Source organism: Cutibacterium nasicola, assembly GCF_052654715.2.
Genome location: NZ_CP199745.2, coordinates 1,496,712 through 1,553,413 on the forward strand (window position 1 = coordinate 1,496,712; position 56,702 = coordinate 1,553,413).

Genomic DNA, 56,702 nt, shown 5'->3' on the forward strand with positions numbered 1-56,702 from the left:
AGCCGTCAAGCTCACCAGGCTCGATTGCCCCGGAACCACCGCGACGACGATGGGGTGTCCTTCGAACTCGACCATTCGGGCTGGGTGCGGCTGGGGCACTGCGCCATCCTTCGCCGCCATGTGTCCGCTCATAACCATCCCTCGCGCCGGGAGCCACGCGTCTGCACGGGATTCATCACCATCTCGCTCATTCATCGGCGCGAGGGCAAACTCCTACCCCCGCATTACGGGGTAGGAACCATCAGCCGGTTCGGCAGTTCGGCATTGGCCAGGCGGGATCCATCGCCATCACGGACTTTACCAGGCTCCTACCCCGTCGGCTCCTTTCGCGGCGCGGGCCTTCATCCCGTAGGGAAAAGGGGGACGTCCCCCGCTCCAGAAGGAGAGAGGGACGTCGCAACAGTCGAGGTTCAACCGCGATCAGTCGTCCTCCTTGATGCGAAGGATGCGCAGATCGTTGGTCTTGCCCGGGATGTCCATCGGGGATCCGGACAGCACGACAACACGGTCGCCGACCGGCACGAATCCCTTGTCGCGCAGGTAGGCGTTGACCCAGCGGTACAGGTCCTCAGCGGTCTTGAACACCGGGGTGGCGACGGCGTGGGCACCCCACACCCAGGCGAGATCCTTGGTGGTGGTCTTATCAGGGGTGAAGACGATGAGCGGGGTGCTCGGACGCAAACGCGCGATACGGCGAGCGGTGTCACCGGACTTGGTGAAGGCCACGATGAACTTGGCCTCGGCACGCTCGGCAATCTCGGCAGCAGCCTTCGACATGATACCGCCGGTGGTGCGCGGATCCCAGTCGATCTTGGCGATCTTGTCCAGACCGTGAGCCTCGGTTGACTCCACGATCTTGGCCATGGTGCGGACGGTCTCGCCCGGGAAGTCGCCAACGCTGGTCTCGGCGGAGGTCATGACGCCATCGGCACCGTCCAGAATGGCGTTGGCCACATCGGCGGCCTCGGCGCGGGTCGGACGGGGAGCGTGGATCATCGACTCGAGCATCTGGGTGGCCACGATGACGGGCTTGGCCTGGAGACGAGCCTTCTCGATGATCTGCTTCTGGATCAGCGGAACCTCCTCGAGCGGGCACTCGACGGCCATGTCGCCACGGGCAACCATGACGGCATCGAAGGCGTCGATGATAGCGTCGAGGTTCTCGATGGCCTGCGGCTTCTCCAGCTTGGCGATGACCGGGACGGTGCGTCCCTCCTCGTCCATGATCTCGTGGACGCGGTCAATGTCAGAGCCGTGACGCACGAAGGACAGGGCAACCAGATCGATACCGGCCTTGAGAGCCCAGCGCAGGTTCTCCTCATCCTTCTCGGTCAGGGCCGGGATGGAGACGGCAACCCCGGGAAGGTTGATGCCCTTGTGGTCACCGACCGGGCCGGCGACCGTACAATGGCAGTTGACGTCGTTGCCGCTGACCGAGTCAACCTGCAGGACGGTCTTGCCGTCGTCAATGAGGATGACGTCGCCAGGCCTGCAGTCCTCAGGCAGCCCCTTGAAGGTGGTGGAGACGCGCTCCTGGTTGCCCAGGATGTCGTCGGTGGTGATGGTGAACTTGTCACCAATCTCGAGGTCGATCTTGCCGTTCGACTCTCCCTCGGCCTTCTCGAACAGGCCGGTACGGATCTTCGGACCCTGCAGGTCGGCCAAAGCCGCCACGTTGAGCCCGAGCTCCTCCGACACCGAGCGAACCAGGTCAAGACGCTCCTGGTGCTCGGAGTAGTCGCCATGACTCATGTTGAGGCGGGCGATGTTCATGCCAGCCTGCATGAGCTCCTTCATGGCGTCATGGCTGGACACAGCGGGTCCAAGGGTGTTCACAATCTTAGCTCTACGCACGCCCCCACGATACCGCCCAACATCACGGGAACCCGACTCAAAGAGCCACTCACCGCCGGATGTACACCAGACGTTCATCAATAATGCACGGATGACCACAGCCGACTGAGCGACTGCTCAGGCGTGCCTCACCACATCCAGTGCATGTTGCAGATCCTCGGACGGCTCTGAGTGGAACGTCACCCACTCACCACGTCCCGGATGGGTGAAGGACAGCTCCGCGGCATGCAACCACTGCCGTTCCAGTCCCAGTTCCGTGGCCAGCACCGGATCACACCCATAGAGCGGATCTCCACAGCAGGGATGGTTGACGGCTGCCATGTGCACCCGGATCTGGTGGGTCCGACCGGTCTCGAGGTGCACCTTGAGCAGGGTCGCGTGATGGAACGCCTCAATCGTCTCGTAGTGGGTGACGGAGTGACGCCCCCCGTCAACGATTGCCATCTTCCAGTCATGACGGCGATCACGACCGATGGGGGCATCGATCGTGCCCGTGAACGGATCGGGATGTCCCTGAACAAGGGCGAGATACACCTTGTCGACAGTTCGGTCCCGAAAGGCCTGCTTCAACACGGTGTAGGCGTGCTCACTCTTGGCGACCACCATGAGGCCGGAAGTTCCGACGTCAAGGCGCTGCACGATGCCCCGGCGCTCCGGCGCCCCACTCGTGGAGATCGCAAACCCGGCAGCCGCCAGATGCTCGACAACGCTGGGACCGTCCCAGCCCAGAGACGGGTGAGCAGCCACGCCAGCCGGCTTGTCGACGACGACGACGTCAGAATCGTCATGAACGATTCTCATCCCCTCGACGATCTGAGGGGTGATCGACGGGGTGGCGACGGGATCGCAGAGATCAATGTCGAGCATCTGCCCCGTGGCGACGCGAACAGATGCCCGGGGCACCTTCTGCCCATTGAGGAGGACCAACCCTTCCTTGATGAGATCGGCAATCCGGGATCGCGACACCCCGCTCATTCGAGCGGCAGCAACGTCAACCCTCTCTCCGTCAAGACCATCAGGTACCAGCAGGACGCTCACATCTCCTCCTTCTCGTCGCGCTCCCCCTCCCATTGTCATCCGTCGCATGGCCTTCACCGTCATGGTGGCCAAGGATCGACACCAGCACGACGAGGATCGCCGTACAGGTGATGAAGATGTCGGCAACGTTGAAGACCGCGAAGTGCGGCAGGCTGATGAAGTCGACGACATGACCACGCAGCGGCCCGGGCGCCCGGAAGAAGCGATCAGTGAGGTTGCCGCAGATACCGGCAACGAGCATCCCACAGGCGATGAGGGACCAACGATGACGAGCCTTCGGCACTCCCCACGCGCACACGACGATGAGCATCACGACGGCGAAGAGACTGATGAGGACGGTCGCCGTCGATCCCATGGAAAAGGCAGCACCCGGGTTGCGCAGCAACCGTAGGGTGAATAAACCGCCAACCCAACTCGGTGGATCGTAGGGATCGAGATGAGCGACGGCCTCCGCCTTAGTCCATTGGTCAAGGCCGTAACCGGCCATCGCGATGATGACCATCACGAGACGCCAACGCCTGAGCTGGGCTCCTGTCAACGCGGTCGGATCAGTGGGAGAACTCACCGGCGCTCTTCGCGCTGCTTGCACTTGACGCACATGGTGGCTCGCGGAAAGGCCTGCAGACGGGCCTTCCCAATGGCCTTGCCACAGGACTCGCAGGTACCCCAGGTGCCCTCGTCGAGCAGCTGGAGAGCAAGCTTCGACTGGTCGTAGACGGCACGGGCATTGCGGGTGACGGAGATCTCCTGGTCACGCTCGAACTGGGAGGAACCGACGTCGATGGTGTCCATGCCCGCACCGTCGTTGCCCTGCTTCATGAGATCAGCAAGGTTATTCTCAGCTTCGGCGAGGACGGTACCCATCCTGTTGACATCCGACTCCAGGGCATCGATGATCTCGCGAACCTCATCAACCGTCCATGGCTCATCGCCGTCGCGCACCGGCAGTGAGGCGGCGATGGCCTCGACATCATGATCTGACATGGAACTCTCCATCGTCATGCGGGGATCGTCCCCGGCTTGGTGGTGTGTGCCGCTCATGTCATCACCTCCGTGGGGTTTGCATGAACTGGGGGCAGACATTACACCCATGCCACTCACCCGTCATCCTGGTCACCCGCTCCGAGATTGACCATCAGATGAACGACACCGTGCCCCGGTCATGTGACCGGAGCACGGTGTCCTGGAGAGTGCGTGTCGCGTCAGTTCTGCTGCTGACCGCGACCAATGAGAGCGTCGAGACGCGGGGTGGAGGAGTCACCCGGAGCGACGCGGTTCTCCGACTTGAGCAGCTCAGGCAGCTCGGCAGGCTCGAAGACACCCTTCTCGAGGTTGTCAGCCTGAGCACGCAGATGGGAAGTGAGAGCATCGCGGTAGCGAGCCTCGAAGGAGCGCAAGTGATCGATATTGCCGACCAAGGTGTCACGCTCGGCCTCGAGTTCGCGGAAGAGCTCGGTACGGCGAGTCTGGGCGTCGGAATTGACCTTGTCAGCGTTGCTCTTGGCGTCCGAAGTCACCTTCTCGGCATTGACGCGGGCGCTGGACTCGATACGCTCGGCACGGGTCTGGGCATCGACGGTGAGCTCGTGAGCCTTGGTCTCGGCAGCCTGGACCTTGCGACCGGCCTCCTCCTCGGCCTCACGGACGACGCGCTCGGCATCGGCGAGGGCCAGCTCGACCATACGGACGACGGCCGGGGAAGCCTCGGCGCTGGTGGTCACGACGAGCTTCTGGACGCCGTCGCCCCCGGTGGTCGTCGGCTGCTGTTCGGCGACAGAGGAGGTACGGCTGCGGGCGGCGAGGGCCTGAGCGTCACGCAGCTGGGCGCCGAGACGCTCGTTCTCGCTGCGCAGGTGTGCAACCTCAGCCGGGTCAATGTCCTGGCTCGGACGCTGGGCAGCCCGGCGCAGCTCCTCGACCTCGGACTGCAGGGAAGCCTTCTCCTGCTCGAGCTGGTGAGCGCGCTTCTCGGCCTCTTGCTGGGCGGCCTTGGCGCGATCAACCTCGCCGGAGTCGACCGGACGGTCATTCTGCTGAGAGCGCAGCTCCTCAATCTGAGCGCGGAGGCGCTCGTTCTCGTTGACGAGCTCCTGGTCGGCCTTCTGCTCACCCTGATCACCAGACTTGAGGGCCTCGACCTGGGCCTTGAGACGCTCGTTCTCGTCGGTGAGGGTCATGAACGCCGCTTCTACCTTGTCGACGAAATCATCGACCTCAATGGCGCGGTAGCCCTCGCCGTTGCGTTTGACCATCGGGAAACGAACCATGCGCACCTCTTCGAGGGTCAGCGTCATTGTGCACTCCAAGATGTCGGGGACAGTCAGGACCCGTGCGGCGGACCATGTGGTCCGAGGTGGACACGAGATGCCGACAAGGTTACTCCACCGCAGCGCTCGCGTCACTCGGGAGGCTCAACCTCACCTTTGGGGTACGGCCAGTACCCCATCACCAGAAGACGGCAATGACCAACCTCTGGAGGATGGCCAGCAGGACGAAAACGATGATGAACCCGACCGAGAGTCCGACATTGCCGAACCTCACCGGCGGCACGAGCCGATCGAAGAACTTGATCGGCGGATCCGTGATCGTGTAAACGATCTCAAAGACCACGGCCAATGCGCCGTGCGGCTCAAAATCGCGCACCAACAGCGGCACCCAAGACATGAGCATCCGTACGATGAGCAGCACCGTGTAGATCTGGATGAACCACGTGAGGACAGTCCCGACCAGGATCATGGATGGCTCCGTCAGGACTGGTTGAAGAACCCGCCGCTGGCGATGCGGGCCTTGTCCTCCGGGGTGACATTGACATTGCGCGGGCACAGCAGGAAGACCTTGCTCGTCACCCGCTCGATGGTTCCGCGCAGACCGAAGATGAGACCGGCGGCGAAATCAACCAGACGCTTGGCATCAGCGTCGTCCATCTCGGTGAGGTTCATGATGACGGGAATGCCGTCACGGAACTGCTCGCCAATCGTGCGAGCCTCGTTGTAATTGCGCGGATGGACGGTCAGGATACGGTTGATGTCGGCGATGCTGGGCTCGTTGAGCTCCGAGCGGCGACGTTGCTGGACCGCCTTATGCTCCCTGCCGTGCTGCTCGGTGGAGTCATGATGATGCAACTGGGTCACCTCCGAAGATGGCTCGTACCCGTCGTCGGAGTAGACCTCCGTGGTGAGCTCCTCGTCCGGAAGATCCTCCTCGTCGTAGCGGCGATCGTCAACGATGCCGACGTACGAGGCGATCTTCCTGCCGATTCCTGCCATCTGGAGCTCCTTCTCGTGGGTGCGTCCCCGGGAACGGGGGTATCACCATTCAAGCCTGCCACGGATACTGCCACGGTTTGATGAGACACGCGAACGCTGACACATCATGAACCGGCGAGATCCGTCCTCACCGAGGGTTGGGAGTCCTCCACACCAGGCCGGCAAGACGGCCCGCACCATGATCCCTCCGGTGGGAAAACAAATCCTGTCCCTCAAAGGTACAAGGGTCAAGCCCCACTGCTGCCACCCCCAGAGACTCCAGCTGAGCCAGGGCGCCAGCACCCAGATCAAGGGCAGGAGTCCCTTGACGAGTCATGGCCCGGGTTGCCGGGTGCTCTGCCCACACCTGCTCCGCCATGTCAGCAGGAACCTCATAGCAATTACCGCAAATATGAGGCCCCACCCATGCCAGCAAGTCAGTGGCTCCCATGTCTTGCATGGCATCGACGGTGGCAGGCAGGACCCCCGCCAGGAACCCCACCCGACCGGCGTGGGCAACCCCGATGACGCCAGCTTTCGGATCGGCCAGCACGACGGGCATGCAATCGGCAACCCGAATGGCCAGGGCGACCTCCGACAGGCCGGTGACCATGGCATCAGCAATGGGAAGTTTCTGCTGGCCTGTCACACGATCTCCGAGGTAACGTCGCGGAGTCCACCCCTCGACGTCGTCGGCCCCGACTCGCCACACGCCCTTGCCGTGCACCTGATGACAGACCATCACCGGCCCGAGGCCGAGGCGGGCACGCAGCGCCTCCACGTGCTCGAGAACAGCGGGATCCTCGTCAGTACGTCCGAGATTGAACCCGTCGAAACCATGACCACCCAGGCCCCGGCCCGCAGGATCCACCCGATCTGTGAAGGCAACCCCAACGCCATTGTTGGCGCCGGGGTCGATGACGCATCTGAGCACGTCACTTCAGGAAGTCGGGGATGTCCAGATCATCCTCGGGCTCATCACCCTGCGAACGCTCGTCGTGCTGCTGCACCGGCTGGTTCAACTGCTCCGGCTGGGAAGGACGATCATCGAACGGGTTGCCCTGGGTCTGCGGACGAATCGGGGTCGGCTGCTGGTCGCCACTACCCTGACGGTTCGCGCTGGAAGCAGATCCGGACGGGGCTGCCCCGGTACCGAACACGCCTGCCGAGGAACGATTGCTCATTGCCGGACGAGAGGCAGGACGCTGGCTGATGCCAGGCTGCTTGCTGCCGGTGAGCTGACCATTCTCGAACCCGGCCGCGATGACCGTGACGCGGACCTCATCGCCGAGGGCATCGTCAATGATGGTGCCGAAGATGATGTTGGCCTCGTCGTGGGCGGCAGCCTCGATGAGGTTGGCCGCGCTGGCGACCTCGAACAGACCGAGATCGGAGCCACCGGCGATCGACAGCAGCACGCCGCGAGCACCGTCGATGGACACCTCGAGCAGCGGGGACGAGATGGCCATCTCGGCGGCGGCACGGGCGCGATCCTCACCAGAGGCCCGACCGATGCCCATGAGGGCCGATCCGGCGTTCGACATGACCGACTTGACGTCGGCGAAGTCCAGGTTGATCTGGCCCGGCGTGGTGATGAGGTCAGTGATGCCGGAAACACCTTGCATCAGCACCTGGTCGGCCTGTTTGAAGGCGTCCAGGATGGCAATCTGCTGGTCCGTCATGTCCAACAACTTGTCGTTGGGGATGACGATGAGGGTGTCGACCTCGTCACGCAGATTGTCGATACCGGACTCGGCCTGGGACGAACGGCGGTGACCCTCGAAGGAGAACGGACGGGTCACGACACCAATCGTCAGGGCCCCGAGGGAACGGGCAATCTTGGCGACGACGGGGGCAGCACCTGTGCCAGTCCCACCGCCCTCACCAGCGGTGACGAAGACCATGTCGGCGCCCTTGAGGGACTCCTCGATCTCGTCAGCGTGATCCTCGGCAGCCTGACGTCCCTTGTCAGGGTCCGCACCTGCACCCAGTCCTCGGGTGAGGTCCCTGCCGATGTCGAGCTTGACGTCGGCATCGCTCGTGAGGAGGGCCTGGGCATCAGTGTTGACGGCGAGGAACTCAACTCCCTTGAGTCCCGCCTCGATCATGCGGTTGACGGCGTTGCAACCGCCACCGCCTACCCCCACGACCTTGATCACGGCGAGGTAGTTCTGGGATGGAATAGCCACTGGAGTTCTGCCTCACTCTTGTCTGACGGACCGGTCTAGGGGCAAGAGTATGAGCACGTCAGAAGGGTGTCCAACGCTGTGCACCACCTGGACCTCGACCCTCAACCCCGGCTTGAGACTGCTCAACGAGAAGTCGGGTGTTCCGGGGAGGAGACGTCGAAACGGGTTGCCTTGACGTCAAGCATCGCAGCGGTGACCTTGCCCTTGAGCTCGGACTGATCCGCCGATCCCCACACCACCGTCCGCTTGCCGGACAGTACCACGACGATGGCGTCACGGGATTTGGCCTCGACGTGATCGACTTGCCGTCTCAGCTCAGCGGGGAAGGAATCAGCCACGATTGCGACATCACGCAGCAGAGCACGATTGCCCGACGACGTGGTGGCCCACACCACCTTCGGGATGGGTTTGGCGGCCCGATTGAAGACCGCCCCGGTGGGATCGATCCACAGGTAACCCCCATGAGTCTTGACCTGATACGACACCGTCAGCTCGGTGACGTCAATGACGACGGTGTGAGGCCACTTCCGGTGCACCTCAGCCTGTTGGACGATGCCCATCGCGCTGACGCGGGCAGCGACCTCGTCAGTGTTGACCCGCGCCAAGGGCCGGCCTTTCTGCACCTTGGCAGCCTGCTCGACCTGGGAGACCGTCACCAGATGCGTTCCGTGCACCTCGACGGTGTCGGCGCTGAACACGGAAGAACTGCGCACGACCCAGACGGCCACGAGGACAAGGACCATCGCCGCAGCGACAATCCCTGCGATGATCCGATTGCGACGTCGTCGGCGTCGGCGACGCAACCCGATGGCGACGTTGATGTCGGAAACCGGCATCAGGACTTGTCCTTCAACAATCCGACCAGGACCGGACCCACCAGGGTGACGTCACCGGCCCCTAAGGTGATGACGAGATCGCCGGGGCGCACCTCCTCGGCGAGAGCCTCCGGAAGGTCCTGCTTGTCAGGGACATAGCGGGAATCACCACCGGCCGCGATGACCGCGTCATGCACCATCTCTCCCGTGACCCCGCGAATCGGATCCTCCCGGGCCGGGTAGACGTCGGAGACGATGACCCGGTCGGCCAGGGTGAGGGCCCGGCCGAATTCCTCCGCGAAGTCCCTGGTACGGGAGAACAGATGGGGCTGGAAACAGGCGATGACCCTCCCCTGTCCAGTCACTGCGCGGCGCGCAGCACCGAGAGTTGCCCGCAGCTCTGTCGGGTGGTGGGCATAATCGTCGAAGACAGCCACCCCACCGACGCGCCCAACCAGCTGGAACCGGCGCAAGGTTCCGGTGAAGGCCCCAATTCCCGCCAAGAGCTCGTCATGACCAATCCCCAGCAGCGAGCCGACACAGTAGGCAGCAGCGGCGTTGGACACGTTGTAGCGGCCGGGAACCTGAAGCTCAAGGTGTCCCCGGGTGGACCCGTGGACGAGAGTGGCCGAGGCCGTCGTACCTTCCAGGTCGAGGTCGACGAGCCGCACCTCTGCCTGCTCCGACTCACCACAGGTGACGACCTTGACCGTTCCGGTGCTCTCCAGTCGAGCCGCCAGCTCGGCCGCACCTGGATCATCGACATTGGTGACGACGTAGCGCACCTCGGGCCGGGTTGCCATCGAGACGAAGCCATCGAAGTAGGCCTGCGGGGTGCCCCAATTGTCGAGGTGATCGGCTTCCACATTGGTGACGACGACGATCTGGCTGGGATACTGCAGGAAGGAGCCGTCGGACTCGTCAGCCTCGACGACGAAGGCCTCTCCTCCACCGAGGTAAGCCGACTTTCCGGTGGATGCCAGCGGCGAACCGATGACGTAGGACGGATCAGCTCCCGCATGATCGAGCATGGTGGCGACCATTCCGGTGGTCGTCGTCTTGCCATGGGTACCGGCAATTGAGACACCCTCACGACCCAACATGAGGGCGGCCAGAGCCGCTGAGCGGTGCCAGACACGCAGACCGAGACGGTTGGCCTCCACCAACTCCGGATTGTCACGACGGATCGCCGATGAGACCACGACCGTGCGAGCCCCGGCCACATGGGCAGGGTCGTGGCCCACCCAGGTCTGGATCCCAGAAGCTGCCAGATAACGCAGATTGGCAGAATCGACCTGGTCGGACCCGCGAACATCCACTCCCATGTCGTGATAGATCCGTGCCACCCCGCTCATCCCGGCCCCGCCGATGGCGATGAAGTGAACCGGCCCAATAGTGCTGGGGTCGAGCAGCTCGACAGGTTCACGCAATGACATGAGAGTTCTCCTCAGCTGGTCGTCGGGTCGATCACTTCGAGTCGGCGGCCGAGACAACTCGGAGCGCCATCTCCTCAGCGGCGTGGGCGGGCATGAGCCCCCGTCCGGCAGCTGACATTCTGGCCAGGGTGTCGGCGTCATGGATGCGCGCGGTCTCGGAGAGGAGCCGCCGGGTGTCCAGGTCCGCATTCGCGACGACGACGCCAGCCCCGGCGTCAACGGTTGGGGTGGCATTGCGTGCCTGCTCACCATTGCCGTGAGGCAACGGGACGTAGATCGTCGGCAGGCCGACGACCGCAGTCTCCACCACCGTTCCGGCACCGGAACGAGCCACCATCAGGTCGGTAGCCGCGTACGCAGTGGCCATGTCGTCAACGTATCCGACCGGTAGCCAGGCAGCTCCGGTCGTCTCATTGACGACCTTGATGTTGTCCTTGATGTTCTTAGGGCCCAGGACGTGGAGGATCTGCACGCCGTCGGCGAGGAGGGTGTCACGTGCGGCGATGACGGCATCATTGATGGCGACGGCGCCCTGAGATCCTCCGGAGACGAGCAGGGTGGGACGATCGGCGTCCAGCCCAAGGTCGGCGCGAGCGCGGGCACGACACCTAGCTCGATCCGCGTCGCTGGCGTCTGCCAGGTCAGTGATCTGCGTGCGCAATGGCATCCCGACGAAGGTGGCTCTCGGCAGCGGGGTGTCCGGGAACGCCGTACCAACGAAAACCGCAAACCGGGCGGCGATCTTATTGGCCAGTCCAGGAACAGCGTTCTGCTCGTGGATGACGACGGGGATCCTGGCTTTCCTGGCAGCCAGGTACGCAGGCAACGAGACGTAACCGCCGAAACCGACGACCACGTCAGCCTGTCGCTGCGTGAGTACCGCGCCGGCCTTGCGTACCGCTCCGGCCAAGCGACCGGGAACCTTGAACAGATCAACGTTCACAGTGCGCGGTAGTGGCACCGGAGGAATCATGTCGAGCTCAAGACCGGCCTCAGGCATGACTCGTCCCTCAAGACCTTTCGGCGTCCCGATACAGGACACCGTGACGCCACGCTCCTGCAGGGCCTTCGCGGTGGCAATGAGCGGGGACGTGTGGCCCGCCGTTCCTCCGCCGGCCAGAACAACGTTCACCATGGGTACTCCTCGTGGGAATGGGATGTGGCGTCACGATCAGCCACGATTACCTCCGTCGACGACACTCGTCACACGGGCGGGCTCGGTGCGCCGAGAAGCCTCAGCACTACGCCGAGCATCTGGCTCGGTACGCGCACACGACAACATGATGCCGACCGCCAGCAACACTGACACCAGGGCCGATCCACCGATGGAGATGAAGGGAAGCGGCACGCCGACGACCGGCAACAGATTCAGCGAGACAGCCATGTTGATGATCGCCTGGGCCGCGATCCACGCAGTAGCCGTCGATGCGGCTGAACGACGGAAGAGAGAGTCCTGACGCATCGCCGTCCTCACTCCTGCCCACACGAGCAGGGTGAACAGCAGGATCACGCCGAGAGTGCCGAGCAGACCCATCTCCTCACCGAGGACAGCGAAGACGAAGTCGTTCTGCGCACCGTCGTAGAGCCCTCCCCACTTCTGGCGGGAAGCGCCGATGCCCACCCCCCACCAGCCGCCGGTCGCCAAGGCGTAGATCGCCGAGAGGGGCTGTTGGGAGGTCGTCGCGCCATTGTCAGGATGCACGAAGGACAACACACGCTCAGCCCGGTAGGGAGTGATCACGATGAGCATCAGGACTGCCAGCAGACCCAGACCGATGAGAGCGCCCAAGTAGCGATTCGGCACACCGAAGTTCCACATCTGCGCCAACATGATTAGTCCGATGATCATCGCCGTGCCAAGGTCTCCCTGAGCGACAACCAGTAACCCGATGACCCCGTACAGCGCAAGAAAAATCCCCACGCCCTTGGGCGTCGCCATCTCGTCACGACGCGACGACATGTAGCTGGCCCCGATGAGGACCAGCGCGAACTTTGCGAACTCCGAAGGCTGCAGGCTGACCGGGCCAAGAGCCAGCCACGACTGGTTTCCCTTCCCCGCGTCCGATCCCAAGGAGGTCAGCACCAATACCAGCATCAGGCAGACGACGGCGTAGGTCAGCCCACCGAGTTGGCGTAAGTGCGCTTCCGACAGCCGAGACACCGCTGCTGCGGCAATCGCTCCGACAACGAGGAAGAGGATTTGTCGTACGGCGAAGTGGTACGGTCCATGTCCGAGCGACTGGGAATACACCGAGGACGAGGACAGCCCCATCAACGCGCCGATCCCGCACAGCAGCACGGCGGTGGCGAGGATGACGTAGTAGTTCAGAAAGGGTTGAGCCAGCAAGCTACCTGAGGATCCGTCACCGCTGTCGAGTCGCAGGAAGTGCGTCAGCCAGCTGGCGGGGGTCCGGCGTCGGGCTCGACTCATCTGCCGAGGAGTCCGGGTCTCGACCGACTTCTCAGCCATCGGCACCCGGCCTGTCAATCTGTCGTGCCGCGCTGGCGAAGTCGTCACCGCGGGCAGCATACCCGGGCCAAATGTCGAGGCTCGCGCATCCCGGAGCCATCAAAACGGTGTCCCCAGGACTGGCCATCGTGGCGGCCTCGCGGACCGCCTTGGCCATGCACTCGCGCGACATGTCGTCGATGACGACGACGGGAACCTGCGGGGCGTGCTCGGCCAAAGACGTGGCAACGACGTCACGGTCGGTTCCCAGCACGATGGCTCCACGCAGCTTCTCCGCGTGGGTGGTGACCAGGTCGTCGAAGTTCGTGCCCTTGGCCTGGCCTCCGGCAATCCACACGATGTGGTCAAAGGCGCGCATCGACGAGTTCGCGGCGTGAGGGTTGGTGGCCTTGGAGTCGTCGACCCAGGTGATGCCACCAGCGTCATGAACGGTCTCGATGCGATGACCACCCAGGTGGAGATCCCGCAAACCCTGCCCGACGGCGCGAGCAGGGACCCCGAAGGAGCGCGTCAGGGCAGCTGCCGCCAGGGCGTTCTCAACATTGTGCGGGGCGAAGGGATGGACGTCCTCGAGTCGGGCCAGTTCCATGGCGGAGGTCGCCCGCTGCTCGACGAAGGCACGATCGACGATGAGGCCATCGACAATGCCGATCATGGAAGGTCCAGGGGTGCCGGTGGTGAAGCCGATGGCGCGAGCCCCCTCCACGACATCAGCTTCCTCGACCATGTGCTCGGTCGCAGGGTCGGCAACGTTGAAGACGCAGGAGTTCGTCACCTGGTGATATATGCGAGCCTTGTCTGCGGCATAGGAGGCAAAGGGATCGTCCTCGTGGGCATACCACTCCAAATGATCCTGCTGCAGGTTGAGGACGGCAGCCGAGTGCAGGGACAGGGAATTCGACCAGTGCAGCTGGAAGCTTGAGAGCTCGACGGCAAAGACGTCATAGTCGATCTCGTCGGCCATCGCCTCCAGGATGGGGCGACCGATGTTGCCGACGGCGCAGGCTCGCAACCCTGCCGCGTTGAGAATCGACTCAGTCATCTGGGTGGTCGTCGTCTTGCCATTGGTGCCAGTGATGGCAAGCCACGGGACGACACGGTCCGGATGCATGAGACGCCAGGCCAGCTCTGGTTCTCCCCAGACCGGGATCCCCCGGGCCAGAGCACTGGCCACCAAGGGCTGCGTGGGACGCCACCCTGGGGACACGATGACGAGGTCAGTGCCGTCAGGAAGCTCAGCCGCCGTCCCAGGCCCCAGCCGCACCTCGGCGCCGAGCACCTCGAGCAGCCCGCCCTTGTCGCGATGACCCTCGTCGTCGGAGTCATCGAGGACGAGCACCTTGGCATCGAGCTCGAGCAGGGCGTCAGCAGCGGCGTAACCAGAGGTACCCAGACCTGCGACGGCGACGTGTACTCCCGACCAGTCGAACAACCGGTCGGCCGCGCTCAGATCAACCTTTCCGGAGAACGTCACTGCCCTGCCACCCATTCTGCGTAGAAGACTCCCAGACCAGCCGACACGGCCAGGCCGCAAATGATCCAGAACCTGATGACCACGGTCACCTCGGCCCACCCTTTCAACTCGAAGTGGTGATGCAACGGGGCCATCTTGAAAACTCGTTTTCCACCGGTGAGCTTGAACACGCTCACCTGCAGCATCACCGACACCGTCTCGATGACGAACAGTGCGCCGATGACGACCAGCAACAATTCGGTACGGCTGACGACGGCCATACCGGCGACAGCGCCACCGAGAGCCAAGGAGCCAGTGTCGCCGAGGAAGATCTTGGCCGGCTTCGCATTCCACCACAGGAAGCCGAAGCAGGCTCCTGCGATGGCGATGGCAACCACGGCGATGTCGTGCGGATCACGAACTGCATAGCAATGGTTGCCGGCGGTGGTCGGACGCGAACACCACTGATTGAACTGCCAGATGCTCAGCAGGATGTAGGCGCCGAAGACCATGGCGGAAGCGCCCGTCGCCAACCCGTCCAGACCATCGGTGAGGTTCACTGCATTGGAACTACCTGCAATAAGCAGGATGACCCAGATGATGCCCAACCAGATCGGCAGATGAAGCCAGGAGATGTCGCGCAGGAATGAGATCGCCGGGGATCCCGGGGTGACTCCGTGGGAATCCGGGAAGTACATCACTCCAATGGCGAAGGTGATGGCGACGAACGCCTGGCCACACAGCTTCCCCCTGGGTTTGAGGCCCAATGAACGCTGTTTGGAGATCTTCGTCCAGTCGTCGAGGAATCCGATGAAACCCAAACCGGCGAAGAGCCAGAGGACCAGTACGGCCGAGAGGGTCGGGGCGGTCCAGGTCACCAGATGAGCGACGATGTAGGCCAACAGGACCGACGCGATAATGACGGCACCGCCCATGGTCGGGGTGCCCTTCTTCGTCTTGTGGGTGGTCGGGCCGTCGTCACGAATGAACTGGCCGTATCCTCTCGCGGCAAGCCAGTGAATGAACCACCGCGTACCAACAAGGGTGCCGATCATCGACACTGCGCCGGCGAGCAGGATGTTCTTCACGCCTGAGCCTCCCTCTCCTCGAACACGGCGCGCCCCACCCGTTCCAGGGCCAGACCCCGGGATGCTTTGAGGACAACGACATCGTGCGAGGTCCAACTTAGCGACCCAGCAGCCTCTTCCACCGTGGTGACGATCACATGTGCGCCTTCGGCACGCGCACCGGCGGCAATGTTCTCGGCCTCGTCACCGACCGCTATGACGACGTCAAACCCGGCCTGAGCAGCCTGCCGGCCCGATTCGGCATTGAGTTCCGGGGAATCCTTTCCGAGTTCGAGCATGTCGCCGAGCACAGCAATTCCACGAGTGTGGGGATCTGTGGCCCGTCGAGTCGCGAGGACGTGTCCCATGGCTTTCAAGGAGGCAGCCATCGAGTCAGGGTTGGCGTTGTAACAATCCTCGACCAGCACCAGACCATCGGCTCGCTGCCGCAACTGCATCCTCATGGCAGACCGCGGCACAGCCTTGCTCAAGGCCTCGCCAATACGACCAACAGTGTTCTCGTCGATAGCGCCGTTGAGCTCCAGGGCTGCCAACGCGGCGGCCGTGGCGGCAACAGCGTTGGCAATCTGATGGGCTCCCATCATCGTCAGCCGGACCGGGCTGGTCCAGGTCGACTCTCCTCTGCGAACCCCCAGGGTGAAGGAGTGGCGATCCAGATCGTCAGAAGTGATCGACTCCGCCCAGACCTCGATCTCGGCGTCCGGGCGACGGTGATCGGCGTCAGGGCTGAACCATGCGACATGGCCACTGGTCCGCGGGGCCATCCCCGTCACCAGGTCATCGGCGGCATTGAGGACGGCCCAACCGTCAGGGCTGAGGGCCTCGACAATTTCACCCTTGGCCTGAGCGATGACCTCACGGGACCCGAACTCACCCAGATGGGCGGTGCCAATGTTGAGGACCATGGCGACGTCAGGGATGACGATGGAGGTCAGCCACGAAATGTGTCCCAGCCCGCGGGCTCCCATCTCGGAGACGAGGAATGCGGTCGTCTCGTCGACGCGGCATGCCGTCAGGGGCACACCGATCTCATTGTTGAACGACCCCACCGGAGCCACCGTTGGGCCAAAGGCCTCGAGAATCTGGGCCAGCATGTCCTTGGTGCTCGTCTTTCCGCTGGATCCCGTGAGAGCAATTGTCCGCAGACCACGGCGTCGCTCGGCGTCCACGACACGCCGGGCCAACCGAGACAGTCCGGCCTGACCGTCGTCAACGATGAGGTGGGGCAACTGGGCGTCGGTGGTGCGTGTACCCAGGACGGCTGCCGCGCCAGCTTCCCGAGCAGCGTTAGTGAAGTCGTGTCCGTCCACCCGAGCACCGGGTAGCGCGATGAAGAGGGCACCCGGAGTCACCTTGCGGGTGTCGATGACGACGTCGGGGCCCACCTGTGCAGAGCCATCAACCGGTTCGGCCCCAACCCAGTGGGAAAGGGTGACAATGTCGATAGCTCTCATCGTGTCTGGTCCTCCTCGGCCTGCCGAGCCATGGTCTGCCATTCAGCTCGGATGACCTCACGATCGTCGAATGGCAGCACCTCGCTGCCAACATGTTGTCCGGTCTCATGCCCCTTGCCGAGCACGCAAATGACGTCTCCGACCTCAGCCATTCTCAAGGCCTCGTTGATCGCCTCACGACGGCATCCGCCATCAACGACGATGACGCCGTCCTTGGCTGCCTCGTGGGCCCCCTCCAGTACCGCTGCACGGATCACTGCCGGATCCTCAGTACGTGGGTTGTCGTCGGTGATGATGACCACGTCAGCCCTCTCAGCCGCAACCTCACCCATGGGGCCACGCTTGGCGACATCACGGTCTCCCCCAGCGCCCAGGACAGCAATGAGACGCCCACCGTCGACCGAGGACCGTGCCGCGTCGAGGGCGGAAGCAATCGCCTGCGGAGTGTGCGCGAAATCGACCAGGACGGTCGCTGAGTCAGGACCGAGGTCGACGCGCTCCATCCGACCCGGCACCTGAGCAGATGACAATCCCTGCACAACCTCGTCGAAGGGCAGCCCTGCGGATTCCAGCATCGCCAGAGCCATCGCTGCGTTGCGGACGTTGAACTCACCGGGCAGGGACAACTCGAAGGTGCGCTTCTCCGACGGTGTCGTGACCTCGAGGACGGCTCCGTGGGGTCCGGGATGCCACGACGTCACCTGGTAGTCGGAGGGTTCGTGGATTGAGGTCGTCACGACCTTGACGCCACTGGCCTGCATCCTCTCGACGAGTTGCCGTCCACGCGGGTCGTCTACGTTGATGACACCGAGCCGGGCCAGATCCGGGGTGAACAGACGAGCCTTGGCCTCGAAGTACTCGTCGAGGGTCTCGTGGAAGTCAAGATGATCACGGCCGAGGTTGGTGAACGCGGCGACATCGAAACGGGTGCCGTCGACCCGCTGCAAGGCAAGAGCATGGGAGGAAACCTCCATGACGACATCAGTCGCTCCCCTCTCAGCCATCGCGCCGAAAAGGCCCTGAAGATCCGGAGCTTCCGGGGTCGTCACGGTGGTACGGGCGCTCGGCAACTCGGCACCGTCGAGTCGGAATCCGATCGTCCCGATCGTCCCGACGTGGCGTCCAGCAGCTCGCAGACCTGCCTCCACCAGGAAAGCCGTTGTGGTCTTGCCGTTGGTGCCAGTGACGCCGAACATCGTCATGGCGTCAGCGGGGTGGCTGAAGATCTTGGCAGCCACAACCGCCATCGCAGCCCGGGGATCCGGGACGACGATAACCGGCAACCCAGCATCCGCAGCCAGGATCGCACCCTCGGCGTCAGTGAGAACTGCCACCGCACCGGACTGCGCTGCCGAGCCGGCGAATCGAGCCCCATGAGCGTGCAGTCCGTGCAGACCGACGTACAGGTCACCATGGCGTACCTGACGGGAGTCCAGGGTGATTCCACTGATCGCGGGACCATTCTCATCGGCCCGACACCCGTTGAGCTCGGCCACCAGCTCGGCCCACGCAATGGGATTCACCTGCGAGGGCCGCAGAGCGGCGTCTGCAGATGACGTGGGGGTGGCAGTAGGTTCAGGGCTCACGGCTGGTACTCCAAGGGTTCCTTGCGCGCTTTGTCGGTGGACGGTTGCACACCGTAGCGCGGCAGGGCGACAGACATCAGTTGCCGCGCCGCCGGCTGCGCCACCTGCGTACCTGTGTGCCTGTTGGCGGGCTGGTTGATGACGACGTAGGTCAGAATACGCGGATTCTCGATGGGAGCGACCGCGATGAATGAGGCGATGTAGCCGCGATAGCAGTGGCATTCCGGGGCAACCCGCTGAGCGGTACCCGTCTTACCGCCCATCCGGTAATCAGGGATGGGTCGACCCTTGACCGTCGAAACGACGTTCTCCATCATGTCGCGGACCTGCTCGGAGGTCTGCTGGGAGATCACCCGACGGGTCGTCATCCCAGGGATGTCAGCAGGTTCACCGTGACCGTCAACAGCTGACTTGATGATCGTCGGGGAGTGGTAGACGCCACCGTTGACGATGCCAGCCACCGCAGCAGCCTCCTGGATCGCAGTCACCGACATGCCCTGACCGAAGGCCATCTGGTCACGGGTGTAGTCGGGCATGTCCGGCTTGGGGATCTGGCCGTGGGCCTCGCCGGGAAGACCGATCCCGGTAGGCGCCCCCAGCCCGAAGGACTTGAGGTAAGACACCGTGGTCCTCTTGTCGAGTTTTCGAGCCAAGAGGGCCGTCCCGATGTTCGAGGAGTGCACGAAAACGCCGCGAGCGGTGAGGTGCTCGGTGCCGTGGGTCTCGGCATCCGTGATCTTGCCACCACCGGAGGACAAGGCCGGAGGAACGACGATGTGGGTATCGGGGGTGACGATTCCCTGATCGGTAACGGCCGCCATCGTCAGTATCTTCTGAACCGAACCCGGCTCGTAGGCATCCTGGATGGTTCGGTTGCGGGTCTGGTCCTCGTTCGCCTTTCCGGGCTTGTTCGAGTCGAAGGTGGGCATCGACGCCATGGCGAGCACCTCGCCATTCGTGACGTCCATCATGATGATCTCACCGCTCTTGGCCTTGGCATTCTTGATGGCCGTCCCCAGTGCCTGCTGCGCCATGAGCTGCAGCTGGGCGTCAAGGGTCAGGGTGTAATTGGTGCCATTGACGGCAGGAACGAGGGCGTTGGATCCCAGCGGGATACGGCCCCACGTCGAGGCCTCGTAGGATTCCTTGCCGGGTACACCTGCCAAGGCCTTGTCGTGGGTGTACTCGAAGCCGCCAGCGCCCTTGCCCTCGGCATTGACGAATCCGACGACGTTGGACGCCACCTTGCCCGAGGGATAGGTGCGGATCGGATCATTGGAGCTGAAGATGCCGTACCACTCCCCGTCCTTCATGTCCTTCTTGATGAGGTCGAAGGTGTAGCTGTCGACGTGGTGGCGCACCACCGAGTAGCGGCTGAGATTACCCTTGGAGTCGGTGGCCGTGACGGCTTCACGGTAATCCTCCGGACGTCCACCGAGGTGCTTGGCCAGGATCTTGGCGACCGCCTTCGGAGCAGCAGCGGCTTTGTCTCGCTGGGTACGGCTCATGGCGACGTGCTCGTCAACCCCATTGCGCGAGATCATGCGAGGGTCGACGAATACCAGCACCGCAGGCTGGGTCTGGGCCATGACCGTGCCATTGCGATCAGTGATCTGCCCACGGTCAGGCTGCAGGTCGTAGGTGTATTTCATCCGCGCAGCAGCAGAGGCTGCGTACGCGGGGGCCTCGATGGCCTGCAGCTGCAGAGCCCGACTGGCCAGACCGATGGCGAGTACGAGGAAAGCCGCCATGATGATCGTCAGACGGCCGCGCTGGGAGGCCATCTGTGGGGCTGGCCTCGCACTCGAGGCAGGAGGACCCGGACGAGAACCGGGTCGTGATGACGTGGATCCATGCCCGGAGACAGGAGGTCGGGCGGAACCGGGACGTCGAGTCGGGCCGCTGGGGCGCCGGGAATCACTCACGGCTGACCCACCCTTGGCTTGGCCGTCTCACCGATGACTCCTGGCACCTCCTTGCCGTCGACCTTCGTCTGGGTTCCCCTCACCTTGCCAGTACGCAGGTCGATGTAAGAACCATAGGGGTTGGGTCTCATGCCGAGTTTCTTGGCCTCTTCCTGCAGGTTCTGCGGTCCTCGCAGATGGTCGACCTCAGAGCCCAGCACGGCCTGCTGATGCTGCAGGACGTCGAGATTGCGCGTCTCCTGGGCAATCTGCATGGACTGCGCCTGGATCGTGGTGTTGAGTACCAGGAGCCCGGCCAGTCCGGCAGCCAGCATGACGGCGATGAGGATGGCGAAGCCGAGTCGGCCCATCCGCTGCTGCTGAACCTTCTGCGGCAAGGCTCGCAGCACAGGACGCAACGGGGCTGTACGCGCTGCGGCAGCCTTGGCCGACTGGGGACGCGGTGCTGGTTCGGCGCTCATCGGCTCTCCTTGGTCGCATGCTGACGGCTGATGGATCCCGGACGGACCCGCTCAATGACCCGCAACCGTGCTGACGCGGATCGTGGATTCGTGGACACTTCATCGGCGTCAGGGCGTTCAGCTCCTCGAGTGACAGGGCTGAACTTGGCTGCCATTGACTCCGGAACCATCGGCAGACCCGCTGGCGCGGTATCGGCGCAGGCGTCGCGGAAGACTTCCTTGACCGGTCGATCCTCCAGGGAGTGATAGGCAAGCACTGCCATCCGACCACCGACGGCAAGCCGGTCGAGTGCGCGCGGAAGTACCGCAGGAAGGGTCTCCATCTCACGATTGACGGCAATGCGCAGCGCCTGGAAGGTGCGCTTGGCGGGATGGCCCGAGCGCTTGTGCCGGACAGCCGCGGGGATCGCGTCGGTGATGACGTCGACGAGGTGTCCGGAGGTCTCAATGGGGTGACGGTCACGCTCGACGACGATGGCGCGCACGATGCGATCGGCGAACTTCTCCTCGCCGTACTCTCGCAGGATCCGCACCAAGTCACCTGGGGCGGACTCGTTGACGATCTCGGCAGCAGTGCGTCCGTCGGACTGGTCCATGCGCATATCCAATGGGGAGTCCACGGAGTATGAGAACCCGCGGCCCACCTCGTCGATCTGCAGGGAGGACAGCCCGAGATCAAGCAGCACCGAATCCACGCGTTCCAGCCCAAGGTCATCGAGAACTTCGCAGAGCTCGTCATGGACGGCATGGACGAGGTGGACGCGATTCCCGAACGGCTCGAGGCGCGCACCCGCCATGGCCAGGGCCTGCTGATCGCGGTCGACACCGACGAGGTGCACGTGAGGGAACCGTTTCAGAACGGCTTCGGCGTGGCCTGCCATGCCGAGGGTGCCATCAACGTGGACGGGATTGTCGCCCTCCAGCACCGGGGCGAGAAGGTCAAGAATGCGGGCGCGCATGACGGGGATGTGAACGGCATCGCAGCCGATGGCATCGGTCGCCATGAGCATCCCCTCCCCAGCATGGACTGCCAGCAACGTCTTCGACCGGTGTCGACGACCCGTGACCCGGGGTTCCGTTCCGGCTGGACCACCTGGCACAGGGGAAGTTGTGTCAGGGTGCCCGGTCGGACCGGAGCCGCGGATCACGCGATCACTGTTCGGCGAAGACCTCCTCATTCATGTCGGCGAAGGCCTCCTCCTGGGCTTCGGAGTACTTCTCCCACTCGGCGGCGTCCCACACCTCGACACGGGTGATCGCACCCACCACGACGATCTCTTTGTCGAGACCGGCATAGCGCCTCAGCATCGGCGGAATCATGACCCGTCCTTGCTTGTCAGGAGCGGTGTCACTGGCACCGGCTGCCAGCATGCGCTGGTAGTCACGAACCTTCTTGACGCTCACCGAACCCTTGGCGATCTCCCGGGTCATTTCCACGAAGGTTTCGGTCGGGTAGATCGCCAGACACCTGTCCTGGCCCCTGGTGATGACCAACCCGTCGTCCAACTCGTCGCGGAACTTCGCCGGCAGGAAGAAGCGGCCTTTGTCGTCGAGCCTTGGAGTGTGCGTACCCAGGAACACCGGGCACCTCCTTGCTCCACGATCGAGGCGATCTCCTCCATTTGCCTCCACTATACTCCACAACGCTCCACAAAGCCACCATCCTGACTCCTCGACCCCCACTTCTCCCCACTCCCACCGCGTGATGACGCGGTGACGTAGGTGTCAGGAATGTCAATGCGAGTCTGAGAAGACCGTTCGCCCCTGTTCGAGGGGGCGGCAGCAGCAATGGGGGACATCACCGTCAGAAGGTCCAGATAGCATCAGTAGGTCCGGATAGCATGAACTCCGGTCATTGCCGTGCACGTCAGGAGGACTCCGTTGAGCCACCAGGAACCGCAGCCGGTCAACCCGGCCCATGCCCAACCCCTCCACGCCGTCGCGGCGACAACAGCGACGATTGACGACGTGGTGACCGTCACGAATGCCATCCGCTCGACCGTGGCGGGAGTCATCGAGGGCAAGGACGAACGCATAGACACCGCCCTCGTCGTCCTGCTAGCCCAAGGCCATCTCCTGGTGGAGGACGTCCCCGGCGTCGGCAAGACGATGATCGCCCGTGCGCTCGGTCGCGCCATTGACTGCACCGTGCATCGCATCCAGTTCACACCGGACCTGCTGCCCTCCGACATCACCGGTGTCAGCGTCTACGACCAGGATGAGAGGGAGTTCGTCTTCAAACCCGGCGGAATCTTCGCCAACATCGTCGTCGGCGATGAGATCAATCGAGCCTCCCCCAAGACCCAGTCCGCCCTCCTCGAGGCGATGGCCGAGCGTCAGGTCTCAGCGGATGGTCAGACTCACGTCCTCGATGCCCCCTTCATGGTGATGGCCACCCAGAATCCCGTTGAGATGGAGGGCACCTACCGCCTGCCGGAGGCCCAGCGCGACCGCTTCATGGCCCGCATCACCATGGGATACCCGACTCGTTCCGCCGAGCTCGCCATGCTCGAACACCACGGTGCAGCCTCACCTCTCGGCGAGGCCACCCCGGTCACCGATGCCGAGACGGTTCGGAGCCTCATCTCGGCTGTTCTCAAAGTCCACGTGGCAACCGACATCCACGGGTATGTCCTGGACATCGTCGCTGCGACTCGCAGTCACGAGTCCATTCGATTGGGAGCGTCTCCACGTGCCGCCCTACACCTGATTCGGGCCTGCCGAGCTCGCGCTGCCATGAGTGGCCGTGACTACGTCATCCCTGACGACGTCCAGGTCCTCGCCGCACCGATCCTGGCTCACCGTCTGGTGCTCTCAGGACGAAGCGGGGTCGGGAACCGCGACACTGCCCGAACCTCCGAGTCTCTCATCGACTCGATCCTGCGTCAGGTGCCGTTGCCCAAGCGGACCCATGAGGACCGATGAATTCCTCAGCGGCATCCAACTCCCCTCACCGCTGGGGGGTTCTCACCGCGCGGGGGCGTGCCGTCGGAATCGTCGGCATCACCCTGACGGTCATCGGCTTGAGCATTGATCAACGGGACCTGGCCCGGATCGGCATACTCCTCGTCCTGCTGCCTCTGGTCGCCATTGCTGTCGTGGCATGGTGTCGTCCACGGGTCCGAACCGCTCGGAGTCTGGCTCCGGTGCGGATGCCGTTGGGGTCCGAGGCCGTCGAGACCGTGACGGTGGAGCGTCGTGGAGGATTGCCACTGGCAGCGGCGCGATTCACTGACGCCCTACCCGCCGCTCTGGGCCAGGCTCGGTGGTCGTCCGGAATGATTCAGACGCCCGTCGTTCCCACCACTCGTGGCCGATTCATGATCGGGCCAGTCATGATGCGTACCGTCGACCCCTTCGGCATGGCCTGTCGTCACACCGACCTCGGGGAGACAGCGGAAGTCGTCGTGACGCCGAGAATCGTCGACCTGGGAGCTTCCGGGGAGCTCGGTAGCCAGGGTTTCGACACCAGATCCCCCGCCACCAGTGCTGGTAGGCGCGGTCCCGATGACGCCATGGTGCGCGACTGGCGCACCGGGGACACGGTACGACGTATCCACTGGCGATCCACGGCACACCGCGGCGACCTCATGGTTCGTCGTGAGGAACAGGCCTGGAATCCATCGGTGGTGGTCGTGCTGGACTCCCGCGCTCGTCGCCACGCCGGCACCGGCCCCAATGCCTCCTTCGAATGGGCCGTCAACTCGGTGGCGTCCATCGCCACTCGTCTCAAGACGGACGGATACGTCACTCATGTCTGTGATTCGGCCGGCCCACTCACCGGCGATCTACTCGAAGCTCTCGTCGACGAACCGCTGCGCCCCGACAACACCCTTGACGAGACGGTCGAATCCTGTCAGGGAACAGACGGCCCAGCCATCGCGATCCTCGGCAGGTTGGAATCGACCGACATCGAGAATCTCGTGGACCTGAGACGAGACCGTGTCGCTGGGCTCGCCCTTGTCCTCGACGCCGACACCTTCACGGCGCGACGATTCCGAGGAACCATTGAGCAGGCCGCAGAACACCAACAAGCCCTGACCAAGCTGTCCGATGCCGGGTGGAAGGTTGTTCCCGTTGATTCCCGCACCTCCATCGAGTCAGCATGGCACGATCTGCTCCACCTGTTCCACGACGGGAGGACGGCGGCATCATGAACACCCCACGTCGCGCCGCTCAGCCTGAATCCCGACTCTCGGAGTTCCTCGGACCAGCCGAGCAGCCACCCGAGTACTCCCACGAGGTGGCGATCCATCTTGCCGTGGCCCTTGCCATGATTCTGGCAACCCTGTCGCTGTCAGATCTCACCACCGACCCCTGGTACTGGATTGGACCGACGGCCTTCATCGTCGTCCTGGAAGCCCTCGCACTGCTGTGCCGACGTCATCACTGGGACCACGCCGAGGTGCAGGGTGTACAAGCCGTCATCGTCGTCATCGCCGCCGTGATGGGAGGAATCTGCGCATCCGCTGCCGGTTCGTCAGACGGCTTCCTGCGTCTCTACCGAGACACCATCACCCTCATCCAGACAACCCACGGCCCGCTGCCCCCATCAATCGGAGTCATCTGGTTGGCGACGACTGTGGTCGGCGTCCTCACTGTCCTGACGGATCTGTTCACCATCACCTTGGAGAGCCCAGGATGGTCCCTCGCCCCGCTGCTGGTCACGCATCTCGCCGCTGTCCTGGCAGCCACCGATGATGCCCCGTGGTGGAGTTTTGTCCTGGTCGCAGCAGGCTGGCTTCTCATCCTCGCCGTCGATCACGCGCTGCGTGGCGGCGGTCACCTGACCAGATTGTCAGCAGTCATCATCGGAGCCATCACCATCGCTCTCGCGACAGTTCTCACGACCATCGCTCCGGTATGGGGCCACGTCGAGACGGCTCGCCCGTCAGGAGTCCCATCGGCTCCCGTGCACATGCGTAATCCCACCATTGACCTGCGCCGCAACCTCCACAACACGTCGACGACCCCGGTGATCGACTACCTGACCAACAGTCCGGACGGCGAGTACCTGCGCACAACCTCCCTGTCCAAGATGACGGATCGAGGATGGGGGCTCATCCCGGTCGACCTGAAGCGCTCTGCTCCCGGACAGGTCCCGGGCTTGACCGGCCATTCGCAGACCCGCACCGTCGACGTCACCATCAACGGCTTCTCGTCGCAGTACCTGCCGGCCCCCTACGGTCCGATCGACGCCGACGTCGACCAGACCTGGGCCTGGGACCCCGACAGTCTGACGATCGTCTCGACCTCCGCCGATCACGATCATGCGACTGACGACATGCAGTACAGCATCTCCGCTCAGGAGCCGGACCCTGATCCAGCGACCTTCGACGATGCGAAGGCCGGTACTCCTGACAACACGGTCTACACCGATGTCCCGGACACAGTTCCGACTGGCATCAAGGAGTTGACACAGCGAGTCGTCAAGGGAAAGACCGCCCCGGTGGTCAAGGCCATCGCCATCCAGAACTGGCTGCGTGACGGCTCCCGATTCCATTACGACATCAACGCCCCCGAGGGTGACGGCTTCCAGATTCTCGAGACCTTCTTGCTGCAAACCCACCGGGGGTACTGCATCCACTTCGCCGCATCAATGGCACTCATGGCCCGCATCGAGGGGATCCCGTCACGGGTTTCCGTCGGATTCCTCCCCGGAGACCACAAAGGTGACAGCTGGAAGGTGCGCGCCAACCAGATGCACGCATGGCCGGAGTTGTACTTCCAGGGCTACGGATGGGTGAGGTTCGAGCCAACCGCCACGGTGGCCCCGGCACCAGCCTGGACCCGTAAGGCAGCCGCAAACCCCGCTCCCACTCCAACCACGTCGGCCAGCCCGACCCCCTCGCCCCAACCGTCGGCCTCGATGTCATCGACGCCGTCGCCTGCGGCCTCCAGCACCGCGACGACGTCAAGCAGCCCGGTTCCCGTCAGCAACACCGAACACCGCGGTGTCAACTGGCCGATCGTCCTCGGAGTGCTGATCGTCCTGCTCCTGCTCGTCGTGCCGATGCTCATCCGCATCCTCATCTCCCGACGCCGACTCTCGAGCGATTCGGCAGCCGACACCTGGCACGAGTTGCGTAGCCTGTGGATTGACCATGGATTGCCCTGGCCCGACGGCACGCCTCGTCGCCAGGCCACCGCCCTGACCCAGGACATGGATGAGTCCACCGGTCAAGCCGTCCACCGGCTGGCCCTGGCTGAGGAGAGGGACCGCTGGTCAGGTAGGGAAGGTCGTTATGACTCGATGGCTTCCGACCTCACGGCGGTCAAGGACTGGCTCACACGAACGCGCACCCCCAAGCCACACTGGTTGGCTGTCTGGATGCCGACGTCCCTCTTCAAGCGGTAAGCCTCATCGCGACTGACGACAGCGCCTCATCGCGACTGACGACAGCGCCTCATCGCGACTGACGTCGACGCCACCTCTCCTCCATCCGAGCGGTGAAGGAGTCAGGATTGGTCTGCCAGTTCCCCCCACGCGGTCGGATTCCGCTACTGCCCGGCATGGCGCCTTGGCCCGTCGACACCAGTACCCCGACCGCCACGACCATGGTCACGAAACCGACGACGGCGAGGAGGCCACTGCTCACCACAGCGCCTCCGACGACTCCTGCCAAGCCCAGCAATACCATGCCCGAGCCAAGGAGGATCTGACGACGACAGGCTTGACGGCGACGCATCCGCCGCTGATCCAGGGCATTCTCGGCGGGGTGGGGACGACCGGTCGCCGAGGCCTTCCGGGAGAACGATCGGGCAAAGGCAGGATCGTCGCTGGACAGGTATTCCTCGAGCTCGGCAAGGCGCCGCTGCTCCTCTGCTGACAAGGGCATCTCGAACTCCTACCTGGCCTGCCACGGAGTTCGCGGGGGTGGACTCCGTCGTACGTCACCGAGTCTACTTCCTCGGTTCTGACTACGGGCAAGCACACGGTCCCACGTCATGCCATACTTCCAAGCATGAGCACGCTTCGACGTACACCACTGGCGGCAGTACACGAGAGCCTCGGAGCATCCTTCACCGATTTCGCGGGCTGGAACATGCCCGTGCGGTACTCCTCAGACCTGGCTGAACACCACGCCGTCCGCAAGAATGCCGGCATCTTCGACCTGTCCCACATGGGCGAGATCAGAATCTCCGGGCCCGATGCCGGAGCAGCCCTCGACCACGCCCTGGCAGGCAAACTTTCGGCTGTCGCCGAAGGCTGCGCGAAATACTCCCTCATGCTGACCGAGGCCGGCGGTATCGTTGATGACTTGGTGACCTATCACTTGCCTGACGGTGACTACCTCGTCGTTGCCAACGCTGCCAACGCTGACACTGATCTGACTGAGTTCACCACGAGGTGCGCCAACTTCGACGTCACCGTCTCTGACGAATCAGCTCAGACAGCCCTCGTCGCAGTGCAGGGACCCAAGGCCGTCCAGATTGTGCTGGCAGCCCTGACGAAGACCGACACCACCCTCGATCCCGACGAGGTCCGCGACGTCAAGTACTACCGCTGCCTGACCGGAGAGCTCGATGGCTCCCCCATCCTCGTCGCCCGTACCGGATACACCGGTGAGGACGGTTACGAGCTGTACGTGCCGGCCGAGTCCGCCGAACACCTCTGGAACCTCCTCATGGAAGTCGGCGGCGAGGACCTCACCCCGTGTGGTCTCGCCTGCCGCGACACCCTGCGCCTGGAAGCCGGTATGCCCCTCTACGGGCATGAGCTGGGAACCGACATCCATCCTTCCCAGGCTGGGCTCGGACGAGTCGTCAACGTCAAGAAGGAGGGTGACTTCGTCGGTCGCTGCGCCCTCGAGAACCGTGAGACGACTGATGACCGCGTTCTCGTCGGTCTGGCTGGCGAGGGACGGCGGGCGGGCCGTGCTGGCTACGCCGTCATGAATGAGGGCAAGGAGGTCGGGTCCATCACCTCCGGCATCCTCTCCCCCACCCTGGGCCATCCGATCGCGATGGCCTTCGTCGATCCCAATGTCGCCGAGCACGGCACCTCGCTCAGCGTCGACGTGCGAGGCAAGACCCTCGACGTCACCGTCGTTGGGCTGCCCTTTTACAAGCGTTCCTGACCTCGACCACCAACCCCATACCAAACAACTCATGAGGAGCAGACATGGAACTGTCCGATCTCAAGTACTCCGCCGAACACGAGTGGGTCGCCGTTGACGGCGGCACCGTGACGGTCGGTATCACCGACTACGCCGCCGAGGCCCTGGGCGACGTCGTCTTCGTCGACACTCCCGAGACCGGCAGCGAGGTCCAGGCCGGATCGACCGTCGGTGAGGTCGAGTCCACCAAGTCGGTCTCTGACCTCTTCAGCCCGGTGACCGGTACCGTCTGCGAGGTCAACGAGGCCATTTCCGAGTCCCCCGAGCTCGTCAACTCCGACCCCTTCGGCCAGGGATGGCTGTTCAAGGTTACCGGCGGACAGCTGGCCGATGACCTCATGGACCGCGACGCCTACCGCAAGCTCACCACCGAGTGATGACGATGACTGATCACGCTGAGGATCGGCGCGGCCCCGAGGGGTCGCGCCCCTTCTCGAGCCGCCACGTTGGGCCCGTCGACGAGGACCTGCGATACATCGCCGAGGCAGTCGGAGTGACCAGCTGCGCACAAGTAGTTCGCGACGCCATCCCGGCCTCTGTTCTCAAGCTGGCGGGCAATGGTTCCTCCGTCCACACCCCGAGCCTGCCTCCGGCCACCGATGAGGCGACTGCCCGGGCCGAGCTCGTTGACATTGTGAGGGACAACCGCATCACCCACGCCCTCATCGGACGTGGTTACTACGGAACCCTGACCCCGCCGGTGATCCGCCGAAACATCCTGGAGAACCCCTCCTGGTACACCGCCTACACCCCGTACCAGCCGGAGATCTCCCAGGGTCGTCTCGAAGTCCTGACGATCTACCAGCAGCTCATCACCGATCTCACCGGTCTGGCTCTGGCGAACTCCTCCTTGCTCGACGAAGCCACCGCGGCATCCGAGGGGATGCTGTTGGCCCGCCGCGCGTCCCGCAAGGTGGCCTCAAACCGTTTCCTCATCCACACCCACGTCTTCGACCAGGTTCGAGACGTCGTCCTCGGGCATGCCGAGGCAGCGGGCATCGAGGTCGTCAAGGTGGACCTGCGCAATCCGGGGTCCTGGCGACCCGAGGTGGAGGCTGGCTGTTTCGGCGTGCTGGCCCCTTACCCGGACAGCACCGGCGGGCTGTGGAATCCTTCCGAGGTTTTCGAGGCCGTCCACCAGGCCGGCGGTATCGCCATCGCCGAGTGCGACATCCTCGCACTGACCCTCGTGACTCCGCCCGGAGAACTCGGTGCAGACGTCGCCGTCGGCTCCTCGCAGCGCTTCGGGGTACCTATGGGCAACGGCGGACCGCACGCAGCATACATGTCGGTGCGCGCCGGGCTCGAGCGTCAGATACCGGGACGCCTGGTGGGCGTCTCGACTGACGCCGACGGCAACCCTGCATACCGTCTGGCCCTCCAGACCCGCGAGCAGCACATCCGTCGAGACAAGGCCACCAGCAACATCTGTACTGCTCAGGTGCTCCTTGCTGTCGTCGCCGCCGCGTTCGCCATCTGGCACGGCCCAAAAGGACTCACCCGGATCGCGACACAGGTACACGATCGTGCTCGCCAGCTCACCTCTGCCCTTCGCGCTGGTGGCCTTGACGTCTCCGATGAGCTGTTCTTCGACACCATCCGCATTACTGCCAAGGATGGTGCCAAGAAGCTGTGGAACAGGGCCCGTGAAGGCGGCTACACACTCGATCTCGTTGACGAGGACACCCTTCAGATCGCCGTGGACGAGTTCTGGCCGGAGGATCTGCGCCGCACGAGCGACTTCATGACTCACCCGGTGTTCTCCAGCTACCACACCGAGACCGCCATGATGCGTTATCTCAAGAGGTTGGCGGATCGTGACTACGGCTTGGACCGCGGCATGATTCCGCTCGGCTCATGCACCATGAAGCTCAATGCGGCAGCCGAGATGGAGGCCATGACCTGGCCAGAATTAGGCCAGATGCATCCTTTTGCCCCGGTGGAGGACCAAGCCGGAAGCCTGCGACTCATCCGCGACCTGGAGATCTGGCTCGCCGAACTCACCGGCTACGACACCGTCTCCCTGCAGCCCAACGCGGGCTCCCAGGGCGAGTACACCGGTCTGGCAGCCATTCGTGGCTATCACCTGTCTCGCGGGGACACCGAGCGCAATGTGTGTCTCGTTCCCGCCTCGGCACACGGCACCAACGCCGCGTCGGCCGCTCTGGCAGGTCTCAAGGTCGTTGTCGTCAAGTCCAATGACGATGGCACCATCGACCGCGACGCCCTGGCTGCCAAGATCGCCGAGAACGAGGGTCGCGTCGCCGCAATCATGATCACCTACCCGTCGACCCATGGCGTCTACGAGGACGGTGTGCGTCAGGTCTGTGACATGGTCCACGAGGCTGGCGGACAGGTCTACATCGACGGGGCGAACTTCAACGCCCTGGTCGGGTGGGGACAGTTCGGTCGTATTGGCGGTGACGTCAGCCATCTCAACCTGCACAAGACCTTCGCCATCCCCCATGGTGGCGGCGGTCCCGGTGTTGGCCCGGTGGCGGCCAAGGCGCACCTGGCTCGCTTCCTGCCAGGTCACCCACTCAACCCACGCAACGAGCACCCGCTCAATGGGGGCGGAACGGTGGCCCATGACGGTCCCGCGGTGTCCGCGGCCCCGTACGGATCGGTGTCCGTGCTGCCCATTTCGTGGGCATACCTGCGACTCATGGGTCTCGAGGGCCTGCAGTTCGCGACGGAGCTGGCGGTCCTCAACGCCAACTACATTGCGCACCGCATTCAGGACAAGATTCCGGTCCTCTACACCGGTCAGAACGGTTACGTGGCTCACGAGTGCATCCTCGACCTGCGACCGCTGACGGCTGAGACGGGCATCACCGTTGACGACGTTGCCAAGCGTCTCATCGACTACGGCTTCCACGCCCCGACGATGAGCTTCCCGGTTGCCGGAACCCTCATGGTTGAACCGACCGAGTCGGAGGACCTCTCCGAGCTGGACCGCTTCTGCGACGCGATGCTGGCGATCGTCGCGGAGGCTCGGATGGTGCAGTCGGGCCACTGGCCTGCCGATGACAACCCGCTCGTCAATGCTCCGCACCCGGCTGCCCGACTGGTAGCTGACGAGTGGAACCATCCCTACTCCCGCGAATTGGGATGCTACCCCGGTATGCACCTGGGTGTGCGGCGCGACCAGGAACGTGGGTTGAACGTCAGCGCCTTCACCCGAATCCAGGCCAAGTACTGGCCTCCGGTGAGCAGGGTCGACAACACCTACGGAGACCGTCACCTGGTGTGCACGTGTCCGCCCCCGGAGGCATTCGACGACTGAGTCGTTGGAGGACGGACCAGAGTCAGAACTGGTTGGGTCCCGATCCACACGGATCGGGACCCAACCAGTTGTTCGTCAGGACGGTGCCAGCCTCTCGGCCCCGGTCGTGTCAGAACGATGCATGGGAGATGACCCGGCCGAGCCCCAGGACAAGGGCACGGGTGGCACGCTCAGCAGCGTCGGGATCGCTCATCGTGATGGCGTCGAGAATGTCACGATGCTGGACCAGGTTGGTGCGATCCTCCTCGGACAGTTCTCGGTCCTCATACTGTTCGGCAAGGTAACTGAGCATCATCGGGACGTGAGCGACGTACAACGGATTGCGAGTGGCCGCGAGAAGGCCACGGTGGAAAGCATGGTCGTGGTGGGCAAAGCCTTTCGAGTCACCATTGCGAATGGCCTCCGTCATGCCGGACACGGCATCCTGCAACAATTTGAGGTCGGCCCCGTCAGCACGCCGGGCCGCGAGTCGTGCCGCAGTGGGTTCCAGCGCAATGCGTAGCTCGTTCGTCCAGCCCATCTCCTGCTCACGCTTGTTACCGGACATGTGCCAGTGCACTACTTTGGGCGACAGAACATCCCACTGATGAGGTGGCAACACTGTCACACCAACATGGCGTCGGGAGCGCACCAGGTTCAAGGACTCGAGAATCTTGACTGCCTCGCGGCAGACGGAACGGGACGCTCCCGACTCCTGCTCAATGTCCTCCAACCGCAGCACGGCATCGGCTTGAAGATCACCGTCGACGATGCGAGCACCCAAACGGCTTGCGACCGATGAAGCGAGGAATTCCTGAGGCATGAGAAGAACGGTAACGCATGCCTACCTACGAGGTTCAATTTTCCTTGGGAAAACGCACCAAGTGGTATTGTCAAAGCCGTTCTGATAATGATTTTCACCCCATTCATAAGATGTTTACACATCCTCGAGACAGGATTTCTCCGAGCTGTGACCTTCATGGGAAGGTGAAGGCCTTTCGAGGCGATGATCACCGTGCGCTCATCGCATGGTGAGCCTCCGTGACGATCTGCCTCATGGCGCCGGAAGCAGCCTTTGGATCATGGGCGGCAACCGCGTCCGCAATGCTGCGATGGAACTCAATTGCCTCTTGCCTGGGTTTGAAGGGCATGAGGTGAGTACGACCCTCCAGGACGGCAGCAACAATCGTGACGTGAGAGGCGACGAGCGGGTTGTGAGAAGCCTGGAGCAGCGTGGTGTGGAAATCGATGTCGCAGCGCAGATACTCGTTGAGATCACCATCAGCAGCAGCCGCGATCATCCCCGTGACGGCCAGGGCCATCGTCGTCGCTTCTTCTAGAGTGGCGCGCTTGGCAGCCAACTCTGCCGCCAACGGCTCAACAGCTGACCTCAACTCGCTGATCCAGGTGATTTCCTCATCCCTCCTGGGGCCAGTCAGAAACCACTCAATGACAGCCGGGGAACTGACGTCCCACTCCGATTCATCCGTGACGACAATACCGACCCGGCGCCGGGCACGCACCATGTGAAGAGCTTCGAGAAGCTTGACGGCTTCTCGGGTGACAGACCTGGAAACTCCGAATTCTGCGTCAAGTTCCTCGAGCCTCATGGCTGTCCCAGGAACGACGTCGCCACTGACGATCCGAGCTCCGATGACGTTCGCGACCGTGATGGCCATTGAGGACTCTGACATGGCCACAAGCCTAGCGATACCAACCCCGCCCACCTGGCGCGCAACGACGTCGCGACCCCTCTTCTCGGGATATGAGGTCAAATCATATTTCTCTATACAGATATGATCTCAACGCGTACACTCGGTTAGGTCAACGACGACCAAGACTTCCGGAGAGGACCTTCATGAGTGCCATCCACTCGCGCCGCCGCGTGCCACCAATCGTTGTCATGGGTGTAGCTGGAGCTGGCAAGACGGACATTGGAGCCATGCTCGCCCAACGCCTCGACGTGGACTTCATGGACGGCGACGACCTTCACCCCCAGGCCAACATCGACAAGATGGCTTCCGGTCGTCCCCTCAACGACGACGACCGACGTCCTTGGTTGTCGAACGTCGCAACCTGGCTCGGTGAGCGCACTGACGACGGAGCCGTCGTGGCGTGCTCGGCCCTCAAGCGCATCTACCGCGATCAACTGCGGGATGCCTGCCCGGACCTCGTCTTCGTCCACCTCGCGGGCGACCGTGAGGTCGTCACCCAGCGAGTCGAGGCTCGCGCCGGTCACTTCATGCCAGCCAGCCTCGTTGACTCCCAGTACGCCACCCTCGAACCCCTTGCCGCCGACGAGGTGGGCGTCACCCTCAATTTCGACGCATCCCGAGAGGAACTCACCAACGAGGCAGCCACCTGGTTGGCCAACCTCGACTGACACCACAACCGGACTCAAGGAGGAGTCAATGCCCGTCATCCTCGAGACGACAGCTGGCACCGGCCAGTTGATCGCGGCAGCCATCATCGGCTTCGCCGTCATCATCGCCCTCATCACCAAGTTCAAGCTGCACCCCTTCCTCTCCCTGACGATCGGTGCATTGGTCGTCGGAGCCATCGCCCAGCTCTCCCTCGCGGAGATGTTGGAGGCCTACTCCGCGGGAGTGGGATCGACGGTCGCCTCGGTCGGCGTCCTCATCGCCTTGGGTGCGATCATCGGCAAATTGCTCGCCGACTCCGGTGGCGCTGACGAGATCGTCGACACCCTGGTGTCCAAGGCCTCTCCGGCCACCCTGCCGTGGGCCATGGCCCTCATCGGCGCCGTCATCGGCCTACCGATGTTCTTCGAGATCGGCCTGGTGCTGCTGGTCCCCGTCATCCTGTTGGTGACTCGCCGGTCCAAGCTGCCCCTCATGAGGGTCGCCATTCCGGCCCTGGCCGGCCTGTCGACGATGCACGCCCTCGTCCCACCACATCCTGGCCCGCTGGCTGCCATCGGACTGTTGAAGGCCGACCTCGGCGTGACCCTGGGCCTGGGCGTCCTCATCGCCATTCCGACGGTCGTCGTCGCCGGTCCGCTCTTCTCGCGTCTGGCTGCCCGCTGGGTACCCGTCGACGCCCCTGACCTCTTCCTCAATTCCGACGAGAACGGACGTTCCGGCATCGCCCCCGGCCACCCGAGGTTCTCGGTCACCCTCATGACCGTCCTGCTGCCAGTGATCCTCATGATGGGCAAGGCCTTCGCTGACATCTTCGCCGCGAAGGGAACCGTCGTCCGTGACGTCCTGGACTTCCTGGGGCAGCCGATGTTCGCCCTACTGCTGACCACTCTGCTGGCGATCTTCACCTTGGGCAAGGCTTCCGGGATGGACAAGGAGGCCATCAGCGACAGCATCGGGGCCTCCCTTCCCCCGATCGCAGGCATCCTCCTCATCGTCGCCGCCGGCGGCGGTTTCAAGCAGATCCTCGTCGACACCGGCATCGCGAAGCTGCTGGCCAATGGCATCACCGGATCTTCCGTTTCCCCGTTGCTGATGGCCTGGTTGGTGGCCGTCGTCATCCGGTTGGCGACCGGTTCAGCAACCGTCGCAACCGTCACCGCTGCGGGCATCCTCGAACCGATGGTCGCCACATTGCCGCCCACTCATGCCGCCCTGCTGGTGCTCGCCATCGGCTGTGGTTCGGTCTTCTTCTCCCACGTCAATGACGCCGGCTTCTGGCTCATCAAGGAGTACTTCGGCATCTCCGTGGGCGAGAACATCAAGAGCTGGTCCCTCATGGAGACGGTGCTGTCGGTCTGCGGCCTGCTGCTGGTGCTGCTGGTCTCCGTCATCGTCTGACCTCACCTGCACCGACAACGACCCCGAAACCACACGACGGTCGGTTCCCATGATGGGAACCGACCGTCGTGTGCGTTCCTGAGGACTCATTGCTCCTGACTGCCACCCGAGCCGACCTGGGCCTGGTCGGCCGTGGCGTCAATGGTGGTCGAGCCATGCTTGACCTCCACCTTGCGCGGCTTGGCTGCCTCGGCAACCGGGATCGTCAAGGTGAGCACACCATCGGTGTACTCGGCTGTGATCCGATCGGTGGCCAATCCGTGACCAAGGGTGAGCTGGCGGGCGAAGGTGCCCATGGCACGCTCACGGGAGAGCCACTGCACCTCCTGGGACACCTTGGCAGCGCGCTCGGCGCGAATGGTCAAGGTGCGATCATCAACGTCGATGTCAACGGACGCCGGGTCAACTCCCGGAAGGTCCACAGCCACAATGTAGTTGTCACCGTCACGGTAGAGATCCATGGGAACCGCCACGGCTGCCGGCGTCCTAGTGACGTCGGAGAGAAGACGATCCATCTCACGGAACGGGTCAAAAGTACGAGCCATGTCAACACTCCTGTGAACTCAGCAGTTTCCTGCATCGACTCAATTTGAGTCGCGATGACTCAATTTTAACCATGAGTCACGCCGACTCAACATCAGGATTGAGCGTAGTTCGCTCAAGGCTCACATGTCCTGGACTCCGTTGTGCCTCCGATTGATGTGTCGACCGTTGGTGAGGAAGGGAACTGCGACGTCGCAAAACTCGTCTCCCTTGGTGATGTGGGTGCGATGCCCACCCTCAATGGTGACCATCCGGGCGTCCGGCAGAGCATTGGTCACATCCCGCAGTCGGTCCTGGCGCAGGTATGACGACTTCCCTCCCCCGATGACGAGAACTGGCATGGTCATTCGGGCACATCCGTCCCACCACTGCGGATTGGGTTTGAGTAATTCGCGGCTGACCTTCCACACCATCGTGGGGTCGAACCTCTTGCGTCCCGCCAGAGCTGCCACCTCCATGATCAGGGCGTCTGCGTATCTCCTCATGGGCAAAGGATCGTGTCGAACCCGCCGCGGCACCGGCATGTCCTCCAGCAGAACGCGATCAAATCGTTCCGGCTGACGTTGAGCAACCATTGATGCCACCAGAGCCCCCAGGGAGTGGCCGACCAGGGCACACCTGTCGATCTTGCAGGCGCCCATCTGCTCAATGATGTCGGCTGCGAAAGCCTCAAGAGGGTAGCCAGTTCCGCCTCCCCTACGAGTGTCGATGGGCCCGTGACCCAGCAGGGACAACTGATGGACGGGGACTTTCTCGACGTTGAATGCCAGTACCAGCCCACCCCAGGTGGTCGGCGAACTGGTGATTCCATGGACAGCAACGACAGGAAGATCCGTGTTCACCTCTGGCACGATACCTGCGGTCGGACTCTCAACCCCACAACCACAGGTGGCCCACAACGCATGGGAACGGTTCACATCCTCGGGAACGAACTCCTGGCTCTGGCCACGGCCCCGAGACGGGCCCGGGTCGGGCGCGACCACACCCGCCCCGTCGCCGACCCCGGCATCGGCACCGTGTGGTCGGTGCGGCAGGTCATCCGCAACGAGACCACGGTTCCGCCAACGGGGCCTCCGCGCGTAAACTTGACCGTCAGCCCCGCGACACCGAGTCCGAGGCAGACTCTCGTGAAGGACGACTTTGACCGACCACGACACTTCGACCACTGACCCCCGCGTCGTGAAAGCTGAGATCGCCAAGGAGCAGGCCCATGTCGACCGGGTCCGCGCTCAGCTGGAGATCGACGAAAACAAGGCTCGCATGTTGGCCGAGGCTGGCCAGGACATGTACCGCTCCGATCGCACCAGCTGGGTCCGCGAGGAAGACGGTACGGCGATGTTCGAACGCGATGCCTTCTCCTACAACGCAGCCAAGAGGTTGGCAGTCCTCGACGCCGAGCACGAGGGTTTGGTCTTCGGTCGACTTGACCTCGCCGACGATGACGAGGTCCGTCACATTGGGCGCATCGGCGTGCGCGACGCCGACTACGAGCCCCTCGTCATCGACTGGCGAGCCCGAGCCGCCGAGCCCTTTTACCGGGCCACTCCGTCCGATCCGATGGGTGTGATCCGTCGTCGCGTGCTGCGCTGCCGAGACGACAAGGTTCTTGGCATTGAGGACGACCTGCTGGACTCCACCTCGCAGGCCGACCTGCCGATCGTCGGGGAGGGAGCCCTCATGGCCGCCCTCTCGCGGGCTCGCGACACCCGGATGCACTCCATCGTCTCGACCATCCAGGCTGAACAGGATGAGGCCATTCGCGCCCCTTACCAAGGCGTGACGACGATCATGGGCGGCCCAGGAACCGGCAAGACGGTCGTGGCCCTGCATCGTGCCGCCTTCCTGCTGTACTCCCATCGAACCCGGTTGGAAAACGGCGGGGTGCTTGTCATCGGACCGTCCTCGGTCTTCATGAGTTACATCGAGCGGGTACTCCCCAGCCTCGGCGAGGACTCCGTCACCCTGCGTTCCGTCGGCCAGGTGCCCTCTGACATCCTGAGGTTCTCCTCCGATCGCCTCGACGAGCCCCGCACGGCCAACATCAAGGGCAGCCTTGACATGGTCGATGTACTCACCCGACTGGTCGACATGCCGATGTCGGTCGACCCAGACTCGATGCGCCTTCGAGTCACCGTCAAGGGTGAGGTACTCACCCTTGATTCCCGCGCCCTGGTCTCCACCCGCCATCGCATCCTCAAACGCAACCGGTACAACGACGGTCGCGACGTTGTTGAGGCCTCGCTCAAGGACCAGCTGTGGAGCATCCTTCCTGACGACGTCATCTGCGCCCACGACCTGAGCAAGGAGCAATTCGACGACCTGATCTCTTCCCAGGCCTCCTGGCGAATGTTCCTCAATGCCTGGTGGCCAGCCCTGTCACCCACGGACGTCCTGGCCCGGCTGGCTGACCCGACAGTCGTCGAGGCGGTCGCTCCCGACTGGGATGCCCAGACCCGTCAGCTCGTCACCAACTCCATCCCCACCAGAGTCGACCGGCGCGGACGCCGTGACTGGTCGGTGGCAGACATGGCCCTGCTGGATGAACTGGCCGCTCTGCTGGGCCCGGTTCCGCCCGAACCTGACTCGGAGGACCCCGTCTTCATCGAGGGCGGGGACACCGAGGAGCTCGTCACTCTGAGCGACCGCCTCCATCATGCTCGTCAGATCGATGAGGACGAGCCGCGAGACACCTACGCCCACGTCCTCGTCGACGAGGCCCAGGACATCTCGCCGATGCAGTGGCGAATGATTGGACGACGTGGCCCGCAGGCCTCATGGACGATCGTCGGGGACCCGGCGCAGTCGGCCTTCCCCCACCCGGAGCAGACCCAGTCTGCCCTTGACGAACTGGTAGGCAATGCTCCCTCACGAACCTTCACGCTGACGAAGAACTACCGATCCCCGGCGGAGGTCTTCACCCTTGCCGCCGAGGTCGTCGTCACCGTCCAGCCCGATGCCGACCTTCCCCAGGCCGTGCGCTCGGTGGGAGTCCGACCAACCGTGGTGCGTACCGATGACCTGTGGGCCGACGTGCGCTCCCAGCTCGACGAGATGCTTCAGGAGGTCGATGGGACGATCGGTCTGGTCTGCCCAGCCAGTCTGGTCGAGCAGGCTCGTGGCCTCGCCACAGATCCGCGGATCATCCCAGTGACGACGATGCAGGCCAAGGGCCTCGAGTACGATGGCGCGATCGTCGTCGATCCGGAACGCATCGTCGCCGAGACGGGAAACCTCACCGGTGGCGTCCGGGTACTCTATGTCGCCCTCACCCGCCCGACCCAACGGCTCGCGGTCGTCGGACTCAGACAGTCTCAGTCACCTCGAAATCTGCAGGAAGACCAGCCAGCTGCGGCCGACGCCGGGCGAGCATGGTCCGAAGCTCTGTGGTCGCACGAGACCTGTTGAGCGTGTAGTAGTGCAGACCGGGAGCGCCGCTGTCGAGGAGCTCACAACACATGTCGACGGCAGCCTCCAGGCCAATACGCCGTACGGCTGCCCTGTCCTCCTTGACGGCCTCAATCCTGGCCACCAGCTCAGCCGGGACGTCGGTGCCGGACAGCTCGGCGAATCGACGAATCTGGCCGTACGAGGTGATGGGCATGATTCCCGGGATGATCGGGATGTCACAGCTCATGGCGCGCACCCGATCCACGAGTCGCTGATAGTGGGAGGGCAGGAAGAACAGCTGAGTGATGGCGAAGGATGCCCCCGCCTCGGCCTTGTCGACGAGGATGCGCGCGTCAAGGTCAATGTCGGCAGCCTCCGGATGACCGTCCGGAAAGGCCCCGACCCCCACACATGCCTCGGGATGGACCCGTTTGACGAGCCGGACGAGGTCGGTGGCGTTGGACAGACCCTCGGGATGGGCGACCCAGGGTTGCCCCGCCCCACCAGGCATGTCTCCTCGGATGACAAGGATGTGCCCGACCCCCGACTCGGCATAGTCAGCGACCATGTGTTCGAGGTCGGACACCGACTGGTCGACACAGGTGAGATGGCCGACAGTTCGCAACCCCGTCGAGACCATGTGCTGGGTGCAGCGAAGGGTGCGATCACGTCGTGACCCGTTTGCGCCATAGGTCACCGAGATGAAGTCAGGAGCCATGGGGACGAGCGCGTCGGTGGCACTCCAGAGCCGATAGACATCGTCCTCGCTGCGCGGCGGCATGAACTCGAATGAGTGCAGGGGACGATCCCCCGAGGCCAGCAGGTCGGCAATGGTCGGCTTCTGGGTCTGCATGACGTCAGGCTAGGCGGCGCGCCCATCAGGTGGGCCTCCTGTCCAGCCTACGGACTCGTTCGACGTCGTCATTCCACTCTATGCTGGTTCCATGTTCCCCTTTGACCCGTCCGCTCCGGTCAGCGCTGATTTCCGAGAGTCCGTGAGCGCAAGGATTGCCTCCTTCCTCGAGGACGAGAAGGGGGTCGTTGACGCGATCGGCGCCGAGCTGTCCCCTGTCCTTGACGCTGCCCGCGACTTCACCGGTGGCGGCAAGAGGCTGCGCCCCGCATTCTGCTACTGGGGACATGTGGCTGCCGCGGGACAGCCCACAGAACCGAGCGGGCTGTTGCAGGCCGCCGCCAGCCTCGAGCTGCTGCACGTTTCGGCCTTGGTCCACGACGATCTCATGGACCACTCCGACACCCGGCGTGGTCTCCCGTCGGCTCATCGTCGCTTCGAGGCCGCTCATGCCGCGGCCACGGGTGACGGCCCTTCCGAACAATTCGGGTTCGACATCGCCATCCTGCTGGGTGACCTGCTGCTGGCGTGGTCCGCCCAGATGTTCACCTCCGCATCCCTGGAGGCCAGCAAGCTGGCTGCCGCCACCCCTCTCCTGGACGCCATACGCACCGAGGTCACCTACGGCCAAGTGCTCGACGTCACCTCCCAGTCAGGAATGGCAGGGTCGGACTCCGAGTCAGCGGTTGATCTCGTCGGTCGGGTCGTGGAATACAAGTGTGCCTCTTACACCGTGGTGCGCCCTTGCCAGATCGGAGTCGCCCTGGCAGGGGGTTCAGATCACCTCCAGCAGGCGATGGCTGATTTCGGCTCTCCCATCGGGAGAGCCTTCCAGTACCGCGATGACCTGCTCGGTGTCTTTGGTGACACCGACCTCACCGGCAAGCCGGCCGGGGATGATCTGCGAGAGGGCAAGCGTACAGTGCTCATCGCCCATGCCCTCAACCAGGCTGATGCCAAGGACGCCGCTCGATTGGAAGGATTCCTCGGTCGTGCCGACCTCGACGACTCCGACGTCACCACTGCCCGCCGCATCATCGAGACCAGCGGCGCCAGGGATGCCGTCGAGTCCACCATCGACGAGTGCCACCGATGCGCGGTGGCAGTTCTGGACGGCGCCGAGATGACCAAGGCAGGGAGGATCGCTCTGCGCGAGCTGGCGCGCCAGTGCGTCGAGCGTCGCTTCTGAGAGGTACCTGGCTCAGACCAGTAGGAGGGCGAAGCCGTCGAGATCGTCCTCGTCAAGACGCTGCCCGATGACGTCGACCAAACGTCCCCAGTCCTGGGGGTTCTCACGTTGGAAGGGCTGCCAGCCCGTCCACAACACCGCGGTGTCGCCCTCGACATCAGCCAGACAGTCATGCAGCGCGTCGAGGTTGTGGCCGAACCAGCTCGGGAACGACAGGGCGTTCCCCAAGCCCGTCAGGACGGCGTCGAGGTCCGCCCCTCCGGCCATGTCGACGATTCGCCATCCGGCGTCGCGCCATACCCGTGCAACCGCGGATGGATCAGAAGCACTTGCCGGATCAACGAGCACGATCCCGGACCCAATGGGTCCTGCGGCCTGGGGATCAGCCTGGGCGTCAGTCTCGGTTGTCATCGGATGATCCTGTGAAAAGTTGAGTAGTGGTCCGCGGTCCAGAAGCATGCCACGTCAGAGCCGCAGACAGTGCGCAGCAGTCATGAATTCAGCCTAGGGACTCGCCGAGTCATCCTCCGATCCCCTCGTGGGGACTACGCATACACTTCAAGGTGGGTCGCACCCCCTTCTTCCCCGACCGTGCGTGAGGCGTAATCGTGAGCATGACCATGAGCACTGACCCCTTGGTGGGTCACATCCTCGAGGGTCGCTACGAGATCGTGTCAAAAATCGCTCGTGGCGGGATGGCAACCGTTTATCGAGCCCAGGACTTGTGCCTTCCTCGCATCGTCGCGGTCAAGGTCATGCACGAGGGGCTCGACGCGGAACTCGCGGAACGATTCGATTCCGAGGCCAAGGCGGCAGCCCGGCTCATCAACCCTCATGTGGTGTCCGTCTTCGACCAGGGGATGGATGGGGACCGCCCCTTCATCGTCATGGAATACGTTCCTGGGTGCACCTTGCGCCACATCATCACCCAGGAGGCGCCCCTCACCCCAGTGCGAGCCCTTGACCTCCTCGAGCCGGTGGTGTCTGCCCTGGCCAGCGCCCACGAGGACGGGTTGGTGCATCGCGACGTCAAGCCCGAGAACGTCCTCATCTCCGATCGCGGCCAGATCAAGGTCGCTGACTTCGGTCTGGCTCGTGCGGTCGGCAACCAGACGATGTCGGCGACCTCCGGGCAGCTGATTGGAACGGTGTCCTACATTCCTCCCGAAAGGGTGACGCGAGGCAGTTCCGACGAGCGCTCGGACATCTACTCCGCCGGCATCGTGCTTTTCGAGATGCTCACTGGCCACAAACCCCATACCGGGGACTCCCCCATTCAGGTGGCATGGGCGCACGTCAACAAGGACGTGCCCGATCCCTCCCAGTACTTGGCCAATGGCATCCGTGCTGAACAGGACATCGCTTGGCTCATTCCGAGCTACCTCGACGGGCTGGTGCGGACATGCACCTCACGCGACCCAGCCAAGCGCCCTTCCAATGGACGAGACCTTCTCGACCTGATGCGTCGTGTTCGCCACGCTCTCTCGACGGGACACACTGATGACCCGGTTCTGGATGCCCTGCAGTCACGCGCGTCCCGATCCAGTGTCGTCATCACTGATCCTGTGGCCCACACTCCCCAACGATCCACTGATCGTTCCGCTCGCAGTCGTGGAGAGCCGATCCGTCCCAGGACGGCGTCGATCTCGCCGTGGTCACGCAACAGCGCCACACCGGTGTCCCCGCACACCCCCGTCTCGACACCGGGTTTCCCGTTGTCACCGGTGGATCGACGTCCCATTCCCCGGCCGAGCCAACCCCTCAAGCACACCCGGCCTCGGCCTGGGCATCGACCAACAAACCAGCCAGCCTCTCATGCCAGATTGGCACAGGACGCCGTCCATCGTCGTCGTCGCGGGGTCATCGCGACCGTCTTTGTCGTCGTGGTGGCAGCGCTGTGCGCATACCTGGTCTTCCACTTCGCGTCCTCCCAGTACTCCGCGAGCGAGCCTTCAGGCACAAATTCGGTCGCGCGAACAACCGTTCACAGCGAATCATCCGGACTGCACACCTTGACGCAAAATATTTGACGCTATTTTGGGTTGCAGGGCGAAGATTCTCCCGCGTATCATCTGATTCGTGGTTGGTTTTCGTTCTTCGCGCCTTGCTGTGCCCGCTCTCCTTCTCGTGGCTGCTCTCTGGGGATCGACCCTGGTCGTCATGAAGGGCGTCTACGCCCACATGAGTCCCGAGAACCTGCTCGCCTTTCGTTTTGCCCTCGCGGCGGTCGCCTTCGGAATCCTCTTTCCCAAGGCTTGGCGTACTGACATGCGCACCATCACCAAGGGAGTCGTCCTCGGTGTCCTCTTCGCCGCCGGGCAGCTGCTCCAGTCCATCGGACTCAGCAGCACCCAGGCTGCCACGAACGGATTCATCGCCAGCCTGTACGTCGTCTTCACCCCGCTGTTGGCGGCCGTCATCTTCCGCAAGAAGGTGTCCAGTGCCGTGTGGGGAGCTGTTGCCCTGGCGACTGTCGGTATGGGAGTGCTGGCCCTTGACCCGTCCTCGCTCGGGAGTGGGTTCGGTGGTATCGGCCAGCTGTTGACCCTGGCCTCCGCCCTGGCCTATGCCGGCCACATCGTCGCAACCGGACGTTTCGCCAACCCGTCCAATGTCGCCTCGCTGGGCCTCTACCAGACCATCACCGTCGCCGTCGTCTGCGTCATCGCGGCCCTGCCCGGTGGCCTGGGCGCTCCCACCCACCCGGAGGACTGGCTCGCCCTGGCCTACCTGGCCATCATCTGCGGCACCTTGACGACCTTCATGCAGAGTTGGGGCCAGGCCCGCGTCGAGTCCGCCCGCGCCGCCGTCATCATGTGTACCGAACCGCTGTGGGGAGCCATTTTCGCCATCGGCCTCGGTGGCGAAACCCTCACCGGTCGCATCACTGTCGGCGGTATCGCGATCCTGGCCGCCATGGCCCTCGTCGTCCGCCCGCCTCGTCGTCGTCGCGGTGCACCTCAGCACCATCCCGAACCCCCGGTGCCCCAGGTCGATCCGGCCTGGGCTCCGAGGTTCGGGATGGACCGAATGCTCTGAATTCGTGGGTCAGTCCTCGGGAACTTCCCAGGGCTGGCCATCGCGTAGATCGTGGAAGGTGGTCGGGACCATCTCCTGGTGACGGTCGAAGGACAGCTGCCAGCCTCGCTCATTGAGCAGGCCCTCATGGATGAGGAACCCATGACGGGCTCCCACCGACTTGGCGAAGTCGAGGGTCTCCTTCATGGCCGCCCACGGACCATGGGCTGGGCAAGCCAGCACGTCGACTCCTCGCGGAGTTTCGTCCAACTCATCACCGGGATGGAAGAGGATTGTGCCGAGTCCCTCGCCAATGAGGTACCCGACGTTGCCGATCGGCTCCAGATCCCGATGGATGATCGCGTGATGGCCGCCCACGGCCTCAATCCTCACCTTGCCGAGTTGCACCACGTCGCCCGGGGCGATGGGGTCTGCGTCAAGGGCAGGAACCTCGTGGCTCGCACCCTGTTCGGCGCGCACCACCGCCCCCGAGTTGGCGTCGACCAGAGTACCGATGTGCTCAGGATCAACGTGATCGGGGTGGCGATGGGTGACGAGGATGGCGTCCAAGTCGGTCAGCCCGTGCCAGGACTGGCTGAGGTTGCCGGGGTCGACGAGGATCCGCTGCCCGGCTGCTTCGACGAGGATGCAGGAGTGTCCCAGATGCGTGATTCTCATGACTCCAGTGTTCCGCCGCCGCCGGCCGACGGCAACCAGTTCAGAGGCATTCGCCACTGAACTGGCCCACATCGCGCATCACAGGTCGATGCTGCGGAACCTCGCCAACGGACTGACGGCGTTGCGCTTGAGACGACCGTCAGCCAGCCTTTCGGCGATCATGAAGGCCAGTTCCAAGGACTGGTTGCGGTTCAGACGAGGGTCACAGGCAGTTTCGTACCGATTCGCCAGGTCGGCCTCGGCGAGCATGTCGATGCCCCCCAAACACTCCGTGACGTCGTCACCAGTCAACTCGATGTGCACGCCACCCGGCCAGGTACCCAGTTCTTCGTGGACGTCGAAGAAGCCATTGACCTCGTCGCAGACATCAGCGAACGACCGCGTCTTGTAACCGTTGTCGGCCTCGAAGGTATTACCGTGCATCGGGTCACAGCTCCACACCACCTTGCGGCCAGTGGCCTCGACGGCCTTGATGACCCTCGGCAAGTTGGTGCGTACTGCCTTGCTGCCCATCCGGGTGATGAAGGTGAGACGCCCAGGCTCGTGGTCCGGATCAAGAACGTCCGCGATGGCGACGGCGTCCTCTCCTGTCGTCGTCGGACCAAGCTTGACCGCCAACGGGTTGCGCACATGACGCAGGAACTCAACATGGGCACCGCCGAGTTGACGAGTCCGCTCGCCGATCCACAGCAGGTGGCCCGAGCAGTCGTAGGGCAGCTGGGAGCGTGAATCGATCCTCGTCATGGCGTGCTCGTAGTCGAGCAGCAAAGCCTCATGGCTGGCGTAGAAGTCGACCGTCGACAGCTGGTCATCCTCGACTCCACAGGCCATCATGAAGACCAGTGCCCGCTCGATCTCTGATGCCAACGCCTCGTACCGGGCCTCGACGTGAGAGTTGCGCACGAAGTCGGCATTCCAGGCGTGGATGCCACGCAGGTCGGCGAAGCCACCGGTGGCAAAGGCCCGAACCAGGTTCAGGGTCGCTGACGACGCGTTGTAGACCCCGACCAGACGCTTCGGGTCGTGCACGCGTGCCTCCGGGGTGAACTCAAACCGGTTGACCGCATCGCCCCGGTAGCTGGGCAGCGTGAGGCCCCGTCGGGTCTCGGTGTCCTTGGAGCGCGGCTTGGCGTACTGTCCGGCGATGCGTCCCACCTTGACCACCGGGAGCTGACCGGCGTAGGTCATGACGACCGCCATCGACAACAGCACACGGAGTTTTCCCTTGATATTTGCGGCATTGACGCCAGCGAAAGTCTCCGCGCAGTCGCCACCTTGCAGCAGGAAGGCCTCACGATTGGCAACCGCTGCCAGATGGGCGCGAAGGTCGTCGCACTCCCCTGCAAACACCAGCGGGGGCAGGGCGCGAAGCTGTTCGATCACCTCGGCAGTTGCCTGGGAATCTGGGTAATTCGGTTGCTGGACCCGTGGCAAAGCGTTGAGGGCCTCGAGACTGGGAACGCTCTGGGACATGGCCGGGAGTTTACTTCCCGCCACCGCGATCGGTGGTTGTGTTCCACACAGTGACGGACTTAACAGTTTTCAAACGCTCAGACCCGTGCCCGGCCTGGCGTTCACCGGCCCGGGTGAATGTCGCGTTCTGCCAACCGATCGGCCAGCGAGGCCTTCCGGGCCTGAAGCTGAGCAGCCAGTCGGGCCTTCTCCTCCTCGCGGGCAAGCTCCTCGGCGTCGCGTGCGCTCTCCTGGCGCAGCTGCTCCCCCTCGGTCTGACGGCGCCTCTTACAATCCCGTCTCATTTTGCGCACGCGCGAGATCCAGATGAGTGGACGCGGCCGAAGATCTCCCCGAACCGCTGGATGGTCCTGATAGGTCAGTCCTGTCAGATCGCACAGAGCCAGAGCGACGTCGTCGGCAGCTGCTCTCAGGACCGCGTGAGAGTGCGGCGTGGCGGCATGCCGAGACAGGTCGACCGGATCCCCGAGGACGAGCTTTCCGTCGGTGACCTGGGCTGGCACGACGAGGGCCCCGGCAGCAAGCGCCAACCGGGCGACCTCAACATCGATCCGATGGATCTGACCTGCCCAGCTGTGCAGCCCCTCAGGCGCCATGACGACGACGCATCCCTGGGACAGGTGCTCTCGTGCCTCGCCATGGGATTGCTGACCCCTGGCTCGACGTCCGGACATCCGATAAACCTTGCGGTGAGTTCCCGCCAGGCACTGCCCGGCGGTCGCGAGATCTCCGCGGCGACGCAGGTGAACCGCAACGATCACCGGTTGAGCAGGCAGGGCTTGACCCGTCACCTCGCCATGGGATCGACGCAACCAGTTCATACGATCAGGCCTTCGTCACGCGCGGCGGCGGCACCGGCTTGCTGCCTGGTCGCAGCTTGACGAACTTCGAGACATCCTTGCCCTTGAGATTGCCGTGCTTCACCCGGAAGCCATACACGTCGACATATCCCTGGCCGGTGAGATCACTGATCGCTCCCATCACCTCGTCGGTGACCCAGCGCAGTACGGCGGTCTCCTCGGCGCGATCAGCCAGCACATCGAAGTGCATGGGCTTGCCGAAGACGATGGTCGGGTGGTCCAGCAACGGGATTCCGAGAACCTTGCGCCTCACCGTGGTACCGCTGATGCCCACCGGCACGACGGGAGCTCCCGAACCGAGCGTCATTCGGGCAACACCCGTCTTACCCTTGTAGAGTCGCCCATCGGGAGAGCGAGTTCCTTCCGGGAAGATGCCGACCAGGCCGCCCTCGGCAAGTCGGCGTTCCACCGGGCCCATGGCATTGACGCTGGTGCGCCCACCCACGCGATCCAACGGCACCTGATCGACAGCACGCAGAAACCATGCGACCACCTTCGACCCCAATCCGCGGTCCCCGGCAAAGAGTTCCTTCTTGGCCGGATAGGTGAGCTTGCGATCAATCATGGACGCCACGATCACGGGGTCCAGCGCCGCAATGTGGTTGCAAGCCAGGATCACCCCACCCCCGGTGGGTATGTTTTCCTCACCGATGACACGGGGGTGCCACAGGGCTCGCACTCCTGGTCCGAAGAGCGCATACTTGAAGAACTCATACCACATGGGGCCTCCTCGGCGATCAAGCCTAGCGGCACCTCGAGTTCCCTGACAGGTGGAGGGATGATGGAAAGCGACGACAACGACGTCGATGCCGCTTTCGAGGAGCTCATAGCTCGCGAATTCGGGGAGGTTGTCACCGCCCCGGTTCGCCCTCGTCCCGAACACCGACCGGTACGGCGTGTCCCGATCCCCATTCACCCTGAACCCACACCCGATCCCGATGAGATCGATGAACCATTACCGGTCGAACCGCCATCTCCGACCAGCGCAGCCACGAAGGTCGGACTCATCCTGGTGGCGATCTGCATCGTCACGGTGCTGCTGTCCATGGGAGGGATCAACGTCCCTACAACGGCGCTCATCCTGGCGATCACGTCGGGAGGAGCCGGAATGAGCCTGCTCATCTGGCGGGCCATCACCCGACGGGAACGCGACGACGATGGCCCGTGGGGCAATCACTCTCGGCTGTAGCCGCTCACCTGTCCCGGACGACGGGACCGGTAAGGGTCTCGGTGAGGCTCTGACGCAGTGTGCGCCGTGGCTTGCGAGCAGTACGCCGACGCGGCCAGAAACCGCGTGCCGGGCCCGGTGGCTCATTGATGGAGTGGCGAGCCAGATCAGCCGCGCCGATCAGCCCTGCGTCATTGCCGAAATGAGCCTTCTGAATGTCGGCCATGGGCCGGAAACCGCGACCGGTGAGGGTACGGGCGTACACCGTACGGGCGGGTTCGAGCAGCAGGTCCCCGGCAGCACTGACGCCACCACCGATGACGAAGAGGTCAGGGTCGAGGGCGGCGGCAAGGTTGGCCATGCCACGGCCCAGCCAGATACCGATGTCCGCAATGAGTTCGATGGCCAGCCGGTCGCCGTCCACGGCTGCACGGGTGACATCGGGGCCAACGAGGTTCTCAGGATCGCCATCGGTGACATAGGACAACAGGCCCTGGGCGCCGGGAGCGCCTTCCGCTAGAAGGGCACGAGCATCCCTCACGAGAGAGTTCCCGGACGCGTACTGCTCCCAGCAGCCACGGTTCCCGCACGGGCACCAATGACCTTCCGGGACAACCGTCATGTGGCCGAACTCGCCGGCCATGCCATAACGGCCACGGAACATCCGCCCGTTGATGACCAGTGCCCCACCGATGCCAGTTCCCAGGGTGAGACACACCATGACTCGCGACCCTTTACCAGCTCCGAAGCGGAACTCGGCCCAGGCGGCTGCGTTGGCGTCGTTGTCGACGAGCACGGGGACGGTGATGCGCTCGGACAACCGATCGCGCAAGGGCTCGTTGCGCCATGCCAGGTGCGGGGAGAATCGCACAAGGGCTTGCTCGGTGTCTATCCAACCGGCGGCACCAATACCAACGGCGCAAATGGGATGGTCGTGGGACAGTTCACGAACTGATTCGACGATCGCGTCCTCGACGGCCTCCGGGCTGCGAGAGGGGGTCGGACGCTGGATACGCCGAACGATCTGGCCACTGTCATCCACGACACCGGCGGCAACTTTCGTGCCGCCGATGTCTATACCAACGCTAAGCAAGGAAGGTCAGCCGAGACGGCGCGCACCCTGGTAGGACATGTGGCGCGACAGATTGGAGATCTTGATGCCGGTACGCGGGTTGGAGGCATGAACGAACCTACCGCCACCGATGTACATGCCGACGTGACTGATACCGGGGTAGAAGAAGACGAGATCACCCGGCTGGAGGTCAGACATCGGAACTGGGGTACCGACCCGAAACTGCTCAGCGGCTGTACGGGGAATGCTGAGGCCAGCCCGCGCCCAGGCGGCCATCATGAGCCCTGAACAGTCAAATCCGTTCGGTCCGGTACCACCCCAGACGTAAGGCTTGCCCACCTGCGCCAGGGCGAAGCCCAAGGCGGCCTGAGCACGAGCCGACGAGGTCGAGGAAGGGGTGGGAATCGCCATGTCCTTGGCGGTCGCGGAGGTCTGAACGGCCGAGCGTCCCGCAGCCCGGGAGACAGCGTTGGTGGCGGCTTCAGCGGCCTGACGTCTGGCCAGTTCCTCGCGCTGGTGCGCGGTGAGGCGATCGACGACAGCCTTTGCCTCCTGCTCCTTCTTCTTGGCGTCAGCCAAGAGCTTCGCCTGCTGGTCGCGCTGGGCCTGGATGGTCGCGCGGTCTGCCTCTGCCTGCGACTTGAGGGAGGCCAACCGAGCCTGCTGGGCCTGGAAGGCCTGGAACTGCTCAGTGGTCCGATCGGTGACGTTCTGGACGGTTGCCAACTTGGACAGGAACTCGCCGGACTCACCGCTGGTCACGAGCTGAGTGGTGGTCGAGACCCCGCCGCCACCCTGGTAGTCGTTCAGGGCGACACGTCCGAGAGCACGGCGCATCGTCGCGACCTTCGCAGACTGAGCCTTGAAATCCTTCTCAGACCGCTTGAGGTCCTTCTGCGCCTTGACGAGGGCAGCTTGGGCCCTGGAGTAATTCTCCTGCACCTTGGCAGCCTGCTCATCGAGCTGGGCGAGGCGGGTCTTCGCCTGATTAATGGGATCAGGTGTTGCATTGGCTCCGGGTTCGACAGACGCCACCGTGCCGAGGACGATCGCGCCGGTGATGGCCGCCACCGCGGCGCTGTGTCCGCGTCGATGGGTGCCACCACTCATTCGAGAAGCTCCACGTTTGTGCTCCACAGTCAACCCTTCACCATCACCTGTCCGGCCCGACCGCGTCATCACGCGATACGCACCGTATCATCCATCCAACCGCGATGTGGTCGTCGGATCAGGACCATGCCCGCCAACTGAGAGAATCTTATGCGGTCCTCAGGAGCAGGGCAACTCGTTGGCGCAACCCGCTCACAGCACTGCGCGAATATCGTCAACACATGTGCACAACACGACTCGGACAAGACTGTTCTCCACCGTTCTCGCTCATGTGCAGCATTCTTGTCGCCGGGACTGTCTACCGTCCCCATCATGAGTGCCGCATCGCTCCAGCCGTCTTTCGACGATCTGGGCACTCCTCTGTCCGACGTCACCTTCTGCGTCGTCGACCTCGAGACCACTGGTACCGGCGACAATGCCCAGATCACCGAGATCGGGGCTGTCAAGGTGTGCGGAGGTCACGTTGAGGGCGAGTTCCAGACCCTCGTTCGCCCTTCCGGGACAATTCCGGCTTCCATCCAGGTCCTCACCGGTATCACGGACGCCATGGTCCGGACGGCACCGCCACTGGCCGCTGTCCTACCGAGTTGGTCAGAATTCAGTCGGGGCACGGTGCTGGTCGCCCACAATGCCCGTTTCGACGTCGGCTTCCTGAAGCGGGCCTATGCCGAGCACGGCTACTCGTGGGCGAACCCTGGTGTCGTGGACACCCTGGCATTGGCTCGCTCCGTACTCTCCCGTGACGAGGTTCGCAACTACAAGTTGGGCACCTTGTCCCAGTTGTTTCGGACCACGACGACGCCGTCCCATCGCGCGCTGGCCGATGCTCGTGCGACCGTCGATGTCCTGCACGGTCTCATCGAACGGGTGGGAAACCTCGGTGTCACCACGATGGAAGACCTGCTGGAGATGACTCACCGGGTCCCCCGAGCTCGGCGGCGCCGCCGGGTGTGGGCCAAGGACCTTCCGGAAGGCCCTGGTGTGTACTGGTTCTGCCTCGACAAACCGGCGCCTTCCCCACCCGAGGTGCTCTACGTGGGCAAGTCGGTCAACATTCGACGCCGGGTGTCGCAGTACTTCACAGCCTCCGAGACGCGGCGCCGGATGGACGAGATGATTCGGGTTGCAACAGGGGTGAAGGCCCGAGAATGCTCAACTCGCCTTGAGACGGGAGTGCGAGAACTACGTCTCATCGATGCCCACCAACCGCGGTACAACCGTCGTTCGCGTCACCAGGGATCGGTGTGGTGGGTCACCCTCACCAAAGAGACTCATCCCCGTACCTCTGTGGTGCGACGTGCTGATCGCGGATCACAGCCGCCCTGGGGACCGTTCACGAGTCGTCGCGCGGCAACTCGCGCCGCCATTGTCCTCGCTGAAGCGTTTGGCCTTCGACAGTGCAGCGGCCCACTGTCACGTCATCCTGACGGCTGCCCGTTAGCCGAGATGAAACGATGCTCAGCTCCTTGCCTGAATCCCGCCTTCGAGTACTCAGCACTCATCGACCGCACTCGCATGGCCATGATCTCGGACGTCCGGGACCTCACAGATCGGCTTGCGGAACGAATCGCCCACCTGTCCGACGCCGAGCGCTTCGAGGAGGCCGCGGAATACACCGAGGACGCTCGCGAAGTGCTGAGGACCACCCGCCGACGTGCCCGGCTGGCGTCCTTGGCGTCCTGCCGCCAAATTGTGGCGGCCCGGCGGGAAGGTGCTTTCTGGGAGATTCACGTCATCCGACACGGACGATTGACCGGAGCAGGACGATGCCGCGCAGGAATTGACCCCATGCCCGTCATCGATGCGATCTGTGCGACGGCCGAGACCGTCGTCACTCCCCCACCAGGTCTACCGGCATGCACCGTCGAGGAAGCCGAGTTGGTCGCATCATGGTTCGAAGAACCCGGAGTCCGGCTCGTCGACATCACCGGGGAATGGTCATGGCCAGCTCACTGCTGCGTGACCACCGAGGAACTCGCCGCGCGAGTAGCCGCCTCACACCACCCAGGTGACGATGAGGGCAGCGAGACACACTGCGAGGATTGCCAACCCCGCCCCGGTCCGGCGACGCCGTGAGAACCACCGGGTCTGCAGCCACACCCAGCCCGACACCGCTCCAACGACAACCGCACCGATATCGGCGATCCAGGTGTTCGACCCGATCACGATGGCCCAGATGATGAACATCGTCAGCAAGATGATGTCCGCGCGAATGTCTTGTTTCTGGGCGTACTTGACGACTGCCGATGCCGCCATCAAGCCGAACAAGCCACACATGGATCCTTCGACGCAGTACGGCACTCCCGCAAGGCTGATGGCTGTCGATCCACCGACCCCACACAGCAGGTACAAGAACGCGAACTGCACCGAACCGATCATCGGCTCGATCTGATGGCCGATGAGTACCAGGAGCAGACCACTCAGGACGGCACTGAAGACGGATGACGCCGTCAAGGAGAAAACCAGCGGTCGCCAGACCTGGAAGTCATAGGCCTTCACCGCTCCGGATGCCAGCATCGATGACAAAGGGGTGAATCGTGCCGCGATCGTCGCCAGCACGGTCGCGACGGCCAGGGCCAGCGAGGCCGGACACAGTGCCGGGGCAGGACGGACGGGGTGTTCACTCCAGCGGTCAGGCATGAATCTCCTCTGGTCACAAGGCCGTCAACGACGGAAAGGCCACAGTGGTGGAAACGCCCCGAGGTGCGGCCACCTCGGGGCAGGTACCCGGCCCCGCGAACAACTCCGCGAGACTCGGGGCTCAAGGATCAGGAAAGCTCGACGCTCTCGATGACGACCGGCTCGACCGGACGATCCATACGGCCAGTGCGAACCTGAGCGATCTCGTCAACGACCTTGCGGGACTCCTCGTCCGCTACCTCGCCGAAGATGGTGTGGCGACGGTTCAGGTGCGGGGTCGGGGCAACAGTGATGAAGAACTGGGAACCATTGGTGCCCGGACCAGCATTCGCCATGGCCAACAGGTAGGGCTTGGAGAAGACGAGCTCGGGGTGAAACTCGTCAGCGAACTGGTAGCCGGGACCGCCAGTTCCGGTACCGAGAGGGCAACCACCCTGGATCATGAAGCCGTCAATGACACGGTGGAAGGTCAAGCCGTCATAGAACTTGCCAGTGGTCGGCTGACCGGTGTGCGGGTCGACGTACTCCTTGGTGCCGCCAGCCAGTCCGACGAAATTCTCGACGGTCTTGGGGGCCTGATCGGCAAAGAGATTGAGGACGATGTCGCCGTGGTTGGTGTGCAGAGTCGCGGTAGAGGCCACCTGCCTGCCTTCCTGTGAGAAACGATGTGGTCAGTTCCAGACTACTGACTCTCCCGCCCTACTGGCTGGGATTGGCTCTCCGGTGAACACCAGGAACTGCGAATCCCTGGTCTGCGAGCCATTTGACGGATACCGTGGACGGTGCTCGATCACGAGCTTAATCCCATATGAATTGGAGGAACCGTGTCCTGCAAGAAGAAGGCTTCCCGCAAGACCGCCGCCGCAAGCAGCCCCAGCACGCTCAAGGAGCAGCGTGCACAGGCGCTGGAGATCGCCGCCGCATACCTCACAGCCGCCCAGGACAAGGCTGCTCCGCTGGCCGCGCAGGTCAATGACAAGATCGGACCGCTGACAGACCAGCTCTCGGACAAGATTGGCCCCATCTCCGAGAAGCTCGGACCCATTTCCGACCAGGCTGTCGAGGCTGGCAAGAAGGCACTTGACGTCTCGAAGGAGTACACCCAGGACAAGGTCGTCCCGGCCCTCCACCAGGCCTATGACACCTTCCAGAAGGATGTTCTTCCTGGCCTCGAGGAACGCGCCGAGAGGGTTGCCGCCATGCCCGCCGTCGAGGAGGCCACCCGCCGTGGACAGGCCGCCGTCTCCGCCCTCAAGGGTGAGTCGACCGAGCTGGCCGCCAAGGCCGGCGTCGAGACCACGTCGGTCAAAAAGGCCAAGCACCGCAGCAAGCTCGGCAAGGTGCTCGGCACTCTCGCCGTCCTCGGCGGAATCTCGGCTGCTGCCGTCGTCGCCGGCCGACGCTTCATGAGTTCCTCCGACGATGGCTGGACTGCCCACGAGCCCAAGGTCACCTATTCGTGGACTCCGGGGGACAAGGGCAAGGCGACCGACAAGCCCGCTCCGAAGTCTGGCGACAAGCCGGAGCCGAAGACGGACGGCACGTCGGTTCCGGCCGACCCCGTCGCCGCGATGGCCAACGAGGGTGGTCCCGCTGCCGCTGCTCCCGAGACGACCGCCGAGACCACCGAGGCTCCCGAGGAGGGCACGAAGGACGAGAATTCGAAGGCCACCTCGTACGTCGGCGAGAATCCGCCAAAGGAATACGTCATCAAGGGCAATGACCGCTCGATGAAGTACCACGTCCCCGGTTCCGGCGGTTACGACCGCACCATCGCCGACGTGTGGTTCGCTACTGAGGAGGCCGCCCAGGCTGCCGGGTTCACCAAGGCCCAGCGCTGAGGTTCTCACTCCCCACTTTCGACGGGGCTCGTCACTCGACGGGCCCCGTCGTGGTGTGTGGCGACCGTTTCGTGGAGATGACATGGCTCCCCTCGCATCCCCGATTTATGTGACCTAAGTCTCGTTGCGCAGCCTGAAATGTTACAGTCCTGTAACAATACATTTTTGATGTCACATTCGGCGTCTGTGATGGCACTTATGCCTATTAGAAGAGTGTTCCATACCCCTTGGGAGGACACACCACCGACAGAAAGGCCTGTCACATGACCAGCCCCGATCTCCAGTCCTCGACGACGCCGACAGCATGGGTCGACGCCCGTTACTTCTCCCTCCACGTCCGTTCCCTCGTTCATGAGTGCCGCGTCCCGTGGCGAGTCATCGCCCTCCTCGCGCACGTCCCGAGCCAAACCGTGCGACGACTCGCCGGACAGGGCGACCGTCCCCTGCAACGGATTCGTGCCATCGATGCCATGCGCATCCTCACGGTCAGTGTCGATGACGTCGAGGCAGCACGAGGCAGGGGCGTACCAGCCGGAAGTACCCGGGCCAGGGCTCTCGCCCTCCAGAAAACTGGTTGTGACGTCGAGGACATCGCCACCATGCTCGACGTGACAATTCCCCAGGCTCACGCCCTCCTTGACGGAACGGCGGACATGTGCACCGAGATGACGCGGCTTCGGGGCCGCGCG

At 63.7% G+C, this 56,702-nt stretch carries 54 protein-coding genes and 1 riboswitch (2 of these 55 cut by a window edge); of the genes, 17 read left to right on the forward strand and 37 right to left on the reverse strand.

Annotation, left to right across the window (positions count from 1 at the left end):
- From ACUCCZ_RS06950 to mraZ, 22 genes are all read right to left on the reverse strand, one after another.
- Positions 1–132, reverse strand: partial view of a universal stress protein gene (locus ACUCCZ_RS06950; RefSeq protein ID WP_462981535.1) — the beginning only. It extends 426 nt beyond the left edge of the window; 132 of the gene's 558 nt are visible here — the first part of the coding sequence; the start codon lies at positions 130–132; its stop codon lies beyond the left edge, outside the window.
- Positions 133–225: 93 nt separating this feature from the next.
- Positions 226–296, reverse strand: a riboswitch (Fluoride riboswitch).
- 124 nt (positions 297–420) lie between these two features.
- Positions 421–1,797, reverse strand: a complete 1,377-nt coding sequence (gene pyk / locus ACUCCZ_RS06955) for a pyruvate kinase (RefSeq protein WP_435917048.1) — start codon at positions 1,795–1,797, stop codon at positions 421–423.
- 174 nt (positions 1,798–1,971) lie between these two features.
- The gene (locus ACUCCZ_RS06960; RefSeq protein ID WP_435916843.1) at positions 1,972–2,892 is read right to left on the reverse strand and encodes an RluA family pseudouridine synthase; all 921 of its coding nucleotides are present in this window, start codon (positions 2,890–2,892) and stop codon (positions 1,972–1,974) included.
- Positions 2,870–3,394, reverse strand: coding sequence for a signal peptidase II (locus ACUCCZ_RS06965; protein ID WP_435917049.1), 525 nt, complete (start codon positions 3,392–3,394; stop codon positions 2,870–2,872). The genes ACUCCZ_RS06960 and ACUCCZ_RS06965 overlap by 23 nt, the downstream gene beginning before the upstream one ends.
- Before the next feature lie 59 nt (positions 3,395–3,453).
- Positions 3,454–3,933 carry a TraR/DksA family transcriptional regulator gene (locus ACUCCZ_RS06970; RefSeq protein ID WP_435916844.1) on the reverse strand — a complete coding sequence of 160 codons (480 nt, stop codon included), beginning with the start codon at positions 3,931–3,933 and terminating at the stop codon, positions 3,454–3,456.
- 161 nt (positions 3,934–4,094) lie between these two features.
- The gene (locus tag ACUCCZ_RS06975) at positions 4,095–5,186 is read right to left on the reverse strand and encodes a DivIVA domain-containing protein (protein WP_435916845.1); all 1,092 of its coding nucleotides are present in this window, start codon (positions 5,184–5,186) and stop codon (positions 4,095–4,097) included.
- A 151-nt stretch (positions 5,187–5,337) separates the two neighbouring features.
- The gene (locus ACUCCZ_RS06980; RefSeq protein WP_435916846.1) at positions 5,338–5,628 is read right to left on the reverse strand and encodes a YggT family protein; all 291 of its coding nucleotides are present in this window, start codon (positions 5,626–5,628) and stop codon (positions 5,338–5,340) included.
- Positions 5,629–5,639: 11 nt separating this feature from the next.
- On the reverse strand, positions 5,640–6,158 hold the full coding sequence (locus ACUCCZ_RS06985) for a cell division protein SepF (RefSeq protein WP_435916847.1): 519 nt from the start codon (positions 6,156–6,158) through the stop codon (positions 5,640–5,642).
- 127 nt (positions 6,159–6,285) lie between these two features.
- The gene (locus ACUCCZ_RS06990) at positions 6,286–7,071 is read right to left on the reverse strand and encodes a purine nucleoside phosphorylase YfiH/LACC1 family protein (protein WP_435916848.1); all 786 of its coding nucleotides are present in this window, start codon (positions 7,069–7,071) and stop codon (positions 6,286–6,288) included.
- A 1-nt stretch (position 7,072) separates the two neighbouring features.
- Positions 7,073–8,326 carry a cell division protein FtsZ gene (ftsZ, locus tag ACUCCZ_RS06995; RefSeq protein WP_435916849.1) on the reverse strand — a complete coding sequence of 418 codons (1,254 nt, stop codon included), beginning with the start codon at positions 8,324–8,326 and terminating at the stop codon, positions 7,073–7,075.
- Between the two features lie 122 nt (positions 8,327–8,448).
- Positions 8,449–9,162 (reverse strand): cell division protein FtsQ/DivIB, encoded by a 714-nt coding sequence (locus tag ACUCCZ_RS07000; RefSeq protein ID WP_435916850.1) that lies wholly within the window; start codon positions 9,160–9,162, stop codon positions 8,449–8,451.
- Entirely contained in the window at positions 9,162–10,577 is a 1,416-nt protein-coding gene (gene murC / locus ACUCCZ_RS07005) for a UDP-N-acetylmuramate--L-alanine ligase (protein WP_435916851.1), read from the reverse strand. Before murC ends, ACUCCZ_RS07000 begins: the two co-directional genes overlap by 1 nt.
- Positions 10,578–10,608: 31 nt before the next feature.
- Positions 10,609–11,712: an undecaprenyldiphospho-muramoylpentapeptide beta-N-acetylglucosaminyltransferase gene (gene murG / locus ACUCCZ_RS07010; protein ID WP_435916852.1), complete on the reverse strand. Its 1,104-nt coding sequence runs from the start codon at positions 11,710–11,712 to the stop codon at positions 10,609–10,611.
- 36 nt (positions 11,713–11,748) lie between these two features.
- Positions 11,749–12,924 (reverse strand): putative lipid II flippase FtsW, encoded by a 1,176-nt coding sequence (gene ftsW, locus ACUCCZ_RS07015; RefSeq protein WP_435917050.1) that lies wholly within the window; start codon positions 12,922–12,924, stop codon positions 11,749–11,751.
- A 115-nt stretch (positions 12,925–13,039) separates the two neighbouring features.
- Positions 13,040–14,536 (reverse strand): UDP-N-acetylmuramoyl-L-alanine--D-glutamate ligase, encoded by a 1,497-nt coding sequence (gene murD, locus ACUCCZ_RS07020; protein ID WP_435916853.1) that lies wholly within the window; start codon positions 14,534–14,536, stop codon positions 13,040–13,042.
- Positions 14,518–15,588 carry a phospho-N-acetylmuramoyl-pentapeptide-transferase gene (gene mraY, locus ACUCCZ_RS07025; RefSeq protein ID WP_435916854.1) on the reverse strand — a complete coding sequence of 357 codons (1,071 nt, stop codon included), beginning with the start codon at positions 15,586–15,588 and terminating at the stop codon, positions 14,518–14,520. The genes murD and mraY overlap by 19 nt, the downstream gene beginning before the upstream one ends.
- Complete coding sequence (locus ACUCCZ_RS07030) at positions 15,585–17,042, reverse strand: UDP-N-acetylmuramoyl-tripeptide--D-alanyl-D-alanine ligase (RefSeq protein WP_435916855.1); 1,458 nt, start codon at positions 17,040–17,042, stop codon at positions 15,585–15,587. The genes mraY and ACUCCZ_RS07030 overlap by 4 nt, the downstream gene beginning before the upstream one ends.
- The gene (locus tag ACUCCZ_RS07035) at positions 17,039–18,628 is read right to left on the reverse strand and encodes a UDP-N-acetylmuramoyl-L-alanyl-D-glutamate--2,6-diaminopimelate ligase (RefSeq protein WP_445439671.1); all 1,590 of its coding nucleotides are present in this window, start codon (positions 18,626–18,628) and stop codon (positions 17,039–17,041) included. The genes ACUCCZ_RS07030 and ACUCCZ_RS07035 overlap by 4 nt, the downstream gene beginning before the upstream one ends.
- A complete protein-coding gene (locus ACUCCZ_RS07040) occupies positions 18,625–20,412 on the reverse strand; it encodes a peptidoglycan D,D-transpeptidase FtsI family protein (RefSeq protein WP_435916856.1) in 1,788 nt (595 codons plus the stop codon). Before ACUCCZ_RS07040 ends, ACUCCZ_RS07035 begins: the two co-directional genes overlap by 4 nt.
- Positions 20,413–20,549: 137 nt before the next feature.
- Positions 20,550–20,903, reverse strand: a complete 354-nt coding sequence (gene ftsL / locus ACUCCZ_RS07045; protein WP_435917052.1) for a cell division protein FtsL — start codon at positions 20,901–20,903, stop codon at positions 20,550–20,552.
- 107 nt (positions 20,904–21,010) lie between these two features.
- Positions 21,011–22,024 carry a 16S rRNA (cytosine(1402)-N(4))-methyltransferase RsmH gene (gene rsmH, locus ACUCCZ_RS07050; RefSeq protein WP_435916857.1) on the reverse strand — a complete coding sequence of 338 codons (1,014 nt, stop codon included), beginning with the start codon at positions 22,022–22,024 and terminating at the stop codon, positions 21,011–21,013.
- A 142-nt stretch (positions 22,025–22,166) separates the two neighbouring features.
- Positions 22,167–22,595: a division/cell wall cluster transcriptional repressor MraZ gene (gene mraZ / locus ACUCCZ_RS07055; protein WP_435916858.1), complete on the reverse strand. Its 429-nt coding sequence runs from the start codon at positions 22,593–22,595 to the stop codon at positions 22,167–22,169.
- Between the two features lie 300 nt (positions 22,596–22,895).
- Here mraZ and ACUCCZ_RS07060 point away from each other — a divergent pair, with 300 nt between their 5' ends.
- Genes ACUCCZ_RS07060 through ACUCCZ_RS07070 form a run of 3 tightly spaced genes read left to right on the forward strand, consistent with a single transcriptional unit; the run spans position 22,896 to position 27,372 of the window.
- Positions 22,896–23,939, forward strand: a complete 1,044-nt coding sequence (locus ACUCCZ_RS07060) for an AAA family ATPase (protein WP_435916859.1) — start codon at positions 22,896–22,898, stop codon at positions 23,937–23,939.
- Complete coding sequence (locus ACUCCZ_RS07065; RefSeq protein ID WP_435916860.1) at positions 23,936–25,171, forward strand: DUF58 domain-containing protein; 1,236 nt, start codon at positions 23,936–23,938, stop codon at positions 25,169–25,171. The genes ACUCCZ_RS07060 and ACUCCZ_RS07065 overlap by 4 nt, the downstream gene beginning before the upstream one ends.
- Positions 25,168–27,372: a transglutaminase TgpA family protein gene (locus ACUCCZ_RS07070; protein ID WP_435916861.1), complete on the forward strand. Its 2,205-nt coding sequence runs from the start codon at positions 25,168–25,170 to the stop codon at positions 27,370–27,372. The genes ACUCCZ_RS07065 and ACUCCZ_RS07070 overlap by 4 nt, the downstream gene beginning before the upstream one ends.
- 49 nt (positions 27,373–27,421) lie before the next feature.
- Here ACUCCZ_RS07070 and ACUCCZ_RS07075 read toward each other — a convergent pair whose 3' ends face one another.
- Complete coding sequence (locus ACUCCZ_RS07075) at positions 27,422–27,853, reverse strand: DUF3040 domain-containing protein (RefSeq protein WP_435916862.1); 432 nt, start codon at positions 27,851–27,853, stop codon at positions 27,422–27,424.
- A gap of 126 nt (positions 27,854–27,979) precedes the next feature.
- Between ACUCCZ_RS07075 and gcvT the strand changes: the two genes are divergently transcribed.
- Genes gcvT through gcvPB form a run of 3 tightly spaced genes read left to right on the forward strand, consistent with a single transcriptional unit; the run spans position 27,980 to position 32,420 of the window.
- Positions 27,980–29,095, forward strand: coding sequence for a glycine cleavage system aminomethyltransferase GcvT (gene gcvT / locus ACUCCZ_RS07080; protein WP_435916863.1), 1,116 nt, complete (start codon positions 27,980–27,982; stop codon positions 29,093–29,095).
- A gap of 44 nt (positions 29,096–29,139) precedes the next feature.
- On the forward strand, positions 29,140–29,511 hold the full coding sequence (gene gcvH, locus ACUCCZ_RS07085; protein WP_435916864.1) for a glycine cleavage system protein GcvH: 372 nt from the start codon (positions 29,140–29,142) through the stop codon (positions 29,509–29,511).
- Entirely contained in the window at positions 29,511–32,420 is a 2,910-nt protein-coding gene (gcvPB, locus tag ACUCCZ_RS07090; RefSeq protein ID WP_435916865.1) for an aminomethyl-transferring glycine dehydrogenase subunit GcvPB, read from the forward strand. The genes gcvH and gcvPB overlap by 1 nt, the downstream gene beginning before the upstream one ends.
- A gap of 109 nt (positions 32,421–32,529) precedes the next feature.
- On the opposite strand, the gene ACUCCZ_RS07095 is transcribed toward gcvPB, so the two are convergent.
- Positions 32,530–33,222 (reverse strand): FadR/GntR family transcriptional regulator, encoded by a 693-nt coding sequence (locus ACUCCZ_RS07095; RefSeq protein WP_435916866.1) that lies wholly within the window; start codon positions 33,220–33,222, stop codon positions 32,530–32,532.
- 187 nt (positions 33,223–33,409) lie between these two features.
- Positions 33,410–34,099 (reverse strand): FadR/GntR family transcriptional regulator, encoded by a 690-nt coding sequence (locus ACUCCZ_RS07100; protein ID WP_435917053.1) that lies wholly within the window; start codon positions 34,097–34,099, stop codon positions 33,410–33,412.
- 158 nt (positions 34,100–34,257) lie between these two features.
- Between ACUCCZ_RS07100 and ACUCCZ_RS07105 the strand changes: the two genes are divergently transcribed.
- Together ACUCCZ_RS07105 and ACUCCZ_RS07110 are read left to right on the forward strand one after the other, a co-directional pair.
- Positions 34,258–34,782, forward strand: a complete 525-nt coding sequence (locus ACUCCZ_RS07105; protein ID WP_435916867.1) for a gluconokinase — start codon at positions 34,258–34,260, stop codon at positions 34,780–34,782.
- A gap of 28 nt (positions 34,783–34,810) precedes the next feature.
- The gene (locus ACUCCZ_RS07110) at positions 34,811–36,181 is read left to right on the forward strand and encodes a GntT/GntP/DsdX family permease (protein WP_435916868.1); all 1,371 of its coding nucleotides are present in this window, start codon (positions 34,811–34,813) and stop codon (positions 36,179–36,181) included.
- Between the two features lie 86 nt (positions 36,182–36,267).
- On the opposite strand, the gene ACUCCZ_RS07115 is transcribed toward ACUCCZ_RS07110, so the two are convergent.
- Together ACUCCZ_RS07115 and ACUCCZ_RS07120 are read right to left on the reverse strand one after the other, a co-directional pair.
- On the reverse strand, positions 36,268–36,726 hold the full coding sequence (locus ACUCCZ_RS07115) for an Hsp20/alpha crystallin family protein (RefSeq protein ID WP_435916869.1): 459 nt from the start codon (positions 36,724–36,726) through the stop codon (positions 36,268–36,270).
- Between the two features lie 120 nt (positions 36,727–36,846).
- Positions 36,847–37,641, reverse strand: a complete 795-nt coding sequence (locus tag ACUCCZ_RS07120; RefSeq protein ID WP_435916870.1) for an alpha/beta fold hydrolase — start codon at positions 37,639–37,641, stop codon at positions 36,847–36,849.
- Here ACUCCZ_RS07120 and ACUCCZ_RS07125 point away from each other — a divergent pair.
- Positions 37,627–37,893: a hypothetical protein gene (locus ACUCCZ_RS07125; RefSeq protein WP_435916871.1), complete on the forward strand. Its 267-nt coding sequence runs from the start codon at positions 37,627–37,629 to the stop codon at positions 37,891–37,893. The genes ACUCCZ_RS07120 and ACUCCZ_RS07125 overlap by 15 nt on opposite strands.
- Before the next feature lie 10 nt (positions 37,894–37,903).
- Positions 37,904–40,129: a HelD family protein gene (locus ACUCCZ_RS07130; RefSeq protein ID WP_435916872.1), complete on the forward strand. Its 2,226-nt coding sequence runs from the start codon at positions 37,904–37,906 to the stop codon at positions 40,127–40,129.
- Here the strand turns inward: ACUCCZ_RS07130 and metF are convergent.
- The gene (metF, locus tag ACUCCZ_RS07135; protein ID WP_435916873.1) at positions 40,026–40,964 is read right to left on the reverse strand and encodes a methylenetetrahydrofolate reductase [NAD(P)H]; all 939 of its coding nucleotides are present in this window, start codon (positions 40,962–40,964) and stop codon (positions 40,026–40,028) included. The genes ACUCCZ_RS07130 and metF overlap by 104 nt on opposite strands.
- A 91-nt stretch (positions 40,965–41,055) precedes the next feature.
- Here metF and ACUCCZ_RS07140 point away from each other — a divergent pair, with 91 nt between their 5' ends.
- Positions 41,056–42,153 (forward strand): polyprenyl synthetase family protein, encoded by a 1,098-nt coding sequence (locus ACUCCZ_RS07140; RefSeq protein WP_435916874.1) that lies wholly within the window; start codon positions 41,056–41,058, stop codon positions 42,151–42,153.
- A 12-nt stretch (positions 42,154–42,165) separates the two neighbouring features.
- Here ACUCCZ_RS07140 and ACUCCZ_RS07145 read toward each other — a convergent pair whose 3' ends face one another.
- Entirely contained in the window at positions 42,166–42,564 is a 399-nt protein-coding gene (locus tag ACUCCZ_RS07145) for a barstar family protein (protein ID WP_435916875.1), read from the reverse strand.
- A 203-nt stretch (positions 42,565–42,767) separates the two neighbouring features.
- Between ACUCCZ_RS07145 and ACUCCZ_RS07150 the strand changes: the two genes are divergently transcribed.
- Both ACUCCZ_RS07150 and ACUCCZ_RS07155 read left to right on the forward strand, forming a co-directional pair.
- Complete coding sequence (locus ACUCCZ_RS07150; protein ID WP_435916876.1) at positions 42,768–44,183, forward strand: protein kinase domain-containing protein; 1,416 nt, start codon at positions 42,768–42,770, stop codon at positions 44,181–44,183.
- A gap of 97 nt (positions 44,184–44,280) precedes the next feature.
- A complete protein-coding gene (locus ACUCCZ_RS07155) occupies positions 44,281–45,192 on the forward strand; it encodes a DMT family transporter (protein WP_462981568.1) in 912 nt (303 codons plus the stop codon).
- Positions 45,193–45,201: 9 nt separating this feature from the next.
- Here the strand turns inward: ACUCCZ_RS07155 and ACUCCZ_RS07160 are convergent, their stop codons facing one another.
- The 4 genes from ACUCCZ_RS07160 to ACUCCZ_RS07175 form a co-directional block, all read right to left on the reverse strand.
- Entirely contained in the window at positions 45,202–45,849 is a 648-nt protein-coding gene (locus tag ACUCCZ_RS07160; protein WP_435916878.1) for an MBL fold metallo-hydrolase, read from the reverse strand.
- 78 nt (positions 45,850–45,927) lie between these two features.
- Entirely contained in the window at positions 45,928–47,346 is a 1,419-nt protein-coding gene (locus tag ACUCCZ_RS07165; protein WP_435916879.1) for a class II 3-deoxy-7-phosphoheptulonate synthase, read from the reverse strand.
- A 77-nt stretch (positions 47,347–47,423) separates the two neighbouring features.
- The gene (locus ACUCCZ_RS07170) at positions 47,424–47,996 is read right to left on the reverse strand and encodes a 1-acyl-sn-glycerol-3-phosphate acyltransferase (protein WP_435917054.1); all 573 of its coding nucleotides are present in this window, start codon (positions 47,994–47,996) and stop codon (positions 47,424–47,426) included.
- 151 nt (positions 47,997–48,147) lie between these two features.
- Positions 48,148–48,903 (reverse strand): lysophospholipid acyltransferase family protein, encoded by a 756-nt coding sequence (locus ACUCCZ_RS07175; RefSeq protein ID WP_435916880.1) that lies wholly within the window; start codon positions 48,901–48,903, stop codon positions 48,148–48,150.
- A 60-nt stretch (positions 48,904–48,963) separates the two neighbouring features.
- Between ACUCCZ_RS07175 and ACUCCZ_RS07180 the strand changes: the two genes are divergently transcribed.
- On the forward strand, positions 48,964–49,371 hold the full coding sequence (locus ACUCCZ_RS07180) for a hypothetical protein (RefSeq protein WP_435917055.1): 408 nt from the start codon (positions 48,964–48,966) through the stop codon (positions 49,369–49,371).
- A gap of 4 nt (positions 49,372–49,375) precedes the next feature.
- Here ACUCCZ_RS07180 and ACUCCZ_RS07185 read toward each other — a convergent pair whose 3' ends face one another.
- Both ACUCCZ_RS07185 and ACUCCZ_RS07190 read right to left on the reverse strand, forming a co-directional pair.
- Complete coding sequence (locus ACUCCZ_RS07185) at positions 49,376–50,443, reverse strand: ROK family glucokinase (protein ID WP_435916881.1); 1,068 nt, start codon at positions 50,441–50,443, stop codon at positions 49,376–49,378.
- A 6-nt stretch (positions 50,444–50,449) separates the two neighbouring features.
- Complete coding sequence (locus ACUCCZ_RS07190) at positions 50,450–51,532, reverse strand: C40 family peptidase (RefSeq protein ID WP_435916882.1); 1,083 nt, start codon at positions 51,530–51,532, stop codon at positions 50,450–50,452.
- A 312-nt stretch (positions 51,533–51,844) separates the two neighbouring features.
- Between ACUCCZ_RS07190 and ACUCCZ_RS07195 the strand changes: the two genes are divergently transcribed.
- On the forward strand, positions 51,845–53,608 hold the full coding sequence (locus ACUCCZ_RS07195) for a DEDD exonuclease domain-containing protein (protein ID WP_435916883.1): 1,764 nt from the start codon (positions 51,845–51,847) through the stop codon (positions 53,606–53,608).
- Here ACUCCZ_RS07195 and ACUCCZ_RS07200 read toward each other — a convergent pair.
- Entirely contained in the window at positions 53,528–54,049 is a 522-nt protein-coding gene (locus tag ACUCCZ_RS07200; RefSeq protein ID WP_435917056.1) for a rhomboid family intramembrane serine protease, read from the reverse strand. The two genes, ACUCCZ_RS07195 and ACUCCZ_RS07200, sit on opposite strands and share 81 nt — an antisense overlap.
- 251 nt (positions 54,050–54,300) lie before the next feature.
- Complete coding sequence (locus ACUCCZ_RS07205) at positions 54,301–54,813, reverse strand: peptidylprolyl isomerase (protein ID WP_435916884.1); 513 nt, start codon at positions 54,811–54,813, stop codon at positions 54,301–54,303.
- Between the two features lie 183 nt (positions 54,814–54,996).
- On the opposite strand from ACUCCZ_RS07205, the gene ACUCCZ_RS07210 reads away from it, so the two are divergent.
- A complete protein-coding gene (locus tag ACUCCZ_RS07210; RefSeq protein WP_435916885.1) occupies positions 54,997–56,013 on the forward strand; it encodes a sunset domain-containing protein in 1,017 nt (338 codons plus the stop codon).
- A gap of 263 nt (positions 56,014–56,276) precedes the next feature.
- On the forward strand, positions 56,277–56,702 hold the 5' portion of the coding sequence (locus ACUCCZ_RS07215) for a hypothetical protein (protein ID WP_435916886.1). 54 nt of this gene lie beyond the right edge of the window; the window shows 426 of its 480 coding nt (coding positions 1–426); it begins with the start codon at positions 56,277–56,279; the stop codon falls past the right edge of the window.

Excerpts from the sequence above, each read along its gene's own strand:
- pyk (WP_435917048.1), bottom strand. The coding sequence starts at position 1,797 with ATGAAGGAGCTCATGCAGGCTGGCATGAACATCGCCCGCCTCAACATG.
- ACUCCZ_RS06965 (WP_435917049.1), bottom strand. The coding sequence starts at position 3,394 with ATGGTCATCATCGCGATGGCCGGTTACGGCCTTGACCAATGGACTAAG.
- ACUCCZ_RS06970 (WP_435916844.1), bottom strand. The coding sequence starts at position 3,933 with ATGAGCGGCACACACCACCAAGCCGGGGACGATCCCCGCATGACGATG.
- ACUCCZ_RS06975 (WP_435916845.1), bottom strand. The coding sequence starts at position 5,186 with ATGACGCTGACCCTCGAAGAGGTGCGCATGGTTCGTTTCCCGATGGTC.
- ACUCCZ_RS06980 (WP_435916846.1), bottom strand. The coding sequence starts at position 5,628 with ATGATCCTGGTCGGGACTGTCCTCACGTGGTTCATCCAGATCTACACG.
- ACUCCZ_RS06985 (WP_435916847.1), bottom strand. The coding sequence starts at position 6,158 with ATGGCAGGAATCGGCAGGAAGATCGCCTCGTACGTCGGCATCGTTGAC.
- ACUCCZ_RS07000 (WP_435916850.1), bottom strand. The coding sequence starts at position 9,162 with ATGCCGGTTTCCGACATCAACGTCGCCATCGGGTTGCGTCGCCGACGC.
- murC (WP_435916851.1), bottom strand. The coding sequence starts at position 10,577 with ATGTCATTGCGTGAACCTGTCGAGCTGCTCGACCCCAGCACTATTGGG.
- murG (WP_435916852.1), bottom strand. The coding sequence starts at position 11,712 with ATGGTGAACGTTGTTCTGGCCGGCGGAGGAACGGCGGGCCACACGTCC.
- murD (WP_435916853.1), bottom strand. The coding sequence starts at position 14,536 with ATGGGTGGCAGGGCAGTGACGTTCTCCGGAAAGGTTGATCTGAGCGCG.
- ACUCCZ_RS07030 (WP_435916855.1), bottom strand. The coding sequence starts at position 17,042 with ATGAGAGCTATCGACATTGTCACCCTTTCCCACTGGGTTGGGGCCGAA.
- ACUCCZ_RS07040 (WP_435916856.1), bottom strand. The coding sequence starts at position 20,412 with ATGGCCTCCCAGCGCGGCCGTCTGACGATCATCATGGCGGCTTTCCTC.
- ftsL (WP_435917052.1), bottom strand. The coding sequence starts at position 20,903 with ATGGGCCGACTCGGCTTCGCCATCCTCATCGCCGTCATGCTGGCTGCC.
- rsmH (WP_435916857.1), bottom strand. The coding sequence starts at position 22,024 with ATGCTCATGGCGACCGATGCCATCGGCTGCGATGCCGTTCACATCCCC.
- ACUCCZ_RS07065 (WP_435916860.1), top strand. The coding sequence starts at position 23,936 with ATGAATTCCTCAGCGGCATCCAACTCCCCTCACCGCTGGGGGGTTCTC.
- ACUCCZ_RS07070 (WP_435916861.1), top strand. The coding sequence starts at position 25,168 with ATGAACACCCCACGTCGCGCCGCTCAGCCTGAATCCCGACTCTCGGAG.
- ACUCCZ_RS07075 (WP_435916862.1), bottom strand. The coding sequence starts at position 27,853 with ATGCCCTTGTCAGCAGAGGAGCAGCGGCGCCTTGCCGAGCTCGAGGAA.
- gcvT (WP_435916863.1), top strand. The coding sequence starts at position 27,980 with ATGAGCACGCTTCGACGTACACCACTGGCGGCAGTACACGAGAGCCTC.
- gcvH (WP_435916864.1), top strand. The coding sequence starts at position 29,140 with ATGGAACTGTCCGATCTCAAGTACTCCGCCGAACACGAGTGGGTCGCC.
- gcvPB (WP_435916865.1), top strand. The coding sequence starts at position 29,511 with ATGACGATGACTGATCACGCTGAGGATCGGCGCGGCCCCGAGGGGTCG.
- ACUCCZ_RS07095 (WP_435916866.1), bottom strand. The coding sequence starts at position 33,222 with ATGCCTCAGGAATTCCTCGCTTCATCGGTCGCAAGCCGTTTGGGTGCT.
- ACUCCZ_RS07105 (WP_435916867.1), top strand. The coding sequence starts at position 34,258 with ATGAGTGCCATCCACTCGCGCCGCCGCGTGCCACCAATCGTTGTCATG.
- ACUCCZ_RS07110 (WP_435916868.1), top strand. The coding sequence starts at position 34,811 with ATGCCCGTCATCCTCGAGACGACAGCTGGCACCGGCCAGTTGATCGCG.
- ACUCCZ_RS07115 (WP_435916869.1), bottom strand. The coding sequence starts at position 36,726 with ATGGCTCGTACTTTTGACCCGTTCCGTGAGATGGATCGTCTTCTCTCC.
- ACUCCZ_RS07125 (WP_435916871.1), top strand. The coding sequence starts at position 37,627 with ATGGGAACGGTTCACATCCTCGGGAACGAACTCCTGGCTCTGGCCACG.
- metF (WP_435916873.1), bottom strand. The coding sequence starts at position 40,964 with ATGCAGACCCAGAAGCCGACCATTGCCGACCTGCTGGCCTCGGGGGAT.
- ACUCCZ_RS07140 (WP_435916874.1), top strand. The coding sequence starts at position 41,056 with ATGTTCCCCTTTGACCCGTCCGCTCCGGTCAGCGCTGATTTCCGAGAG.
- ACUCCZ_RS07145 (WP_435916875.1), bottom strand. The coding sequence starts at position 42,564 with ATGACAACCGAGACTGACGCCCAGGCTGATCCCCAGGCCGCAGGACCC.
- ACUCCZ_RS07150 (WP_435916876.1), top strand. The coding sequence starts at position 42,768 with ATGACCATGAGCACTGACCCCTTGGTGGGTCACATCCTCGAGGGTCGC.
- ACUCCZ_RS07160 (WP_435916878.1), bottom strand. The coding sequence starts at position 45,849 with ATGAGAATCACGCATCTGGGACACTCCTGCATCCTCGTCGAAGCAGCC.
- ACUCCZ_RS07170 (WP_435917054.1), bottom strand. The coding sequence starts at position 47,996 with ATGTCCGGACGTCGAGCCAGGGGTCAGCAATCCCATGGCGAGGCACGA.
- ACUCCZ_RS07175 (WP_435916880.1), bottom strand. The coding sequence starts at position 48,903 with ATGTGGTATGAGTTCTTCAAGTATGCGCTCTTCGGACCAGGAGTGCGA.
- ACUCCZ_RS07180 (WP_435917055.1), top strand. The coding sequence starts at position 48,964 with ATGGAAAGCGACGACAACGACGTCGATGCCGCTTTCGAGGAGCTCATA.
- ACUCCZ_RS07190 (WP_435916882.1), bottom strand. The coding sequence starts at position 51,532 with ATGAGTGGTGGCACCCATCGACGCGGACACAGCGCCGCGGTGGCGGCC.
- ACUCCZ_RS07195 (WP_435916883.1), top strand. The coding sequence starts at position 51,845 with ATGAGTGCCGCATCGCTCCAGCCGTCTTTCGACGATCTGGGCACTCCT.
- ACUCCZ_RS07200 (WP_435917056.1), bottom strand. The coding sequence starts at position 54,049 with ATGCTGGCATCCGGAGCGGTGAAGGCCTATGACTTCCAGGTCTGGCGA.